Origin of the sequence: Paraburkholderia sp. Ac-20342, assembly GCF_017104985.1 — a bacterium.
GTDB lineage: Bacteria > Pseudomonadota > Gammaproteobacteria > Burkholderiales > Burkholderiaceae > Paraburkholderia.
The window spans coordinates 1-57,671 of sequence record NZ_JAAGPQ010000022.1 but is presented as its reverse complement, the minus strand read 5'-3'; the positions used below and the strand labels follow the sequence as shown (position 1 = coordinate 57,671).

Below are 57,671 nucleotides of genomic sequence, written 5' to 3'. Positions count from 1 at the left end.
TGTCGAAGCGGCGTGGGCGTGCCATCAAGAAACTCTCTCCTCTCGGGACATCGGAAAAAGCTCTTTCGTCAGGCTGACGGGTGATGATACCCGTGGTATTGGCAGAAGAAGGTTGCTGGTCACGCCAATGCGGCCAATACCATTGCCGCATTCATGAAGCGCCTCCAGCCAGATAACGCAACGCCTTCGCAAAAAAGTCGACGCTGCCGAAATTCCCCGACTTGAGTGCGAGGGCAAGCGGATCGGCACCGACCGTCGCGGTCGCGGGCACGCCCGGATCGATCTGCCTGCCGATACGCAGCATCTGCACGCCGAGCGCCTGCACCACGGCACCAGACGTCTCGCCGCCCGCAACGACGAACCGGCGCACGCCGACGTCATGCAACCCGCGGGCAATCGCAGCGAGCGTACGTTCGACCAGATGCCCCGCTTCCGTCACGCCCAACGCGCCTTGTGTTGCCTTCACTTCGTCGGGAGAAGCCGTTGCGTAGATCAACACAGGCTGAGGCTGGGCCGCGTGCATATGCTCGCGTGCAAACGCCAGCGCCTTATCGACGACGGACTCCCCGCGCGCGACGGCCATCGGATCAATACGGAATGCGGGCCGTGACTCGCGCCACGCGACAACCTGTGCGTTCGTCGCCTTCGATGCGCTGCCCGCCAGAACAACGGCAGCGCCCTCGATAAGCGGCAATGCGGCTGCGTCCCCTGCGGCTTCGAGCAAACCCGCGCGGCGGAAATTCGCGGGCAGGCCGAGAGCAACACCCGAGCCACCCGTAATCAGCGGCAGGTCCGCGCAGGCTTCGCCGAGCGTATGGAGATCGGCGTCCGATACCGCATCGGCAATCGCCATGCGTACGCCGTCGCGTTTGAGCGCCGCGATTGCCGCGCGCACCGCGTCGGCACCTTTCGCCACCGCGTCGTAACGCACGAGCCCGACCTTGTGCTTCGCCTGCGCCTGCAACACGCGTACGAGATTCGCGTCGGTCATGGGCGTGAGCGGATGGTTCTCCATGCCGGACTCGTTCAGCAGCACGTCGCCAACGAACAGATGTCCGCGATAAATCGTGCGGCCATTCTCCGGAAACGCGGGACATGCAATGGCAAACGGCGCTTCTCCATGCACAGACAGCGCATCGAGCAGCGCTTCGGCTACGGGACCGATGTTGCCCGCATCCGTCGAATCGAACGTGGAGCAATACTTGAAGAAGAACTGGCCGCATCCTTGCGCCCGCAGCCATTCGAGCGCAGCGAGCGACTGCGCGAGCGCGTCGCCGGCGGATACCGTGCGTGACTTGAGCGCCACGACCAGCGCGCCTGCTTCAATGTGCATGCCGGCGGCAGGCACACCGATCGTCTGCACCGTGCGCATGCCGCCGCGCACGAGCATGTTCGCAAGGTCCGTCGCGCCGGTGAAATCATCGGCGATACAGCCAAGCAGCGGTCCCGGTCGACTTTCAGTTGCCATCGTTGATCTCTATTGAATAAAGGGAATAGGTTGCCGTTCCCGCAAAGCCGGCACCGGCTCAACGGCGCCGATTCGTGCCTGTCCGCACCTCTCAGAAGCGCTGCGTAAGCCCCATCGTCACAAGTGTCTGCGAACCCGTGGACGACTGGGTCGTCCCCTGGATAGCGGCTACCGCACGACCGCCCGTGGAGTCCGTTCCGCTCGCGTTCTGGTGAACGAGTATCGCGTAGAGCGACGTACGCTTCGAAAGGCTGTACACGGCACCGACGTTTTCCTGTTGATAACGCGCACTGCCCAAACCGCTCGCGCCGCTGTTGTGCGTATAGGCGTAGGAAACGCCGAGCAGCAGAGCCGGTGTCACCTGGTACTTGAAGTTCACTTCGCCGATATTGAATATGGCATTGCCGTGGTAGCCGCTTGCGGCGGTGTTCAAACCGGCCACACTCACGCTGCCGAGATCGCGAAACTGGGTATTGCTATACACGGCGCCAAGCGTCGCGGAACCGATCGTATAACTGGCCCCCGCGGACAATATCCGCTGGGACGCGGCGGATGCATAGCCGCTAAAAATCGGGCTCGAGATGTTGTTTCCGGTTTTACTGTCGTTCGCCTTGTTTCCCCATAGCGAATAGTTCGGATCGTTGACATACAGATAACCGACCGCCACTCGCAACGACGCGTTCGTATACGACGCGCTCAGGTCCCAGATCTGGTTGCGGGAGAAATCGCCCGCCACGCCGCCGGGACTATAGACACCGCCGAAGCTGAAGCCGTTGTAGTTCCTGCTCAGAAACTTGATGGCGTTGTTGATGCGGCTATTGTTGTCGAGATTGTCGACGTCGCCCGGATGGGCGCCGTATTGCGCCCCAGGTGCCGCCCAGTCCTGCCCCGACTCGATCGGCCCAACAGCAATCGACGCACTGGAATACTGACGTCCGAACAGAACAGTTCCGTAATTCGAGTCGATACCCACGAATGCCTGCCGACCGAACAATGTCCCGTTCTGCCCCATGGTGCCGTTCACGAGGCTATACCCCGATTCGAGTGTGAACAGGGTCTTCAGTCCGCCACCGAGATCCTCGACGCCACGGAACCCCCATCGTCCTGCACCATAGTTCCCGCTCGTCAGCGAATACAGCGTTGATCCTTTCGAGTTCGAAACATAGGTCAGCCCCGCGTCCGCAATGCCGTAGAGCGTGACGCTGCTTTGCGCGAAAGCACCGCCCGACGAGATTGCGATGACGAGAGGAAGAAGTCTCCAATATTGTCTTTTTTTCATTTGCTTTGCGTTTCCGCTATTTCAGCTAGTTCACAGACAGAAAAATATCCTGATTCATTAAAAATCAAGACTCCAAAATACTTATTACGAGTAGCAATCCTATTCAATAGACATGCGATTGCCTGGCAGGCGCAGAACCCAGGTCAATATCAGTTGCGTGGAACTTCTACGGCGAAATCAGGCCGGACCGGCCATCAATCGCAAAGATGGAACCTGTTGACGACCTTCGAGGTAATCCAGTCCCTCGTTGCTTCGTCGAACCGGCGATAGTGTTCCATGCGAAGATGCGCTTCGAAATCGGCTTCGCTTTCATAGAGCTCGTAAAGGAAAACCGAGCATGTGTCGTCGACCGAAACAGCCACATCGAATCGGTGGCAACCCGGTTCGAGATCACGCGATTGCCGAGCGTTGAGCAGCATTTCGCGCAAAAACTCCGTGTGATGCATCTCTTTCACACTCAATGAAACTGTAATCACATACATCGCTCATTACCCGAAAAGAGAGGTGGACGCCAAATCCCGGCTCGGCCGGAACGTCGCCATGTCGACGCGACAGCCGTTTAGATGCGAGTGGTACACCGCCTCCTGAACCAGAAGATTGGCAAGGTAGTCCGATGCGGTATTTTCAGGTCGATGCCCCTTCTCGAGTGCATCGATGACATGTGCCTGCAGACGGCCGCATGCCCCTCCACCAAATTCGACCTCCGAGCCTCGATCATAGACGTGCTCGACCTCGGTCTGACCATGCGGCTTGAACCATAACCTCGCGTAGCCGTCCAACCGAAGCACTCCCGCGGAACCCTCCAGCCACATTTCCCCCATGGTTCGCCGAGGGTTTTCGCAGACATGATCCACCAGACGGTTGCCGTCGAACTGTCCGATCGTGTTGTCCGGAAACTCCAGACAGATGATCGCGGCATCTTCCCCCTTGATAACCGGATTCAGACGCCTCAATCTGGCGTACACACCGGAGACTTCACCGAACAGGAAGCGGAACGTATCGATGAAATGCACGGCCGTTTCCTTGACCATGAACCGGGGCATCTGCTGAAAGTACGGTTGCCGCGCCATGTAGGCTATCGATCCTTGCCCATCCCCGGGACGCAGGCGGAAATTCACGCTGTAGGGCTGGCCCAACATGCCTTGATCCAGAAGACGCTTTACTTCGCGGAACCACGGCATGAACCGGAAATTCTCGTGCACGACGACAGGTACACCGGCGCCCTGAGCCCGCTCGGCCATGTGCTCCGCCTGCCAGAAGTCGGTGCAGAACGGCTTCTGGCAGATCGTCGCCAGTCGGCGCTCCAGCGTCGCATCGAGTATCGCCGCGTGACTCGTGGGCGCCGTCACGATGTCGACGAGATCGGGGCGCGCTTTGTCCAGCAGTTCATCAATGCTCCCGAAGGTCTGCGCCACGTTATATCGCGCAGCCATCGCTTCGGCCTTTGCTGTGTCCATGTCGCAAATGCCGACGACTTCAACATTCGGGAGTGCGGTCCATCCAGCGAGATGAAACTGGCTGAAATAGCCTGCGCCGATAACGGCGACGCGCCAGGACGGTTTGGAGACTGACATGTCGGACCTGGCGTTACGCGGTGAGGAATGAAACGACTTCATCCGTGATCGCTTTCGTACCGTGCGAGCCACCGAATTCAAACGGCAGAATCTTTCCGCCCGAGAAAGTCTTTTCTACCGCGGCCTCGATAAGCGCCGCGCCATCGGCAAGACGTTGATCGCCCTGGCGGACTGCGAGCCACTGCAGCATCATGGCTGCGGAGAGAATCATGGCGGTGGGGTTCGCCTTCCCCTGCCCGGCGATGTCGGGTGCGGTGCCGTGAGCCGGCTGGAACAGGCCGTGTTTGTCGCCGATGTCCGCCGACGGCGCCATTCCCATTCCGCCGACCAGTCCCGCAATGAGGTCGGACAGAATGTCGCCGAACATGTTCTCGGTCACCAGAACATCGAACGTCCAGGGCTTCAGGACCAGATTCAACGCGACCGCATCGACGTAGGCGCTATCAGTGGCAACCCCGGCATGTCGCGCCGCAACGCTCTCGAAGACTTCGCGGAAGAACGCCATGGACTCGAATACATTGGCTTTGTCGACGTTGGTCACGCGCGAGGCGCGGCCGTTCTGCGCGGCCCGTTGTTCAGCCAGCGCAAAGGCGAATTCGCAGATTCGCTCCGTACCCTGGCGGGTAATCCGCATCGTGTCGAACACTTCGACTTTCTGGCCGTTCTCGTCCCGCTTCACGTCTCCCCGGCCGCGAGCATAGAAAAGGCCTTCGGTGTTTTCACGCACGAGAACCAGATCTATCTCGCGGCTCCTCGGATGAGCGAGGGGCAGCGGCAACCCGCCGAACGTTTTGACGGGCCGCACGCCCGCATAAAGATCGAAATGAAATCGAAGATCGAGCTGAGGAATAACTTCGGTGCCATCCTTGCCGCGAACGTGGGGCAAACCCATTGCACCGAAAAGAATGGCGTCGGCCCGATCGCAAACGGCGAGTGTTTCGTCGGGGAGCGCGACACCGCTCGCCAGGTAGTGCTGGGCTCCTGCCGGCTGGCTGTCCAGTTCGAACGCGACGCCGATTTTCTTGCCCACTTCGCCAAGGACATGGCACGCGGCTGCCATGACCTCTTCACCGATTCCGTCGCCCGGCAAAATGGCGATATGCCGACTGTTGCTCATGCCTTGCCTCCCGTGATTTCCTTGAGCTTCGAGAAAAAGCCCTTCTTGCGTTCGGAACCGATACGCCAGTCGACCGGCAACGACTGGAAGCCGCACGCCATCGATTCACGCGCGCCGCGGTAGTCGAAGAACCCCCAGCCGGCGTAACCTTCGACTGCCGCGACGAGATGGTTGTCGGGCTTGTCGAAATCGAAGTGATCGTCTTCGTTGTAGAAAATCGGCTGGCCGCGATAAGCGGGCGAAGCCTTCGTACGCAGAAGCTGAAGGCGAATTCCATCGGGATTCGACTGCTGCCAGCCTTCCAGACCGGTGACGTGATTGCCGTGAACCAGAAGGAAATCGCTCGCACCGATGATGTTGTCCGCCACCGTATGGGGATTGAGGATGCTGGCGCTGACGAGCAGCCGTTTGGCCGGTGTGTTGAATTTTCCTTCGGAACGGCTCTTTGCCCTCTCGATCAGTTCGTGACAGCGAGCGACTTCGATAACAGGCTGATGGAACACCTTGTTGTCGATCTCGTTGCCGATTTCCAGCAGCACGTGATTGGCTGTGTGTTTTGCGAGCCAGTCGACCGTGTTATCGACAGCCCGCACGACAGCCGCTTCGTCGGCGAACAGACGGGTGGATGCGCCGTAAAAAAGACCCAGCACGACGACCATGCCGAGCTCGTCGGTCGCCTGGAGTACTTTCTCGAGACGCTTCATCCACGGTTCTTTCAGCGAGCCGTCAGACTCGAAGGCCGAAATGATCCACGGCTGAATCGGCGAGTATCCACGAGGACTGCCGCCCTGCAGGTTGATACATACGGCGTCGAGACCGTGCGCCTTGTAGTCGGCCAGCGCGGCACAGAATTCCGCGGTATTGCGATCCGGGTCCCACGGTCCGTCCGCATAAGCCCACACGCCACGAGTCGTGGGGTTCTCGTCATCGGCAATCGCATTCGCCATGCGGCTGTTGAACAGCAAGCCTTCGATCCTGTTGCCGTTCCAGCTTCTGCCTTCCCATGTCGGGCGGCCGTTGATATGAAACTGATTTCCGGAAATGGAAACCACTGTCTTTCCCATTTTGCACTCCTTATAGTATTGACGATACCGATGCGCTTACGTCGTGATCCGACTGGCACAGTCATGACAATGGTGCGGCTGTCGAGCTAATCCCGTGTTCTGTGTTCGACAGCCGCCGTTATTCGGCTGTTACATGTGCTGGAACTTGTAGCGGTCGAAAATTTCCAGCAATTCTTTGCTCGCCCGGCGGCGATGCAACAGATTGTCGCGCGCCGCCCCTTCCGCATCGCCCTGGCGAATTTTCTCGACTAGCGCCATATGTTCGTGCGTCGACGCGGTCGGGAACGGGCGCAGCCTGAGCGAAAAAAGCCGCGCCCGATGCGAGCGATCCCAGTAGTGAAAAACCGCTTCCGCGAGGAGCTTGTTTCCGGCGAGGGTCACGAGATACATGTGAAACTTTTCGTCGGCACGCGCCCAGGCATCGAGGTCGTTCTTCTCTAGTGCCTTCGCCATATCCGACGTCGCATCGATGAGAGGCTTCAACTCCTCCTCGGTGGGCCGCCGCCGCGTCAACATCTCGACCGCCGTGCTTTCGAGAGAGCCCAGAATTTCATAGATCTCGCGCATCATGACCGGCGACACCGGCAAAACGCGCATGCCACGACGCGGGACGACCTCGACGAGCCCTTCGTTGTGGAGACGCATCAGCGCCTCTCGCACGGGGGTGCGGCTCATACCGAGTTCCTGCGCGATCTCCTGCTCCATCGCGTTGTAGCCCGGCGTCCAGACGTTGTCGAGAATCCGGCGACGAATGGCCTTATAGGCACTGTCGGAAAGAGAACCTGCTTCCTGATCCTGATCGACTGGGGAAGTACTCATGCAAAACTCCAATGAACGGGAGGGACGCCCGCGACAGGCATGCGGATCGTCGCGAGAGAGTCCCCGAGCAGACAACCCAGAAACCCTGTCCGCAAATCGTGCCCGCCGAATGCGAGGCTCGATATATTGCGAAGTACTTTGCTCCTGACGTTGTCGAGGTGGGGCCGATCCATACGCGAGTTGACGAATGCTTCTTCCACCCAGCCGAGATGCGAAGGCTCACAATCTTCCAGGTAGATTTCGCTGCGCCCGTTCCGGTCGACCCGCAGCACGCGATTGCTCACGATACTGGTAATCCAGAAGTTACCCTCGACGTCCTGCGCCAAACCGTCGGGATAAGTCCCCGCGCCAAATTCGGCGAATACTTCCTTCTGTCCAAGCGATCCATCTTCGGCAACGCGGAATCTCGAGAGCTTTCGGCCGAAGGTTTCGTTGACGTACAGATAATGATGGGTCGCGTCCAGCACGCACTCGTTGGTGTAACCCAAACCGTCCGCAACGATACGCGCTCCGCGCTCATCGATCAGCACCACGAAACCATCGGCAACATCGGGCCGATAGCCGGCCGCTCGCGGCACCTTGCGGGTACTGACCGTGACCCAAAGCCGTCCGAGATGATCGGCGACGACGAAGTTGGTCGGCGGAAGATCAAGCCCGTCGACTGTGCGAAGAACCGTACTGACGCTACCGTCGCGCTGCAATCTGAACAGACCGCCGCGCTCGGCCCCGAGATGGGCAATCAGGAAACTGCCGTCACGCTGAAGCGCAATCCCGTTCGGCTTTAATGTCTCGCCGTCTACAGCGTGACCCAGATAGGTGACCTGCTGCCCCGACGGACGGATTTCGGTGACGCCGCCACGCCAGTCCGCCACGAACAGCGCACCGGATTCGGTCGCAAGAACGCACTCAGGGCGCTGTAAGTCCTGCCCCGTAAAAGCGATTGCGCTAACGTCGCCACTCATCGATTGCTCCATGACCCTTCAATGCCAGATTGTATTCGTTAATGCATACGTTGAGATCAAGGTTAACCCTGAACCATTTCTCGCGTATTCCCTGCGCATTTCCCTAGCACTCACCTCAATCCGCATTGAGGCGCTCTCCGCTATGGCTGTCGAAAACATGCAGCTGGTTGGAAGACATCGCGATCTGCAGTGCCTGACCGACCGTGAAATCCAGCGCACCGTCGACGACGGCCGTGATCCGTTCGGACGCGACGTTCAGCAGCAAATGCGTTTGCGCACCGGTCGGCTCGATGATCTCCACGGTTGCCGCCATGCGATTCTCACTGCGCTCCAACGACAACGCCTCCGGCCGGATGCCGACCGTTACCGTCTGCCCTTCGCTCACACTCGCGGCAGGAAGCACAGCCCTTCCGCCTCCGGCGAAACGCGCCGCGAATCCATCGGCGATCTTCTCCACCGTCGCTTCGAGAAGGTTCATGGCAGGCGACCCGATAAAAGTCGCGACGAAGCGATTCGCGGGCCGTCGATAAAGCTCCATCGGAGAGCCCTGCTGAGCGATGCGGCCGCCGTTCAGCACGACGATCCGGTCGGCAAGCGTCATCGCCTCGATCTGGTCATGTGTGACGTAAATCGACGTGGTCCGCATTTTCTGATGCAAGGCCTTGATTTCCGCGCGCATCTGCACGCGAAGCTTTGCATCGAGATTGGACAGAGGCTCGTCGAAAAGAAACGCTTCCGGCTGACGCACAACGGCACGCCCCATGGCCACGCGCTGACGCTGACCACCCGAGAGTTGCGCGGGCCGTCGTTCGAGCAGCGCCGTCAGATCCATCATGCGTGCCGCCTCGGTGACGCGCTCCTTGATGCGCGCCTTCGACTCCCCTGCAAGCTTCAGGTTAAAGCTCATGTTCTCCGCCACGTTCATGTGCGGATAAAGCGCGTACGACTGGAACACCATGGCGATATTGCGATCACGCGCGCTCAGTCGGGACACCGATTTGCCGCTGATCCTGACATCGCCCGAGGTAGCCTCTTCGAGCCCCGCGATGATTCGCAGAAGCGTCGACTTCCCGCAGCCGGACGGACCGACCAGCGCCACGAATTCTCCATCGGCAATATCGATGTCGATGTTCTGAATGACCTTCACGGACTCGAACGTCTTTTCCAGATTTTTTAGGGCGATTGCTCCCATCTCTCTCTCCAGTATGCGTCGGGTTCAGCCTTTGACAGCGCCGGCGGTGATACCCGTGGTCAACTGCTTCTTGAGCAGCAGATACCCCACGACCATGGGGGCAACCGCGAAGACGATGGAAGCCGCCATCATTCCGTAGTCCACCGAGTACTCCGTCTTTGCAAATGCGAGTGCGACGGACAGCGTACGGTTCTGCGCATCGGGCAACAGAAGAAGCGCCGTCATGTAATCGTTCCAGATTGAAACAAACGCGAGAATCATGATGGTGGCGATGCCGTTCCGGCTAAGCGGCAGAATGACCCTTGAAAAAAGCGCCCATACGCTCGCACCGTCGACCGTGGCCGCCTCGTCGATTTCCGCGGGAATCGCACGCATGAAACCCGTCAGGATGAAAATCGACACCGGAATCTGCTCGGTCGCATAGACAAGGGCAATGCCATACTTCGTCCCCATGAGCCCGAGTTTCGTGAAAAGCACATAGGTCATGGGCAGAACCGAAACATTCGGAACAAGTACCGCCACCGTAAAGAACAGCAGGATGTACTCCGCGAACTTGAACTTGAACCGCGTCAGGGCGAACGACAAAGGAACCACGACAACGAGAAGCAAGCCGAGGCTGACCGCCGTGATCGACACCGAGTTCCAGAAGCTCAAAGGGATATTGGTGCTGGTAAATAGCCGCTCGTAATTGCTGAAGTCGAGGTGCCGCGGCAACAGGGAGATCGACGTCAGGATCGAGTTGCTCGATCTGAACGAATTCCCGATGACCCAGATCAGCGGAAACAGCGTCAGCACGGCGTGCAGACAGAGCACGCCATAGACCAGAACCAACGAAACCGGAGAATGTTCCCTGACCCGACGCGCCGCCGGCGATTCATTCAAGGACGGGCGTCCCATGAGTGCCTTGATACGAACTTGCATTCTGACCTCAGTAACTGGAAGGTGCCATGACCTTGCGGGTCGCGAGCGTGGCGCACAAACCGATCAGGAAAATCGACGTTGCGATAGCAGTGCCGTAACCGAATTCCAGACTGCCGAAAATCGTCTGATACATCCACGTCGCGGGAACCTGCGTGGCGGTACCGGGTCCGCCGCGCGTCATCACGAACACGTAGTCGAACGACTTCAGCGCGCCCGATATCGCCAGTACGATGCAAACCTGCAATGCGGGCATGATGCTCGGCACCGTGATGCTCCTGAACAGGCGGAAACCGCGGGCTCCGTCGATCTTCGCCGCATCGTACAGATCCGGCGATACGCCGTGCATGGCCGCGAGGAGAATGACGAAGAAGTAGCCGATGGTGTGCCAGATCGGCACGGCGATAACGGCGAACAACGCAGTGTGACTATTGGAAAGCCAGCTGGTGGCCAGCTTGCCGAGCCCCACTCCTCTCAGCACTTCATTGATCAGCCCGGCGTCCTTGTCGTACAGCAACGTGAACAGCAGACTGATGGCCGCCGACGAAATAACCACCGGAATGAAGAACGCGGTCTCGAAGAACCCACGCCCTCGCAGCTTGCCGCGCAACAAGCTCGCCAGAACCAGCGCGATGCCAACCTTGAACACGATCGCAAGCACGGCCCATAGGCCAATACGGTAGAGCCCGGCCATGTATACGCCGTCGGTAAAAAGACGCGCATAGTTGGCAAGCCCGACGAATGCGGGATGACCGAAGAAGTTCCACGAAGTGAAGCTGAAAAAGATCGTCTGCGCAAATGGAAGAACGAAGAAAATTCCATATAGAAGAAGCGCAGGAATGATATACAGGACTACTTCCCATCTAAATTTCAATGAACCCATGCTCAATTCCTTCCTGGATCGTATGATGACGCCCAATCAGCTCCGCATGATTTCCGCGAACTTTGCCACGTACTCCTGCGGGGTGTACTTTCCTTCGATAAATTCCGACATCAGCGGTTCGTAGCGCGTGCGCTGCGCGGGCTTCATCAGCTTCGGCACCCATTTGTTGCCGGGAGCCGCAAGCGCCGCTTTCAGGGTTTCGACGGATAGCTGCCCTACCGCCGCGGGATCGACCTCGAGGTCGAGCTGCGGCATCTGTACCTTGGCGGTTTCGGTGAAATAGCGCGCGGTTTGCCGATTCGTCATCCGGCGAATGAATTCCTGTATGTACGGTCTGCGCGCCGCATCGGCATATTGCTTCGAACTCGCGTACCAGAGCGAAGTGAGATCGCGCTCGACCCGGAAGTCGTGCTGTACGCCATCGGGAATCGCCGGAAAGTTCAGTACCTGAAGGTCGCCCGCGATCTTCGGATCGATCTCGAAGAGACGGAACGACGCATCGATCAGGAACGCCGCTTTTTCGGTGTTGGTGTACTTCGCATAGACCAGATCGCTGGACAGGGTAATGCCGTCGCTTGGAATGTTCCCGCCAAGCAGCTGCTGCACGAGGGTCGATGCCCGGATCATATCGGGTGAATCGGCCGGCTCCAGGCCGCCATGTATTCTGACCGCCCGCTCGTTGCCGAGACAGCGGCTCATGACGTAGTTGTAGACCCGCGCGGCCATACTGTCGTTGCCGTTATTGATCGACCACGGTATCTCTCCGGCGGCACGCAATCTGGGTCCTGCTGCGACCAGTTCGTCCCAGGTCGTCGGAACCGGGACTTTCGCCCGGTCGAGAATCTTTCTGTTGACGAGCAGCCAGATATAGAACATCTGGGCGGGAATGCCGTATACGACGCCCTTTCGCGTTGCCGTGTCCCACGAACTGTCGTCGAAAAGACCCTTGAAAAAGGGATCGTTCTGGCTCCATGCGGTCAGGTCTGCCAGTCGTCCTGCCTCGGCGATCTGGTCGAGCCCATAACTCGGATCGAGCCGCCAGAAAGTAAACACGTCGGGTAACCGGTCGCTCAGCGCATCGAGCTTGATCTTTGTCTGATGATCGAATCCCGGCGTCGCTTCGTGAATAAGCTTGATGTTCGGATAGTCGCGCTGAAATTCATTCAGTACTTTCGTGAAAGGCTTTGCCAACGGCTCGGCGCCCGCATAAGTGGTCGCGACGCGCATCGAAAAGCCCGGACCATCCGAAGGCGGCGGTGCATAAGGCGACGCCGCCAAAGCCGTCTTCGCGGTCAGTCCTCCGCTAGCGATACTTATGGCCAACGCCGCAAGATGCCGCAACGCGTCACGCCTCGGCATCGCACGGTCGAGCTGAATCAGTGCACGTGTTGAACGGCTCACGATTTTCGTCTCCATCAGAAGTCTTATGCTTCGCTTCAAGTATGCACGATATTATTCGTTAACGTATACGTTGTGCGTCCGGATAAACCCCAGGACGGGCGACGCGACCGGCATCTCAATCAAGGGACATAACCGCGCTTTGCCACGGACAACGGGCGTCCCGCCCGGAAAGCGGGAACGGATAATGGCGGTGGGAAGTTTGAGCCGTGCGATGTGAATGCCGAGCCGGCGTTGGAAGCGAATGCGCAGCTTGTCGAAGCCGGCAAACCGCGCATGGGGCGCTCGACTAAGGGGGGACTTGAAGCAGCCCGTTTCGCGACCATATCTGGCCGCGAAACGGGCAATGCTAAAATGGGAGTCTGGAGAAAACCGGCGTCGATGATGGAAGCGACCGGCTATATTCCGTCCGCTGAAACCGGGTAAAATTATTACGGGTAACTGAGCAATATCGCCGAATACCCGTATGCAACCTGAAACAGCGAACCTCTACGACTCCCGGTTCGGTACATGAATGAAATCCGACTCGGGCAGCACGGCAACCGCCTTGATCTCGACGATATACCCAGGCGCGCCACCAAGCATATGCGCCCCTACTGCCGTCCAGGCGGGAAGCGGATCGGTGTCGAGATAGCGATCGCGCACCTGCATGAACAAAGGCAGATCACGCATATCGGTATGAAACGTGGTCAAGTCCACGACATCTCGCAGCGATGCGCCGGCAGCAGCCAATACCGTCTTGAGATTGTCGAATGCCTGCACGATTTGCGCTTCGCGCCCTTCGACGAGCTGCATATTCCTGTCACGGCCAATCTGGCCCGACACGTAAATCGTATTGCCGACCTTGACCGCGGGTGCATAGCGAATCTTCTCGTACACTGCTTCCATTCCTTCGGGAACAATGGCCTTACGATCATTCATCAACGTCTCCTCAAACAGCCTCAAATGCTGCACCCTATCTGAATGTTGCCGCAAGCAAGTCATGGGTCAGCCGGTATCTCCGCCTGCAACCGGCAACACCGTGCCCGTGATATAACCCGCTTCATCCGACGCGAGAAACAGGATCGGCGCAACCTGCTCGTCGATACTGCCGTAGCGCTTCAGAAAGGTCGACCCGGTCACCTGCCGCACCGCTTCGCTCATCCAGACCCTTTCCTGTTCGCTGTCTCCTGCGGCGTTGCGCGGAACGCGTCGAGGTGGCGCATCGGTGCCGCCCGGTGCCGTGGCAACGACGCGGATGTTGTGCGCCGCGTACTCCATCGCCAGCGATTGCGTGATCGCGTTGACCCCGCCCTTGGCCGCCGAATACGGCACACGCCGGATACCGCGCGTCGCATTCGACGATACGTTGACGATGGTTCCGCCGCCTCGCGCGAGCAGATGAGGCAGTACTGCATGACAGGTGTACAGCGTCGGCATCAGCGAGCGGCGGATTTCCGCATCGATCTGCGCGGGCTCGAACTCAGCGAACGGACGCATGCGAATGGCGCCGCCGACACCGTTGATGAGGATGTCGATACCGCCGAACTTTTGCGCGGCGTAGGCCATCGACGCCTGAGCGCCCTCGTACGTTTCGAGGTCCGCAACGAAACCCGCCGTATCCGCACGGCCTGCTTCGGCGGCCACCTCGGCCACGAAGTCGGCGCGATCGACGAACAGCACACGGGCACCCTCGGCCGCCGCGCGCAGCGCCACGCCGCGGCCGATCCCTTGCGCCGCGCCGGTGACGACCATGACCTTGCCTGTGAATCGTTGCATGTTCATGCCTTTGGCGCCGCGTTGGGAGTGAACTTCTCGTAGTGGAAGCTGTTGGGCTTCACGCCGTTGTCGTCGAAATACTTGCGCACTGCGTCGACCATCGGCGGCGGCCCGCACAGGTACACGTCGACGTCGCCGTCGTTCAAGGACCCGGCCGGCATATGCTGCGTGACCCAGCCCTTGCGCGGATGACTGGACTCCGCGTCGGCGACGACCGTGGCGAAACTGAAATTCGGCAGCTTCGTCTGATACGCCTCGATCGCCTCGACCAGCACGAGATCGAGGTCGCGGGTCACGCCGTAAATCAGATGCACCTTCTGCTGCGAGTTCGTACGCGCCAGGACTTCCAGCATCGACAGGAACGGCGCGAGGCCCGTGCCGCCCGCGAGAAACAGCAATGGCCGCTGCACGTCGCGCAAATAGAAGCTGCCGAGCGGACCGGTCAAATCCAGTTTCGTGCCCGGCTCCGCGACTTCGAGCCAGGTACTCATGACGCCGCCCGGAATCTTCTTGATCAGGAAACTGATCTTCGCTTCGCCCGGCGCCGACGAGAAAGAGTACGAACGATGCTGGCCGCTGCCGGGCACGTCGATATTCACATACTGGCCCGGCAGGAACACGGGAGCGGCCGCGTCCACCTCCAGTTCGAGCACGACGGCTGCGTCGTTATGCTGCTCGATCTTCGCCACGGTCGCGGCCAATTTGCTTTGCCCGGTCTTGCACACGGAAGACGATGCCGGCACAGCAATCACGCAATCGCTTTGCGGAATCATCTGGCAAGTCAGAACGAGCCCACCGTCCTTTTCGTCTTCGGTCAGTGCGTCTTCGATGTAATCGTCGCCGAGGTCGTAACTGCCGCTTTCGGCGCGGCACTTGCAGGTGCCGCACACGCCGTCGGAACAATCCATCGGCAGATTGATCTTCGCGCGGAAGGCGGCATCGAGTACTTTCTCGCCCGCCTTGCATTCGATGAAACGGGTCACGCCGTCTTCGAAATTCAGTGCAATATTGAAGTTGGACATGGAGCCTCCTGATCCCATGTTGATTCTGACGCCCGACATCAAACGTGATAGACGTCGAGTACCTGCCGGATATAGTCGTTCTTCAGCACGATCTTCTTGTTCGAAATCAGCAGGTCGTCGCCGGCCTCGCGCAAGGTAACGAACATCGTGCCGAAAATATGATCCGTGGACTTGTAGCGGTGACTCAGCGTGTGGAAGTTGTAGCGCACGTCCACTTCGTCGCCGCGCTCGGCCAGGACCTCCACGTTGGTGACGTTGTGCGCCGTACGTGGCTCCGGCGTCGAGGCACCGCTGCGCTCCGTCTTGATGCGGAATACGCGATCTTCGAGGCCACCCCGGTCCGGGTAGTACATCAACGAGATCTGGCTTTGCGGGTCGTCGGTGATCCGGTCATCGTCGTCCCAGGACGGCATCCAGTAGGTGACGTCCTCCGTATAACAGGCCAGCCACTCGTCCCACTGGCGATCGTCGAGCAGACGCGCTTCACGGTAGAGCACGCCGCAAATCTTCTGGTAGTCGAAGCTCATGCCACGGTCTCCTTGCCTTCCTTCTTCAGCGCATCGCGCATCACCTGCACCCAGTACTCGTGCTGGCACACGAACAGGCCTTCGTCTTCGCTGCGTTCGCCCGAAATGCGCGGCTTCAGACCCATCCGGCTCGCATTCTCGTCCGGCCCCTCGATCCACAGCGGCGCGCCGCGCGAAAGGTCGTTCCACATCGCCGTGATGCCGGCATAGCCCGCCTGGCAGGCGCGGAACTCTTCGAGATCGTCGGCAGTACCCATGCCCGACACGTTGAAGAAGTCTTCGTACTGGCGGATGCGAATGGCGCGATCCTCCGCGCTTTCGCCCTTCGGCGCGAAACAGAAGATGCTGACTTCGGTCTTGTCCACGCTGAGCGGACGAACCACGCGAATCTGCGTGCTGAACTGGTCCATCAGAAACACGTTCGGATACAGGCACAGGTTGCGCGTCTGATTGACGATGAACTCCGCCTGCGTTTCGCCGACACGGTCCTTGATTTCTTCGCGATGCTTGTACACTGGCCGCACTTCCGGATTCATCGTCCGGGTCCACAACAGGATGTGGCCGTGGTCGAAACCGTAGACGCCCGCGACCGACTTGCTCCAGCTATTCGCATCGACGGCCTGCGTGCCGTCTTCCTTGCGCCGTCCCATCGTCGCCGCGTAGTTCCAGTGCACGGTGCTGACGTGATAGCCGTCGCAGCCGTTCTCCATCTGCATTTTCCAGTTGCCGTCGTAGACATACGTGGAATTGCCGCGCAGTACTTCAAGCCCGTTCGGACTCTGGTCGACGATCTGGTCGATGATGACGCGCGATTCGCCGAGGTACTCTTCGAGCGGCAACACGTCCGCATTGAGGCTGCCGAACAGAAAGCCGCGATAGCTCTGGAAGCGTGCCACTTTGCGCAGATCATGCGAGCCGTTCGTGTTGAACTGCACCGGATATTCGGTGGTCTTCTCGTCCTTTACCTTGAGCAGCTTGCCCGTATTCGAGAACGTCCAGCCGTGGAACGGGCAAGTGAAGCTGCCCTTGTTGCCGTGCTTGCGGCGGCACAGCATCGCCCCCTTGTGCGCGCAGGCGTTGATGACCGCATTCAATTGCCCCGTCTTGTCGCGAGTAATGACAATAGGCTGGCGGCCGATCCACGTGGTGTAGTAGTCGTTGTTGTCCGGAATCTGGCTCTCGTGCGCGAGGTACACCCAGTTGTTCTCGAAGATGTGCTTCATCTCGAGTTCGAACAGATCGGCATGGGTGAAGATATCGCGCCGGCAACGGAATATGCCGGCCTCCTTATCATCCTGCACCGCGGTGGCGAGCAGTTGATCCAGTTCATTGGCTTTGTCGACGATGGTGGACATGATTTCCTCTCCCTATGCGCGCTTCGACACGGCTTTCGGCAGGACCTGCGCTTTCTTGCCCGGGACTGCTTTGACGCTCATGATGACTGTCTCCGTTGGGTATCTGGGGAAATTGCCTGGTGCGGGTCCGCCCTGGCATGGCGAAAGATGCACTTCAGTTCATTTGATGGTTTTATACAGGTCACGCATTTCGACCGTCCAATACTTTCCCCATCCTCTTTGATACCTATAGAATATAAAGTGCGCATAATCCCCGACCCACATGGGCTTTTTGCGACGCAATATACTCAAACGTGCATCGAAAAATAGTTCATCTTTGAGATCACCATCATGGATCTGCGTCAGCTTCGCTACTTCGTCGCCGTGGCCCGCGAGCGCAATTTCACCCGCGCGGCCGAGCAGCTTCACATTGCTCAACCGCCGCTGAGCCGGCAGATTCAGTTGCTCGAAGAAGAGGTCGGCGTACCCCTGCTGATCCGCAATACCCGCCCCGTGCGGATGACCGACGCGGGCCGTCTGTTTTACGAGCAGGCCATGCAGGTTCTTGCGCGAATAGATCAGATGAAAGCCGCCGCGAGGCGCGTGGGACTCCATCAGCGCAGCGTGTTGTCGATCGGATTCGTCGGTTCGGTTCTGTACGCGGGATTGCCGACGCTGATGCGCAAGCTGCGCGAGCATGCACCCGAACTGGACATTCAGATGGTCGAATTGATGTCGATGCAACAGATCGAGGCGCTGAAAGAAGGCCGTATCGACATCGGCTTCGGCCGCGTGCACCACGGCGATCCGAATATCGCCGCGATCGTCCTGCGCGAAGAGCGCCTTGCCGCGGTCGTGCCGGCCGGCTCGCCGATGGCGAGAGAATCGACGCCATTGCCCATCGAACAGCTGGCCGGACAAAAGCTGATTGTTTACCCCAAGGAGCCGCGCCCCAGCTTTGCCGATCAGGTCCTGAACGTCCTGTACGGCCACGGCGTGGAAGTGGGCGAGGTGCTGGAAGTGCGCGAGATCCAGACCGCACTGGGACTCGTCGCGGCCGAATTCGGCGTGTGCATCGTGCCCTCGTCGGCACGGCAATCGCGGCAGGACGTGCACTACCGGGTGCTGGACAGCGACCGCGCAACGTCGCCGGTCATTTTCAATCACCGTATCAACGACAATTCGATCTATATCGGTCTCGTCAAACGATTGATCGAAGAAATGTATGCGGAAAATCCATCGTGGCTGCACGCGCATAACCTGACAAGATTCGAGCCGCGCCAATAACCCGACGTCAGGAACGATGTTGCGCACAACGTCATTGCCTTACCCGGGCGCCTCAGCGAAGCGCAATCCGATGATGCCGATCAGCGCGAGGCCGAGAAAGAACAACCGCATCCAGCCCGTTCCTTCATGAAAGCAGACCATGCCGATCACCACGAGTCCGATCGTGCCTATGCCGGTCCAGATCGCATAAGCCGTGCCGATTGGCAAAGACGCAAGCGAGCGCGCCAATAGATAGATGCTGAGCAGTCCCGCGACTATCGCGAGAATACTCGGCACGGGCCGTGTCCAGCCGGCGTTCAGCTTGAGCGACACGCCCATCGCGATCTCCAGCATCGCGGCGAGAAACAGCGTTGCCCACGCCATACCGCTACTCCCGTGTCTCACCGGATTGCCCGTCGGCAGCCGGCGACAGCACCCTGTTCGCGGCGAGTCCTTCGATGACCGCCGGACGAGCCTCGATCACCGTCAGCCAACGCGCTACGTGCGGAAATGCCGACACGTCCAGCTCCAGTTCGCCGAAGGTGCGCAACCAGCTGAACGCGGCGATATCAGCAATCGTATATTCGGGCAAGGCGAGGAATGCCGACTCGCCCAGGCGTCGATTCACGACGCCGTAAAGCCGCAACGCTTCCTTGCGATAGCGCGCGATCGCCTCATCGTTGGCAGTCTCGGCCCTATGCAGAAACCACCATAGCTGGCCGAGCATCGGACCGATGCTGCCGATCTGGAAATGCAGCCACTGCTGGACCGTGCTTTGCTCCCGTTGCCGGCCAGGCCATAGGCACCCGGTCTTCGACGAAAGATAGGTCAGGATCGCGCCGGACTCGAAGATCGTCAAGCCGGCTTCATGATCGACCACGGCGGGAATCTTCCCGTTCGGGTTGATCGCCAGATAGTCGGGACGGTGCTGATCGCCTCCCGACAGATCGAGATTCACCTGCCGGTAGGCGATGCCGGCTTCTTTCAGGAAGATGCTGATTTTCTGCCCGTTGGGCGTGTCCGCGGTGTAAAGCGTCATAGCGTCGGCGTTTGACATAGGGTTCCTTGCGGCCTCCATATTTTTGCAATTACAATAATTGCAATTGCAATCGTATGGCTGAAGATCGCTTTTGGCAAGCCGTCCAACAACCGTAGGTATCCGTATGACTTCAGCGCCACTGCGCCCTCCCGTTTTTTCAAACGCAACACGCGGTGCGGCACGTGCCTGTCTCGCTGCGTTCGACGCCATGGAGCGCAGCGTCCCACGCCATGCCACTTCTCCGCGACACGCCATCGATGCCATTGCGGATAGTCTCGGCGGCAACGGTTCGGTATCGCATCGAATCTCGATCGTCAGAGCGAACCGGCAGCGAGATTCGCACGGGGCGCTCCCCAGCGCATGGCCGCTCTGGTTTCAAAGCGGGCGTCATGCGTTCGAAAAGCCGCTGCTGTATCTATTCGGCTCGGAAACGCTCGACCGGCTGCGGATGTTGTCGTTCGAATCGGCGGGACGGGGCATTCTGTGCAACGATGCCGAAACGCGACCATCGATCTGGTGCAAGGGCGTGCAACCCGCACTGCCGCTCTGGCTCGCCTCGCATCCGGACTGCACGCCGTACGACCCCGCTTCCGCCGATGAAGCACGCGCCATCCTGCGCTCGGCATTGCAAGCGCTTTACGTGGACCATCAAGCCGGCTTCTACTATCTGGCGACGCATGACGATACGTGCGCCGACACCGGCCCATTGCATCGTGCCGATGCGCAAGGCGCAATCAAGGGGATGTATCGGCTCAGGCTCACGCCCGAGGTAAGCACAGTGAGCACGGCAAGCACGAATGGAAATAGAAAAACGCCGCCGCAAATCCGCCTATGCGGTGCGGGCAAGGCGCTACAGCGCGTGCTCCATGCGGCACGCCTGCTCTCGCAGGATTGGGGAGTCGCGGCGGAAGTCTGGAGTTGTCCCAGCTATACGCGCCTTGCCCGCGAGGGACGCGCCGCCGCGCGATGGAACATGCTTCATCCGCAATCGCGGCCACGACGGCCTCATATCGCCCGATGCCTCGGCGACAGCACGGCGCCGGTGATCGCCGTCACCGGCTACGCACAGCATATTGCCGAGCAGATCGCTCCATTTGCACCCGGGCGATTCGTGGCGCTCGGCGCAACGCCGCAGCGCGGCACGGCCTACGCGGATTTCCCCGGTGCGCCATGGATCACCCTGATTGCCCTGAAAGCACTCGCCGACGAAGGCGCATTGTCCGCGCAAACGTTGGAAGCCGCGCTGCGCACTTATGTGCTGACCTAGCCGCGCCCTGCCCTTACCTGCCCTTACCTGCCCTTACCTGCCCTTACCTGCCCGGCGCCGCTTCGCGCGCGGCCGCGCCGGCCTGATCGAGCGCGTTCGCGAACACGCGCTGTTCGTCTGCATCGAACTGGGCGAGAAACAACTCGGCCACCGCGGATTCGTAGACCTTCCACATTTTTTTGCGCAGCGCGCGCCCCCTGCTGGTAATCGACGCGTAGGCGGCCCGTCCGTCCTCGGCGGAACGGGCACGGGTAACGAGCCCTTCTTCCTCCAGGCGGTCAACCAGTCTCGTCAGGTTGTAGCGCTCAATCGCCAGCACGTCCGCCAGTTCGTGCATGCGCCGCGTGCCGCCAGGGCCGCTTTCCAGCCCCCACAGCAGGTCATACCACGCATAAGCGGGCAAGCCGCTCTCGGCCAACCGCCGCTCGACCTCGCGAATCATCAAACGGTGCGCGCGGACGAATGAGAACCACAGGTCGGGCTCGTTTCTGGACATATCGGAAAACTCCATGAGGTAATTGCACTTGCAATTCTACTCTACGGAGCTACAATGGCCGCCTTAACGATTGCAATTGCAATCGTAATGTGCTGTTTTTCGTGGACACCTTTTTTGCCGCGGTTCGTGCAAGCGATGCACCCGCCACTCATTCTGGAGATGTGCCAATGAATTCCGTCTTTGAATCCGTCGATGTCGATCCGCAGGAAACACGAGAATGGCTAGAAGCGATGGAAGCGGTCGTGGCCGTGGAAGGACGTCCACGCGCGCATTACCTGATCGATCGACTGGTCGACCGGGATGCCGCCCGACATGGCGATATGCATGGCCGCGTGACGAGCGCCTACGTCAACACGATCGGACTCGAACGGCAACCCGCCTACCCCGGCGACCTGAGACTCGAACGCCGCCTGAATGCCTATATCCGCTGGAATGCGATGGTCATGGTTTTGCGCGCAGGCAAGCATTCGAATGTGGGCGGCCATATCGCGACGTACGCGTCCGCCGCGGTGCTCTACGACGTCGGGTTCGACCATTTCTTTCGCGGCCGCACCGGGAACTTCGCCGGAGACCTGGTCTATATTCAGGGGCATTCCGCACCGGGCATCTATGGCCGCGCCTACCTCGAAGGCCGCATAACGGAAGCGCAACTGGACAACTTCCGCCGCGAAGCGGGCCGCAATGGCCTCTCCTCTTATCCGCATCCACGCCTGATGCCGGATTTCTGGCAATTCCCCACGGTGTCCATGGGGCTCGGGCCGCTCACGGCGGCCTATCAGGCGCGCTTCATGCGCTACCTCGAATACCGTGGGCTCAAGGAACATCAGGGCCGTAAAGTGTGGGCCTTTCTCGGCGATGGCGAAATGGACCAGCCGGAATCGCTCGCGGCGATTTCGCTCGGCGGCCGCGAGCGGCTCGACAATCTGATCTTCGTGGTCAACTGCAACCTGCAACGGCTGGACGGCCCGGTACGCGGCAACAGCAAGGTCATTCAGGAACTGGAAGGCACCTTCCGCGCGGCCGGCTGGAACGTCATCAAGGTCATCTGGGGAAGCGGATGGGACGCGCTGCTGCAACGCGATCACACCGGCCTGCTGCGCCGGCGCATGATGGAATGCGTGGACGGCGACTATCAAACCTTCAAGTCGCAGAACGGCGCTTATGTGCGCGAGCATTTCTTCGGTAAGTATCCCGAACTGCTCGAACTGGTGGCCGATCTGTCCGACGACGAAATCTGGAAACTGGCGCGCGGCGGTCATGATCCGGAAAAGGTTCACGCGGCGTATGCGCAGGCCATGCGCACCGAGGGCCGGCCAACCGTCGTTCTCGCCAAGACGGTCAAAGGTTTCGGCATGGGCGAAGCCGGCGAAGGCCAGAACATCAACCATCAATTGAAGAAAATGAGCGCCGATGCGGTACGCGCTTTTCGCGATCGCTTCGATCTGCCGGTCAGCGACGCACAGCTCGACGAGATACCCTATCTGAAGCCCGAGCCGAATAGCGACGAAGCACGCTATTTAGCGGCGTGCCGCACGCGGCTCGGCGGTCACGTTCCGGCCCGCTTCGCCGATGTTCCGCCATTGCCGATTCCACCGCTCGAGGCATTCGCCGCGCAACTGAAGGACAGCGGCGAACGGGGTGCGTCCACCACGATGGTTTTCGTGCGCATTCTGAGTACGCTGCTGAAGGACCCGAACCTGGGCAAGCTGGTCGTGCCGATCGTGCCGGACGAATCGCGCACCTTCGGCATGGAAGGGCTATTCCGTCAGATCGGCATTCATTCGCCGGTCGGGCAACTCTATACGCCGCAGGACGCGGGCCAGCTGAGTTACTACAAGGAAGCGAAGGACGGCCAGATTCTGCAGGAAGGGATCAACGAATCCGGTGCGTTCGCGTCGTGGATCGCCGCCGGCACCGCCTATGCCAATCATGCGTTGCCGACGATTCCGTTCTATATTTTCTATTCGATGTTCGGCTTGCAGCGCATTGGCGATCTCGCCTGGGCGGCAGGCGACGCACGCACGCGCGGGTTCCTGCTCGGCGCGACTTCCGGGCGCACCACGCTGATGGGCGAAGGCCTGCAACACGACGACGGTCACAGTCACGTGCTGTCATCGGTCATTCCCAATTGCGTCTCGTACGATCCGACCTTTTCGTATGAACTGGCCGTCATCGTTCAGGACGGCTTGCGCCGGATGTACGCGCAACAGGAAGACGTGTACTACTACATCACGCTGCTCAACGAGAACTACCCTCACCCGGCGCTGCCGCCCGAGGCCGAAGCCAGCATTCTCAAGGGGCTATACAGGCTGCCCGGTGTGGCACCGGACGAAGCTCGCGACGATGCGCAGCGTCCTCATGTACAACTGATGGGCAGCGGCGCCATTCTGCGCGAAGTGATCGCCGCGGGCGAATTGCTGAAGCAGGACTTCGCGGTTTCCAGCGACATCTGGAGCGCCACGAGCCTGACCGAACTGCGCCGCGACGGTCTCGCCGCCGAGCGCTGGAACATCCTGCATCCGCAGGACGAGCCGCGCATTCCGTACGTTCAGCAATGCCTGCAGGGCCGGCCGGGTCCGGTCGTCGTGGCGACCGACTACATGAAGATCGTCGGCGACCAGATCCGCCCGTTCGTCGACGATCGCCGCTTCATCGCGCTCGGCACCGATGGATTCGGCCGCTCCGATACGCGGGAGTCGCTACGCACGTTTTTCGAAGTGGACCGGCATTTCATCGTGCTCACAGCACTGAAAGCGCTCGCGGACGAAGGCACCATTGCGCGCCGGACAGTCAGCGAGGCGATTGCGCGCTACGGTATCGATATCGACAAGATGGACCCGGCCACGGTTTGAGTACCGGCGGCAGCATTCACCGGATACCTGACTAATCGCAATCCCATCTGGACCTGGCATCATGCGTCTATTGAATATCGTGTGTTCTCCTCGTGGCGACGCGTCAGCCTCGATCACCATCGCGAATGCGTTTCTCGACGCGTATCGCCAGCATTGCACGTCGATCGAGGTCGACACGTTGAACGTCTGGGAAGAAGACCTGCCCGACTTCGACAGCGAGGGCATTGGCGCGAAATATAAAGGGGTATCGAAAGAACCCTTGAACAGCGTCGAATCGTCGATCTGGAATCGCATACAGTCTCTCGTCAAGCGTTTCCAGGAAGCTGACCGGATCGTTCTCGGCGTGCCGATGTGGAATTTCGGCTACCCGTACAAGCTGAAACAACTGATCGATCTCGTCAGCCAGCGCAATATGCTGTTCACCTTCAATGGGAGCGCATACGGTCCGATGCTGAAGATTCCGCGCGCCCTCGTCATTCATGTGCGTGGACAGAGCCGCGAGGCAAGTGCCGGCAGCGGCCATCCCGGGTTTGAACATCAGGCCGACTATCTCGACTTCTGGCTCAAGTTCATTGGCGTGGCCGACGTTAAAAGCCTCATGGTGGAGCACACCTGGCATGCCGACCCTCGGCAGGCGATCGAGCAGGGAAAAGCCCGGGCGCTCGCCATGGCGGCGGATTTCTAGGTATCTCCAGGCATAAGCGGACGCTCAACTCCACCCTTCGAGCCGCAACGTCGCCCGCACCAGCCTCTGCTCTTCCTGCTCGATTTCACGCAGGCTCGCACAGACCCTGTCGATATGATCGGCGGCGGCCTTGCGCGCCTGCTCCGGCAGCTTGCCGATCACCGCGTTGTAAAGCCGCGCATGCTGACGATCGATCACCCGCTTGTGCTGTTCGCGGTGGTAAAGGTTATTGACCGACGCGAACACGGAACTGAGCAGCAGATCGGTCAATGATTGCAGGGTGTGGACCAGCACCGGATTGTGCGAAGCCTCGCAAATCGCCAGATGAAACGCGTGATCGAGGCGCGCGTGGACCGACGGATCGGCCTCGGTCTCCTGTGCCTCGATCATCTCCTGATAGCGCCGCGTAATCAGCACATGGTCAGCCGGCGTGCCGCGCAGTGCCGCCAGCCGCGCCGATTCCGCTTCCAGCATGCCGCGCACCTCGAACAGGTCGTAGAGCGTGCGCGGCTGCGAGCCGAGCAGGTGCATGAGCGGCGAGGTCTCCGTGTGCCCGGTCAGACTGGCGACATACGATCCGCGCCCATGCGAGGTCTCGATGATGCCGCGCGCGCGCAGCAGCTTGAGCCCTTCGCGCAGCGCCGTGCGCGACACGCCGAGCTTCTCGACAAGCCGCCGCTCCGAGGGCAGCGACTGCCCCGCTTTGAGCACGCCGTCGACGATCAGCCGTTCGATGCGTTCCGCCACGACGTCCGCGACCTGGCGGGCGGGGGCGACATCGGCGTTCTCGCGGGTATTCGTATCGTGCATTTTCAAGTGGTACGACCAGCTAGGGAAAGGGTATGAATCAAATCGTCATCCAGCAGGATATCGCACGATATTAAGGTCAGTGCAGAAATTGCTCTGCGAAGCCCGATAAAAAACTGGTACGACCACTCGACCAGCTTATCGACAGACGCCGGCAGCGCGGCAACAATTCCGCCTGCAACGCCTGCCGGCCGGTCGTCCCGATCCGTCGCGCGAGGGCGAGGAGACATTCATGAGCTATCGCTATGACGAAGCGATCGACGGCCCGCTCGTTACGCACGACCGTGCCGCCGTCGTCGCGGAACTGCGCGCGCGCGTGCCCGGCCTGACGATCCTGCACGAAGCCGAGGAGCTGCGTCCGTTCGAATGCGACGGGCTCTCGGCCTATCGCACGACCCCGCTACTCGTCGCGCTGCCCGAAACCGTCGAGCAGATCGAAGCGCTGCTGCGCTATGCGCACGAGGCGCGCATTCCCGTGGTGGCGCGCGGCGCCGGCACTGGTCTGTCGGGCGGCGCGCTACCGCTCGAAAAAGGCATTCTGCTCGTGATGGCGCGCATGAACCGCATCGTCGCGATCGATCCCGAGGCCGGCATCGCGCGCGTTCAGCCGGGCGTGCGCAATCTCGCGATCTCGCAGGCCGCCGCGCAGTACGGGCTCTACTATGCCCCCGATCCTTCGTCGCAGATCGCCTGCTCGATCGGCGGCAACATCGCCGAGAACGCCGGCGGCGTGCACTGCCTCAAATACGGCCTGACGGTCCACAACATCCTCAAGCTCGAAGTCCTCACCATCGAGGGCGAACGCGTCACGCTCGGATCGGACGCGCTCGATTCGCCCGGCTTCGATCTGCTCGCGCTCTTCACCGGTTCGGAAGGCATGCTCGGCATCGTCGTCGAAGTCACGGTGAAGCTGCTCACCAAACCGCAGAGCGCCCGCGTGCTGCTCGCGAGCTTCGACGATGTCGAGCGGGCCGGCTCGGCGGTGGCCGAGATCATCGGCGCGGGGATCATTCCGGGCGGCCTGGAGATGATGGACAACCTCGCCATTCGCGCCGCCGAAGACTTTATCCACGCGGGCTATCCCGTGGATGCGGCAGCCATCCTGCTGTGCGAGGTGGACGGCGCCGAAAGCGACGTCATTGAGGATTGCGAGCGGGTGGAAGCGCTGCTGCGCGCGGCCGGCGCCACCGACGTGCGGCTCGCCCGCGACGAAGCCGAGCGCCAGAAATTCTGGGCTGGCCGCAAGAACGCGTTCCCGGCGGTCGGCCGCATCTCGCCCGACTACTACTGCATGGATGGCACGATCCCACGCCGCGAACTGCCGGGCGTGCTGGCCGGCATCGAGCGCCTGTCGCAGCAATACGGGCTGCGCGTCGCCAACGTTTTCCACGCGGGCGACGGCAATCTGCATCCGCTGATCCTGTTCGATGCGAACGCGGGCGAGACCGAGCGCGCCGAAGCGCTCGGCGGCGCGATCCTGGAGCTGTGCGTGAAGGTCGGCGGCAGCATCACAGGGGAACATGGCGTGGGCCGCGAGAAGATCAATCAGATGTGCGCGCAGTTCAATGCCGATGAATTGACCTTGTTTCATGCCCTGAAAGCCGCGTTCGATCCGCAAGGTCTGCTCAATCCCGGCAAGAACATTCCGACCCTGCATCGCTGCGCCGAATTCGGCGCGATGCACGTTCACCACGGCGCCCTGCCGTTTCCTGAACTGGAGCGATTCTGATGCGAGACGATCCGATCCCGCTGGACGACAGCCAGCGTCTCGTCGACGAGGTCGCTCGCGCCATCTCGACGCAGACGCCGCTGAGCGTGCGCGGCGGCAACACCAAGGCGTTTCTCGGCCGCGGCGTGCCTGATGGTGCACCCGACGGCGCACCCAACGGCGCGCGCGAACTCGACACGCGCAGCCACAGCGGCATCGTCCGCTACGAGCCGACCGAACTCGTTATCACGGCGCGTTGCGGCACCTCCGTCGCGGCGCTCTCGGCCGCACTCGATGCCGCCGGTCAGATGCTGCCCTGCGAGCCGCCCGAATTCGACGGCCGCGCGACGCTCGGCGGCGCGGTCGCGAGCGGGCTGTCGGGACCGCGCCGGCCGTGGGCAGGCTCCGTGCGCGACTTCGTGCTCGGTTGCCGCCTGATCACCGGCGAGGCGAAGCATCTGCGCTTCGGCGGCGAAGTGATGAAGAACGTCGCCGGTTACGACATGGCGCGGCTCGCGGCCGGCAGCTACGGATGCCTCGGCGTGATGACCGAGGTGTCGCTGAAGGTACTGCCCAAACCGCGCGCGACGCGCAGCGTCGTCCTTGAGATGAGTGCCGACAAAGCCATGACGGCGCTGACGAACTGGCGCCGCGGCGCACTTCCCGTCACCGGCGCCTGTTACGAGGATGGCCTGTTGCACGTGCGGCTCGAAGGCGGCGAAGGCTCCGTGGAATCGGCCATCGGCCACATCGGCGGCGCGGACCTCGACATGGCGTTCTGGACCGACCTGCGCGAACACCGCCTGCCTTTCTTCGCCGATGCGCGTCCGCTCTGGCGTCTGTCGCTGCCGGTCGCCGCGCCGCTCATGGCACTGCCCGGTGACGTCATGCTCGACTGGGGCGGCGCGCAGCGCTGGCTCAAGAGCCATGCGGACGTTTCGTCGATACAGGCAATCGCTGCGGCCGCCGGCGGTCACGCGACTCGCTACAGCGCGGACGCAACGCCGGACCCGCGCGGCGCGGCAAGCCCGTTCATGCCGCTCTCCGCACCGCTGCTGCGCCTGCATCGCGCGCTGAAGGCCCGGCTCGATCCGCATGGCCTGTTCAACCCCGGCCGCCTGTACGCCGACTTCTGACGCGAGACACCATGCAAACCAACCTCAGCGAACAGGCCCGAACCCTCGCGCGCGCCGACGAAGCGGAATCGATCCTGCGCAGTTGCGTCCATTGCGGCTTCTGTAACGCGACCTGCCCGACCTATCAGGTCCTCGGCAACGAACTAGACGGCCCGCGCGGCCGCATCTATCTGATCAAGCAACTGCTCGAAGGCGAGGACGTCGGCGCGAAAACCCAGCAGCATCTCGACCGCTGCCTGAGTTGCCGCAATTGCGAAACGACCTGCCCTTCCGGCGTCACCTATCACGCGCTGCTCGACATCGGCCGCGCCGAACTGGAGCGGCGGGTCGCGCGGCCGACCGGCGAGCGCATGCTGCGCGAAGGGCTGCGGCAGGTCATCCCGCGCCCGATGGTATTCAAGACGCTGCTGACGGCGGGCCGTCTTGCGCGGCCCTTCCTGCCCACATCGCTGCGACAGAAAATCCCCGTCGACAAGGTCGCGGCCAAGCCTCGCCCGCCGGCGAGACACAGCCGTCGCATGCTGATACTCGAAGGCTGCGTGCAGCCTGCCTTGTCGCCGAACACGAACGCCGCCACAGCTCGCGTGCTCGACCGGCTCGGCATCAGCGTGATCGCGGCGCCCCAGGCCGGCTGTTGCGGCGCAACCGACTATCACCTGAACGCGCAGGACGCGGGCCTCGCACGCGCACGCCGCAATATCGACGCATGGTGGCCCGCCATCGAGGCGGGCGCCGAAGCGATCGTGCTGACCGCGAGCGGCTGCGGTGCATTCGTCAAGGAGTACGGACATTTACTGCGCGACGATCCGCTCTACGCAACCAAGGCCGAGCGGACGAGCGAGCTGGCCCGCGATCTCGTCGAAGTGCTCCGCGGCGAACCGCTCGACGCGTTGCAAACCGGCGAGCGCAAGCGCATCGCCTTTCATTGCCCGTGTACGCTGCAGCATGCGCAGAAGCTCGGCGGTGCGGTCGAGGCGATCCTGACGCGGCTCGGCTACGACCTGACCGACGTTCCCGACGCGCATCTATGCTGCGGCTCGGCGGGCACCTATTCGATCACGCAGCCGGAACTGGCGGCAACGCTGCGCGAGCGCAAGCTCGACGCGCTCGAAAGCGGCCAGCCCGACCTCATTGCGACGGCCAACATCGGCTGTCAGACTCACCTCGCCAGTGCCAATCGCACGCGCGTGCAGCACTGGATCGAACTTATCGAAGACGCGCTTCAATAACTCCGGGAATCGACCGACATGCAAACCAAATCTGTACTCACCCTCGCGGAAACCACGCGCATTCTCGACGCCGCTCGCGCCGAGGCGGAAAAAAACCACTGGCCCGTCGCCATCGCGGTGGTCGACGACGGCGGCCATCTGCTCGGCCTGCTGCGTCTGGATAACTGCGCGCCGATCGGCGCCGAGATGGCAATCGGCAAGGCGCGCACCTCGGCCCTGGGACGCCGCGAGTCGCGCCTCTACGAAGAAATGATCAATGGCGGCCGCACCGCTTTCGTGAGCGCACCGCTCGTCGCGACGCTGGAAGGCGGTGTTCCGCTTACCGTCGATGGGCAGGTGGTGGGCGCCGTCGGTGTGTCCGGCGTGAAGCCGGGTGAAGATGCGCAGGTCGCGAAAGCGGGAGCGCAGGCGCTGGCGTGAGGGAGTCAGTGTGTTCCCGATGTCCACGACGTCGGGTTCATCGAAGATCGCGCGACGTTGCATAGCTGCGGCCAATCCATCGCGGACTGACCGCAGCACCGCGTGCCGGACGACTCGGCACGCATTAGAAGTACCTCAATCAGGACCTCCGTCCTCTCAGCCTGAATTGCGCGTGTATTTCGTCAACACGACGCGCGAAAACGCATTCATGAATTGCTCGACCCGTTCGAATCCCCCCGCGTCCTGTGCGAATACCGAAAGGCTGTCGGCAAGATGAGTCAATAGAAGAATCAGGTCCTCCTTCGGCGTATCGCGTTTCAACTCACCGCTGCGGATCGCGAATCCGACCGCTGTCTCGATTGCGCCGTGAATTTCGGTCGTGAACCTGACGAGGGTCGCGCGCGCTTCGTCGCTGAGCACATCGCTTTCGAGCCGTAGACGTCCGATCAGACTCCAGGGATGATGGGTCTTTCCGCCCGGGTTGTATTTCCTGTACAGATTGCGGTTATAGGCGATCTCTCCCTGCACCTTTTCCTGTAGCGACTTCGTTTCATCGAGCCAGATGCTCTTTTGCCCGTGGATTGCCGCGTCGACATAATCCTTGACGACTTCTTCAACGAGACTGTTCTTGTTGCCGAAGTGATAGTGGATATTGGTCGTCGTGATACCTAACTGTTTGGCGATCACGCCGAACGTGGTCTTGTGATAACCGTGTGCAATGAGCAGCTTCTTTGCCAGTTCTTTAATGCTGTCGTACATCGAAGGCTTTTTGGGCCCGGAAGTTGTCTTGTCGTTCTGACTCAACGTCTCACCTCGGCGAAAAACGGTGTGATGAGAGCGGCCTCATGCGGAACACAGCAGCAGGCGTGACTCGTGTAATTGCGGGCAGCCGGCGCACAACGGTCCGGCACGATTGATGGCGCCGATTCTACACGACTCCCCCGCGCCCCAGCAGCGAAGCAGTCCATCCCCGAGCCCGGCCAGCCGGCCGGCAAAACACTTCCCCCACTTCCCGTCACCCGTCGCAGACCCATTGCGGACGGCGCCAGGCGCTAGCCATGACGCTAGCAAAAATCCCCGTTGCCTGTCTCAAACAAAGCTGGTATCTTCACGAAAAAATACTTACTAGTAAGTAAGTATATGGGTCGCGATCGAGGGAAACCGCGCTGCATGCAGCAGCAGAATCAGGAGACACAATGCAGGAGCACGTTCTACTCAGGCGCCACGGAGCCGTGGCCGAAATCGTCATCAACCGGCCGGAAAAAATGAATGCGATGACGCCGGAAATGACGCAAACGCTGGTTGGAATCAGGGAGGAACTGGAGCGGGATAACGACGTACGCGTCGTGCTGTTGCGCGGCGAAGGCGAACGCGCCTTCAGTGCCGGCAGCGATCTCCATACGTTGAAGACGTATCGGACTGCGTGGGAATTCCGCCGGCGCACGGACTACGCGATGGTCATTCGCGAATTCACCAAGCCGGTCGTCGCGGCGCTCAAGGGATGGGTGCTGGGCGGCGGACTCGAAATGATGCTGGGCGCCGACATCCGCGTGGCGGGACAAAGCGCGAAGTTCGGCGCGCCGGAAGTCTTGCGCGGCTGGGTCGGCGGCGGCGGTGCATCGCAAATGCTGCCGCGTCTGGTTGGCTACGGCCAGGCCATGCGGCTGCTGCTCACCGGCGACTCGATCGACGCACACGAGGCGCACAGCATCGGTCTGGTGGAGATCGTGGTCGAAGACACGGCCGTGGTCGATACCGCGATGGCGCTGTGCCGGAAGATGGCCGAATTCAGCCCGATTGCGACGCAGTCGGTCAAGGCGGCCGTGCGCGCGGCGCTGTCGATGTCCGTCGATCAGGGCATCCGCTACGAGAACGAGTTGACGTCGCTGTGCTTCGCCTCGGGCAACTACGAAGAAGGAGCCAACGCGTTCGGCGAGCGGCCGAAGCGTTCCTAGCGGGCAAACAGTGCGCCGCGCCGCCTCTCGGTGCGCCGCGGAACATCATTGACAAGAGAAACGGAGACAGCGCTATGCAGCATGCACATGCGCAGCAGGTTAGCCGCAAAAACATCCGACGTGCGGTATTCGCGTCGACGCTCGGCACCATCATCGAGTGGTATGACTACGGCCTCTACGCCGCGGCGTCGGGGCTCATCATCAACAAGCTTTTCTTTCCGCAACTGTCGCAACTGGCCGGCGTGCTCGCGGCCTTCGCCACGTTTGCCGTGGGCTTCGTGATCCGCCCTGTCGGCGGCATCGTGATCTCGCATATCGGCGACAAGTACGGGCGCAAACCGGCACTCGTGTTCTGCGTGACGATCATGGGCGCGGCGACCGTGGGCCTCGGCCTGCTGCCGACCTATCAGCAGGTGGGCATGCTCGCCCCGGCCCTGCTGGTGCTGCTGCGGTTGATGCAGGGCTTCGGCGCGGGCGCGGAACTGGCCGGCGCGATCACGTTGATCGCGGAGTACACGCCGCCGTCACGGCGCGCGTTCTTTACCTCGATTCCCAATGCCGCCACGAACTTCGGCGTGCTGATAGCGATCACGACGTTCCTCGTGATTTCATCGGTGCCCGAGAGCATCCTGTATTCGTGGGCATGGCGCGTGCCGTTCCTGATTTCGCTGGTGCTGTTCGGAGTGGCGATCTATATCCGCTCGAAGCTCGACGAAACGCCCGAATATATCGCGGCGATGGAAAAGGCCAGTGAACGCGCGAGGAAGGAGAAAGTGCCCGTGGCCGAACTCTTCCGCAATAGCCGGCGCGAGGTTCTGTGCGGCTTCCTCGCGATGGGCGGCCATCAGGCGCTCAGCTATGTGCTGAACACGTTTGCCCTGAGCTACATGACCAACACGCTCGGGATGGCGAAGTCCGACAGTCTCATCGCCCTGATCATCGCGCTGGCTTTTTCGCTGCTGTGCGCGCCGGTGGGCGGCATGCTGGCCGACCGCTACGGCAGCGGCAACGTGTTCGCGGCCGGCGCACTGATCGCGCTGAGCCTCGTTTGGCCGCTCTTCCACATGATCGACTCGAAGGACGTCGTGCTCGCGACCATCGCGATGAGCGCGGTCTACGGCATCAGTTGGGGCTGCACCTGCGGCGCGCAGGGCTCCTTCCTGTCGAACCTGTTCCCGACGCAATACCGCTTCTCCGGCATCGCAATGTGCCGCGAGCTGTCGGGCGCAATCATTGGCGGCCCGACGCCGTTCATCGCCACGGCGCTCGTTGCGTACGCGAACGGCAAGCCGACCGGCGTGATGCTGTTCCTCGCCGTTTTCTGTCTGCTCACGCTGATCGCCGCGCTGTGGGGCAAGCGTCTGTCGCGTCATCAGGATGAACAGCAGGTGCTCCGGGAGTCGGGCTCGACGGCCTGATCCGTTGCGCCGCGAACATGCGGCCACGCGGTTCCCGGCGCGACGTCCGATCCAGGGCAGTTGTCGCTGCCCGGCGCGGGCGCCATTTTGAACGGCCCTTACCAAAGTAAGTTTTTGCGGTCCCGGCAGCGCTTCCTGCGAGGCGCTGCGGCTCGATACGAGGCACGGCGCGCGGCGCCCTGCGTGACCAGAACGCGACCCTACGGAGTAGAAGACATGCAGATTCTGAGCGCCGACGAAGCAGCCGGCATGCTGAAAGATGGCGATACCCTGATGATCGGCGGATCGGGCAGCGGCCATGCCGTGCCCGAAGCGCTGATCGAGGCGCTGGAGCGGCGCTTTCTCGCGCAAGGCGAGCCGCGCCGGCTCACCTCGGTACACCCGGTCGGACTCGGCGACCGCGGCGAACGGGGCGCTTCGCGACTCGCGCATGCCGGGCTGCTCAAGCGCGTCGTCTGCGGCACGCTCGTCGATTCACCGCCGCTTGCGCAGATGGCGCTGAACCAGGAGATCGAGGCGTGGACCTTGCCGCAAGGCGCGCTCTCGCAACTGACACGCGAAATCGCCGCGGGCCGTCCGGGCCTGATCAGCCACGTCGGTCTGCACACGTTCGTGGACCCGCGCAACGACGGCGGCCGGCAAGGTGCCGCCAGCGACGATACGCTCGTCAGCCTGATCGAGATCGAGGGACGCGAATGGCTTTTCTATAAACCGTTCGACATCGACGTGGCCTTTCTGCGCGGCACGACCGCCGACGAAGACGGCAACATTTCGATGGAGCAGGAAGCGATTTTCGGCGACATGCTGTCGATGGCACAGGCCACGAAGCGCAACGGCGGGCTTGTGATCGTGCAGGTCAAGCGGCTCGCGAAACGCGGCACCCTGCCGGCCAAGACGGTGAAGATCCCCGGCATGCTCGTCGATGTGGTCGTGGTCGAGGCCGATCAGCCGGTCACGTATCAGACGGCCTACGATCCGGCGTTCTCGGGCGAGATGCGCATTCCGCTCGGCGGTTTTCCACGTTTGCCGCTCGACGAACGCAAGATCATCGCGCGCCGGCTGGCGATGGAACTGCGCGTCGGCGCGGTATGCAACGTGGGCTCCGGCGTCTGCACCGGCATCGGACTCGTCGCGGCCGAGGAAGACGTGCTGCATCACATCGTGCTGACCAACGAACAGGGGCTGATCGGCGGTGCGCCGGCGGCCGGCCTCGATGCGGGCGCCGCGCGCAACTACAGTGCGATCATCGACATGCCGTACCAGTTCGACTTCTACGACGGCGGCGGAATCGACATCGCCTTTCTTTCGGCAGTCGAAATCGACTCGCAGGGCAGCGTCAACATCAGCCGGTTCGCGAACAAGCTGATCGGCGTGGGCGGCTTCATCAACATCAGCCAGAACGCACGCAAGATGGTGTTCGGCGGCACGTTCACAGCCGGCGGTCTCCAGGTGGCCTGCGAAGACGGCAAGCTGCGCATCCCGCGCGAAGGCGCGCACCGCAAGTTCGTGCCGAAGCTGCAGCAGGTGTCGTATAACGGACCGTTCGCCCGCGAGCGCAATCAGACGACGCTGTTCGTCACCGAACGCGCCGTGTTCCGTACTATCGACGGCGGCCTGGAACTCATCGAGATCGCGCCGGGTATCGATCTGGAGCGTGACGTCCTTGCACATATGGCATTCCGACCCGCCATTTCGCCGGACCTCAAGCTGATGGACGAGCGTCTGTTCCGCCCGGAGCCGATGGGACTCGACGCCGCGATGTCGGAACAGGCGTGGCCGGAACATCCGCGCCTCGCCGCGCGCCGGGAGAACCGCTTGTGAGCGGCGCGACGCAGGCATCGCGCATCGACGGCTCGACGCGTCTGTTCGGCATTCTCGGCAGCCCGGTCACCCAGGTGAAGACGCCACAGATCATGAACGCGCTTTTCGCCGCGGGCGGCATCAACGCCGTCTGTCTGCCGTTCGAAGCACCGGTTGCATCGTTCGCGCAGGTCGTGGCCGGTCTGAAATCGCTGGCCAATCTCGATGGCCTCGTCGTGACCGTGCCGCACAAGGTCAGCGCGATGGCGCTGGTCGATGCGGTATCGGCAACGGCGGCGCAGGTCGGCGCGATCAACGTGATGCGGCGGCAGCCGGACGGTAGCTGGTTCGGCGATATGTTCGACGGCACGGGGCTCGTCATGGGACTCGAGCGGATCGGTTTTGCGCTGCGCGGCAAGCGCGTCAAGCAGCTCGGTGCGGGCGGCTCGGGGGCGGCCGTCGCGTTCGCCCTTGCCGGTGCGGGTGTCGCGAGCCTCGCGCTGAGCGATCCCAACCGCGCGTTGCCCGATGAACTCGCCGGCCGCCTGAACCGCTTCCACCCCGCGTGTCAGGTCAGCGTCGATATCGATCCGGCCGACGTATCGGGCATCGATCTGCTGATCAACTGCTCGCCCGTGGGCATGCGGCCCGGCGACGGCATGCCCGCGTCATTCGGCGCGTTCCCTGCGTCGCTGCAGGTCGTGGACATCATCATGACGCCCGCCGTGACGCCGTTGCTCGCGCACGCGCGACAATGCGGCTGTCGAGCGACCAACGGGCGTCCGATGATCGAGGGACAACTGGCCGCATTCGCCACGTTCTTCGGCATCGACGTGCCCGCTTCATTTTCGTGTTTCTCCGACACACCCGCGTAAAGCCCGCCGCTTACGCCTGCCCAAACCATTCACAATCATCATGCACATCGTTCTTCCCACTTCCTCAGGCGAGCTCGAACCCTATACGCTCCAGGGCCAGCCGCTAGCGGTCAAACCCGCGACGGCGCCGTTCAGCCGGATTGCCTATTCCGCCGCGCACGTCGTCGCCGATCCGCTTCGAAGTGGCGAGCTGAACCAGCCGTGCGCGATCGACTGGACACGCACGATCGAATATCGCCGCTATCTGATCGGCCAGGGACTCGGCATCGCCGAGGCGATGGATACGGCCCAGCGCGGCATGGGCCTCACGTGGGAAACGGCGCTCGAACTGGTCGAGCGCACGATGAACGAAACCCGCGACCTGCCGGGCGCACTCATCGCGTCAGGCTGCGGCACGGACCATCTGCCCGCGCATCTTGCGACGTCGTGCGACGACGTGATTCGCGCCTATGCCACGCAGCTCGATGCAATCCAGCGCACCGGCAGCCGGGTGATCCTGATGGCGAGCCGCGCGCTCGCCCGCGTTGCGCGGCACCGCGACGATTACGCGCGGGTCTATCGCGAAGTGCTGGCCATGTGCGACCAGCCGGTGATACTGCACTGGCTCGGCGACATGTTCGATCCGGAACTGAAGGGCTACTGGGGCAGCGACGATCTCGACGAAGCCGCCGACGTATGCCTTGGCATCATCGCGCAGAACGCGCACAAGATAGACGGCATCAAAATTTCGCTGCTCGACGACAGCAAGGAAATTGCGTTCCGCCGCCGGCTGCCCGACGGCGTCAGGATGTACACCGGCGACGACTTCAACTATCCGGCGCTGATCAAGGGCGACGAACAGGGCTTCTCGCATGCGCTGCTCGGCATCTTCGATGCGATCGCACCCGCCGCGTCGCAGGCACTCGCCGCGCTGGCCGCAGGCGACGTGGCCCGTTACGACAGCCTGCTCGCCCCCACCGTCGCCCTATCGCGCCACATCTTCAGGATGCCGACGCAATACTACAAGACCGGCGTCGTCTTCCTCGCCTACCTGAACGGCTTCCAGCCGCATTTCTTCATGCTCGGCGGCCATCACGGCGCACGTCCGCCGCGCTATCTCGCGGACGTGTTCCGTCTCGCGGACACCGCGAATCTGCTGCGCGATCCGGAGCTGGCCGTCGAGCGCATGCGGCGCGTCATGGAAACGCTGGGCTGCGGCAATTGATACGGCCACTGAAGCGGCAACCAGGGAGAAACGACGCATGGAATCGCTGAACAACCAGCTACACCGTTGTTCCATCAATACCGCGACGCTCGGGCATCGCGAGCCGATCGCGCTCACGCTGGACCGGATCGCCCGCGCGGGCTTCGGTGGCGTAGCGCCGTGGCGGCAGGAAGTCGAAGCGGCCGGCGCCCCGGCCGTCGCGCGCCAGCTGCGCGCCTTGCAACTGAGTGTGAGCGGCTATTGCCGCTCGGCCTATCTGACAGGCGCCACGCCGGCGGAGCGCCGCGCGGCTATCGAAAGCAACCGGCGCGCGTTGCACGATGCGGCGGAACTCGACGCACGATGCTTCGTGATGGTCGTGGGCGGCGTGAATGGAACAGGACCGGCGAATAGCGCCGGCACGGCACCGCGCGATCTTGCGGGAGCGCGCCAGCAGGTCGCAGACGGCATCGCGGAACTGTACGACGAGGCACGCAAGCTGCGCGTGCCGCTCGCCATCGAGCCTTTGCATCCGATGTATGCGGCGGACCGCTCGGTGGTCAACACGATCGCGCAGGCGCTCGCTCTGTGCGAGTCCATCGCGCCCGACGATCCGGCGCTACTCGGCGTCGCCATCGATGTCTACCACTGCTGGTGGGACCCACTGCTGTCCGAATCGATCGCGGCGGCCGGACGCGCGCGGCGGATACTCGGGTATCACGTCTGCGACTGGCTCGCCGATACGCGGGACATGTTGATGGACCGCGGCATGATGGGCGACGGTGTCGTCGATCTGGCGGGTTTTCGTCGGCAGATCGAGGAAGCCGGCTACGACGGCATGGTGGAAGTGGAGATTTTTTCGCGCGATCGCTGGTGGACGGTCGAACCGGACAGCGTGCTCTCGACCTGCGCACAACGGCTGCAATCGGTGTGCTGATGTTTGCCGACGCTTGCTGTTACCCATCCACACTTCGCCGGCGGAGTGCCGCGCGGCGATGAAGGAACACAACAAGGAGAGACGACATGGTTACGGAAACCCATGAAACAACAACGCCGGCTCGTGAAGGGCGGCGACTGCAACCCGGCACCTACGCCGCGCAAGACATCCGGATTGGCGATCATTTCCTGACGTCGGGCATCACGGTCACGGAAACGCACGTCGTCAACTTCGCGGGCGTGTCGGGCGACCTCTACGACATCCATCTCGACGATGTCGCGGCACAGGAAGCCGGCTTTTCCGGCCGGATCGCGCATGGACTGCTCGGCCTGTCGTTGGCCGATGGCCTGAAGACACGTTGCCCCGTGCGGCTGATGGGCATCGCAACGCTCGGCTGGAACTGGGCGTTTCGCGCGCCGCTGCTGATAGGCGATCGCATTCACGTGGAAGTCGAAGTAAAAGCTCTGCGTCCGACCCGACGCGACGATCGCTCCATTGCGACGTTGTATCTGAAGGTGCTCAACCAGCGCGGCGAAACGGTGCAGGACGGCGAGACGCTGCTGATGATGAAGCAGGAGCCTGCTTTTGACCGGTAGGCAAGGGACATTGGCCCCGCCCCTACCCCTTCGGCGGCAACAACGCCGACAACAGCCGCCGCAACTCCTCGCATTCCCGTTGCGTCAGCCTTGCGGTCAACACACGCTCGAGTTCCTCGACACGCGGCCGCAAGGCCGCAAGCTGCTTGTTGCCGGCCGCGGTCAGCGATAGCAGATAACTGCGCTTGTCGGCGGGATCGTCGGATCGCTTGACGAGCCCATTGCGCACCATGCGCGCCACGAGATCGGCAATCGTCGAGCGATCCACGTCGAGCCCTTCGCCGAGTTGCCGTTGATTGACGCCGGGCGTGTGCCGCAGGATTTCGAGCGCCGCGTACTGGACGCTCGTGATCTCGGTGGAAACTTCGCTGAGCCATACCGCCGCATGGCGTTGCTGGGCGCGGCGGACGAGGCTGCCCGTAAACTTCGAGAGCGCATCGGGGTCGTGTTGGGTCGGCAATTTGGCAGTATCGGCGTGGTTTAGCGCAGGCGGAAAATCGGCCCGAAGAAGGCGTTCAGTTCCGCATAGGCATTCAGAGGAAGCACATGGGCGACGTATTGATCCGGACGAACCACGACGAGCGCACCCCGTTCGCGATCGATACCGCGTTCGTCGAAGATATCAGTTGCCGCATCGCTCGTAAATGCCTTCTCATAGTCGACGAGACCATAGCGTCCCTTGCGCGGCAATAGCAACGCCGGCAGGTCTTCGAGACGAACGTCGCGATGCGGTTGCTGCAGCACCGCGCGCAGATCGAACACGCTGTCCACGTCGGCCCCTTCCGGCGTGGCGAGCCGCAGCACCGAATCGGGTGACGTGGCGAGATGCTCGCACAGCGCATGCAGCGCGCTGCGATTCGCATCCGCGAACGCATACAGGCGCCAGCGGCCGTCCGCGCGCGCCGCATGGCCGAGATGGACGGGCTTCGCATCGGCGAGCCGCACGACCGGCGACGAGTGAAAGCGCGTGCCGATCGAAAAGCCCTTCGCGAGCGCCTGATGCGTTGCCTCGCCGGTCAGCATGGCCGGCCGGTAACGGGTCGCGACACCCGCCGTATAGCGGCCGGCGCGCACGAAATACGCCTGCAATTCCGCGGGATCGACGCCGCCGGCTTCGGGCCGGTTGGGATCTTTCGGCGGCGCGGCCATCATCGCCGACCATTCCTTGTCGAAATCGATCAGCTCCTGCGCGATCGGCTGACGCTCGTCGGAATACGTGCGCAACAGCTCGACGCCGCTGCGACCTTCCAGCACCGCCGCAAGCTTCCAGCCCAGATTGAAGCCGTCCTGCATCGACACGTTCATGCCCTGCCCGGCCTTCGCGCTATGCGTGTGGCAGGCATCGCCGGCGATGAACACGCGCGGCTCGCGCGCTGTGCCTTCGCTAGTCAACGCATCGTCGAAGCGGTCCGTCAGGCGCTGCCCCACCTCGTACACCGAGAACCATGCGACCTCCTTCACGTCGAGCGAATACGGATGCAGGATTTGCCGGGCCGTCTCGATGATGCGCTCGACGTTGGCCTGCTTGATGCTGTCGCGATTCTCCGGCGTGACTTCGCCGAGATCGACGTAGAAGCGGATCAGATACCCGCCTTCGCGCGGAATGAGCAGCAGATTGCCCTTGCCGGCGGACTGGATCGCGGCTTTCAGGCGAATGTCCGGGAAGTCGGTCACGGCGAGCGCGTCCATCACGCCCCAGGCATGATTGGCCGCGTCGCCGCGCAGCGTTTGTCCGATGGCCGTGCGCACGCGGCTGCGAGCGCCGTCGCAACCCACCACATAGCGCGCGCGCACCGTTATCGTCGCGTCGCCTTGCGCCGCATCGGTATGGCGCAACGTCACGCGCACCGGATAGTCGTGCGCATCGTCGCGTTGCACGTCGACGACTTCGAGACCGTAGTCCGGCTCGAGCCGCTGCGCGGAACGGCGCATCGAATCGAGCAGATAGTCCATCACGCGAGCCTGATTGACGATCACGTGCGGGAATTCCGACAGACCTGTTTCGGTATCCTGAACACGACCGGTACGCCTGATCGCGTTCCGATCATTCACGTCCGGACGCCAGAACACCGTTTCGTTGACCCAGTAGGCTTCGCGCAACAGGCGATCGCTGAGCCCGAATGCCTCGAACATTTCGACGGTACGGCAAGCGATGCCGTCCGCCTGCCCCATCTGCAACGCTTCGCCGCGACGCTCGACGATGCGTGTGCTGATCGACGGGAACTGCGACAGTTGCGCCGCCAGCACGAGCCCCGCGGGACCGCTGCCGACGATCAGCACGTCGACCGTCTCGGGCATGCCGGCGCGAGGCGCGCCTTGCGCGGCGGGTTCGATGGTCGGGTCGCCGACGCGAAAACCGTTGAGATGAAATTGCATGACTGTCTTCCTCCATTCCGTGTGGGTGGCACTGTGAAGACGAATATACTCCGTACACCAACCATTTTCCAAGCACTTCATGCACTCACTGATGTTTACCCTGGAATCTGGCATCGGAACCGGCCTGATGTGCGGCTTTCGTTGCGCAAGTCCCGCTTTGCCGCACGACGGTTTTTGTCGCGATGGCCGGTAATCGGGCCATCACGCCTCGTGTCCCTGCATGCCGGTCTATCGGCACGCTCGCGCATGTCGGGCTATATGACTTCGAGTGAAGCAAGCCTGTCACCCCCTGTTTCATGGCTCTGCCTGAAGCCTAATAGGCACCCGATTGACATTACAAATAACAAACAATATTTATAACATTTTCAATACGATAATTACGATTAACCAACATAAAGCATGCATTGCAGATTCAGCATGAAATTTGCTCTCCGGATTAACACGGATAAAAGGGGCTTGAATCATGCAAGCGCTTAACGCTCGGCGTACACTCGCCGCAAGCGCTTGCAGCAAGGCGCAACGAGTACTGAAGCACCCGTCGTCAAAGGCGGGTTTCTGAAGACAGAAAAGAGGAGAACAATCAATGAGCTGGACTCGGGAACAGAGAAACGTCACGATTGCCGCCTATCTGGGCTGGACATTGGACGCATTCGATTTCTTTCTAATGGTGTTCGTGCTGAAAGATATCGCGCAGGAATTCAGTACCGATATTCCATCGGTCGCGTTTGCCATCATGCTGACCCTGATGATGCGTCCGCTCGGCGCATTGATTTTCGGCTGGCTCGCCGACAAATACGGCCGCCGTCCCACGCTGATGGTCAACATCGCGTGCTTCTCGCTGCTGGAGTTGCTGTCCGGCCTCTCGCCGAACCTGATGACGCTGCTCGTGCTGCGCGCGCTGTTCGGTATCGCGATGGGCGGCGAATGGGGCGTCGGCGGTGCGCTGACGATGGAAACCGTGCCGCCGAAATCGCGCGGCATCGTCTCGGGCCTGTTGCAGGCCGGCTACCCGAGCGGCTATCTGCTCGCCTCGATCGTGTTCGGCGTGTTCTATCAATACATCGGCTGGCGCGGCATGTTCTTCGTCGGCGTGCTGCCCGCACTGCTCGTGCTCTACGTCCGCGCGCACGTGCCGGAGTCGCCCGCCTTCAAGACGCTCGAAAAGAAGGCGCGCCCCGGCCTCGTCGCAACGCTCAAGCAGAACGTCGGCCTGTCGATCTACGCGATCATCCTGATGACCGCGTTCAACTTCTTCTCGCACGGCTCGCAGGATCTCTATCCGACCTTCCTGCGCGTGCAGCACCAGTTCGACGCGCATACGGTGTCGTGGATCACGATCACGCTGAACATCGGCGCGATCTGCGGCGGGCTGTTCTTCGGCTGGATATCGGAGAAGATCGGCCGCAAGCGCGCGATCTTCATCGCCTCGCTGATCGCCTTGCCGGTGCTGCCGCTGTGGGCTTTCTCGAGCACGCCGATGCTGCTCGCGCTCGGCGCGTTCCTGATGCAGATCTCGGTGCAAGGCGCATGGGGCGTGATCCCGGTGCACCTGAACGAAATCTCGCCCGATGAGATTCGCGCGACCTTCCCCGGCCTCATGTATCAGCTCGGCAACCTGATCTCGTCGGTCAACGGTCCGCTGCAATCGAAGATCGCAGAGATTCACGGCAACAACTACGCGCTCGTGATGGCGGTCGTGATCGGCATCGTCGCAGTCGTAATCTGCGTGCTGATTCCGTTCAGCCGCGAGCGGCGCGGCATCGACATGACGCAGTCCGCGCGCGAAGTCGGCGCGCCTGCCACGGGAGGCGCCGTGTAGGCCGGCTCGCCCGCCGACCGCTTCAAATGCTTCAAGCGTTCGAACTAAACAGCTACTGCGCCGGCGCGTTATAGGGCACAATAGCTGCAAAGGCGGTTCGAACCGCCACGACGCCAACGCGCGTCAGGCGCCTCGGGTTATCAGGATCGAGGCGCGGGGCCAGATACATCGCAGAGCAATACGAGGCCGTTCCGATTTCGTCGGAACGGCCTTTTTATTTTCCGCGCGATCTGACGCACCGCGCACAGGAAAGGCGACCCTCGTCAGGTCTTCTAGAGGAGTTAGTCGAACGGGACCCCTTGATCGCAGCCGTCATCCTTCTTTATCCTGAAAAAAACGATTGTTTCAAATGGCGATTTGAATCGCTTGTTTGCGAGCCGGCAGCCCCGGCAACTGGGAGACGCAACATGGCAGTTCGCACAACAGGCCGGCATGCCGGCGATACCAAGTCACGCATTCTCGACGCCGCGGAGACGCTCTTCATCGAATGCGGCTACGAGGCGATGTCGCTGCGGCAGATCACTTCGCGCGCCGAAGTCAATCTCGCGGCGGTCAACTATCACTTCGGCACCAAGGAGTCGCTGATCCACTCGATGCTGTCGCGCCGTCTCGATCAGCTCAACCAGGAGCGGCTCAAGCTGCTCGACCGCTTCGACGCCATGCTCGGCGCGCGGCTGACCTGCGAGCACGTGCTCGGCGCGATGTTCATTCCGGCGCTGCGGCTCTCGCGCGATCCGCGCATTGGCGGCAAAGCGTTCCTGCGCCTGCTCGGCCGCGCCTATACCGATCCGTCGTCGTTCATCCGCGATTTTCTGAACCAGCATTACGAGCCGGTGGCAGTGCGCTTTTTCGATGCGTTCCAGCGCGCGCTGCCGCATCTGCCGCGCGAGGAACTCGGCTGGCGGCTGCACTTCGCGATCGGCGCGCTGTCGGGCGTGCTCGCTGGCACCGATACCGACAGCCTGATTTCCGAGTTCTCGCAGGGCAAGTCGATGAACGATCTGCAGCTGATCGCGCGCCTTGCCTCGCTGATGGTCGCTGCGCTCAAGGCGCCGCTGCCGGACAGCTCGCAACTGGCGACGTTCGCCGCGGTGCTCGGCGATGCAACCGATGGCGCTCAGGAAGCGGCCGGCCGTGAGATGGCGCCGTCCGCGTCGCGCGAAAGCGCCGCATCGGCACAACCCGCTTATAGCGATACGGACGGTGGCGAACGCCGCGGCGGCGGTGGCATCGAAGCAGCATCGGCATCGTTCGAGCACGTGTTGCACGGCACGGCTTGAGCATGCCTCGCCCGGGACGGCGCCCGCATAGGCCGTCCCCAGCGGGAAGCCTGCAGAATATGGCAAGCAGCCCGAAACATCGGGCCGACGGCAGGCAACGAAGAAGCAACGTACAAGTAACAAACCGGCAAAGGACAGGCGCCAGGCAACAAACAAGCAGGCAGGCAGCCCTCGGACAGCACGCAACCCGTACCGCACACGAGCCATGAAACCCGAAAACCTCGCCTATCCGGGCCGTACCTCTACGTTGCGCCGCTGAGCCGCACCGCGCTGTCGAGCCGATAGGAACATCGGCATCGGCGCGAGAACAGCGACAGCGCCGCGAACCCAGCGCCGCATCAGAGGCGCGCTTCGCAGGTGGCGCCGCTTGCATCGTCATCAGAAAGAACAATGGAACGCGAACCGTCCGCGCCACGCGGAGGCGTTCGCTCGCGCTGTCAAAACCCAGGAGGAAACGTCATGCCGTGGTTCATCCTTGCGCTTGCCATCGTTGCGCTCGCGCTCGTCTACGTTCGGGCACGCGCCTCCTGGTGGCTCGCGGCCATGATCGTCTGGGTCGCGGCCGCGCATCTGGGCGGCGCGGCGGGTCCGGCGCTCACGACGTTCCTCGCGATCGTGTGCGTACTCCCCGCCTTCGTGCTGACGTTCAGGCCGCTGCGCCGCGCATGGCTCGCGAAACCGGTGCTCGACGCGTTCCGCAAGATCCTGCCGCAGATGTCGCCGACCGAGCGCGACGCGATCGAAGCCGGCACGGTCTGGTGGGATGCCGAACTGTTCTCGGGGCGCCCGCACTGGGACACGCTGCTCGGCTACGGTCCGGCGACGCTGACGCCCGAGGAGCAGGCGTTTCTCGACGTCGAATGCGAGCAGCTCTGCGATCTCGCGAACGACTGGGACACCACGATGGTGTGGCAGGACCTCTCGCCGCAAGCGTGGCAGTTCGTGAAACAGCACGGCTTTCTCGGCATGATCATTCCGAAGCAGTACGGCGGCAAGCAGTTCTCCGCGTACGCGCATTCGCAGGTCATCATGAAGCTCGCGACGCGCTGCTCGGCCGCGGCCGTCTCGGTGATGGTGCCGAACTCGCTCGGCCCCGCCGAACTGCTGATGCACTACGGCACCGAGGCGCAGAAGAACCACTATCTGCCGCGTCTCGCGCGCGGCGAGGACATCCCCTGCTTCGCGCTGACGAGCCCCTACGCCGGTTCCGACGCGGCCGCGATTCCCGATGTCGGCATCGTCTGCAAGGGCCTGCACGAGGGCCGCGAGACGCTCGGCTTTCGCGTCACGTGGGACAAGCGCTACATCACGCTCGGGCCGATCGCGACCGTGCTCGGCCTTGCGTTCCGCGCGCTCGACCCCGACCATCTGCTCGGCGCTGACGACGAGCCCGGCATCACCTGCGCGCTGATTCCGACCGACCACCCCGGCGTCGAAATCGGCCGGCGGCACTGGCCGTTGAACGCGGTGTTCCAGAACGGTCCGAACTCGGGCAAGGACGTGTTCATTCCGCTCGACTGGGTGATCGGCGGATGCGCCCAGGTCGGCAACGGCTGGCGCATGCTGATGGAGTGCCTCGCGGCGGGCCGCGCGATCTCGCTGCCGTCGTCGAATGTCGGGATGGCGAAGATCGCCGTGCGCGGCACCGGCGCGTATGCCGCGATTCGCCGCCAGTTCCGCACCGCCGTCGGCAAGTTCGAGGGCGTGCAGGAAGCGCTCGGCCGCATGGGCGGCAACCTCTACGTGATGGATGCCGCGCGCCGCCTGTCCGCGCATGCGGTCGATCTCGGCGAGAAGCCTTCGGTCATTTCGGCGATCGCCAAGTATCACATCACCGAGCGTGCCCGCAAGGTCATCAACGACGGCATGGACGTGGCCGCCGGCAAGGGCATCTGCATGGGGCCGTCGAACTTTCTCGCGCGCGCCTATCAGCAGGTGCCGATCGCGATCACGGTCGAAGGCGCCAACATTCTGACGCGCTGCCTGATCATCTTCGGCCAGGGCGCGATCCGCTGCCATCCGTACGTGCTCAAGGAAATGAACGCGACGCGCGAGCCCGATCACGCGAAGGCGCTGCGCGATTTCGATGCCGCATTCTTCGGTCACCTGAGCTTCATGCTGTCGAACCTCGTGCGCAGTCTCGTGGATGGGCTCACGAGCGGCGCGCTGATCGGCAAGCCGCGCGCCGCCTATGCGCCGCTGCACGCGTATTACCGCGCGGCGACACGTCTCGCGACGGTGTTCGCGCTGCTCGCCGACGTGTCGATGTTCGTGCTCGGCGGCGACCTGAAACGCCGCGAGCGCATCTCGGGGCGCCTCGGCGATGTGCTCTCGCAGCTCTACCTGATCTCGGCAACGTTAAAGCGCTTCGAGGACGAAGGCCGCCAGCCCGATGACCTGCCGCTCGTGCGCTGGGGCGTCGAGGACGCGCTGTACCAGGCCCAGCATGCGCTCGACGGCGTGCTCGCGAACTATCCGAACCGCCTCGCCGCGACGCTCGTGCGCGGGCTCGCGTTCCCGTTCGGCCTGCCGCACCGCGAGCCGTCGGACCGGCTCGGCAGCGAGATCGCCGAGCTGATGCAGACGCCGGGCGCCGCGCGCGAGCGGCTCGTCGCCGGTTCGTACGTGCCGCACCCGGACGTCGATGCGCTCGGCTATGGCGAACTCGTGTTCGCGCTGAATCCGCGCTTCACGCAGATCGACCAGAAGCTGCGCGAGGCGGTCAAACAGGGCTCGCTCGAACCGATGCCGCAAAGTCTCGCGCAACTCGGCGCATGGACCGACACGGCAGAGCGGCAAGGCCTGATCGACGCCGACGAGCGCCGCGTGCTCGACGACTACGCGCGCTATGGCGCGCACGTCGTGAAGGTCGACGATTTCCCGGCCGACTTCGACATGCTCGCGAGTCTGCAAAAGCGCAAGGAAGCGCTCGAGCAGGCGTTGGAGGTGGCGGCTTGAGTGGCGCAGCCCAACCGGCACGCAAGCGCGCAAAAAAATCCGCGCCGCATCACGGCAAAGCGCCCCCGGCGCCCCCAACTCAAGGCAAACTGGCACACGTCCGGCGTCCCCGCCACGGGGTTTCCCGGGGCGCGTCCAGCGGAGCAAGCTACGATATGAACGACTCCTACCTGAAGTTCGTCAACTCGCCGTTCGGCGCGCGCCTCGCGCGTTCGCTCGGTTTGCCGAAGCCCGAGGTGCTGCGGCGCTATCGCGCGGACCGGCCCGAGTTCGACGGCCTGATCGCGATCGGTGCGGGCCGCGAGCCGCACCTGTTCGATGCGCTCGCGAGGCTCGTCGCGAGTATCGGCATGACGAGCGTCGCGCACGAAAGCGCCGGGCTCTGGGTGCCGCTCGCCAACCGCCACGGCCTGATGACCGGGCGCTTCGAGCCGGCCGAAGCGGGCTCGGCCGGCAAGCTCGCCGCGCTGCTGTTCGACGCGAGCGGCATCGAGGACAGCAGCCAGCTCGAACCGCTGCACCGCTTCTTTCACGACACGCTGCGCTCGCTCGGCAAATGCGGACGCATCGTCGTGCTGGGCCGCCCGCCCGAAGCCTGCGCGAGTCCGCGTCAATGGACCGCGCAGCGCGCGCTCGAAGGCCTGACGCGCTCGCTCGGCAAGGAAGCGCGGCGCGGCATCACCGCGAATCTCGTGTATGTCGCGCAAGGCGTGGAAAACGCCCAAGGCGCAGCAAGCGGTATCGACGCGACGCTGCGCTTCTTTCTGTCGCCGCGCTCGGCGTATGTGTCGGGCCAGGTCGTGCGCATCGAGGCGAGCGATGCCAGCGGCCAAACCGGCGTGAACAGCATGAGCGGCCTGCGCGATTCGGGCAACTCGCTCGAAGTAACCAACGCAGCGAATACAGCCAACGTAGGCAGCCCCCACGACGCCAACCCCACGACGTCCGCCGCCTTCGACTGGCGGCAACCGCTCGCCGGCCGCCGCGCGCTCGTCACCGGCGCCGCACGCGGCATCGGCGCGGCCATTGCGAGCGTGCTCGCGGCCGAAGGCGCACACGTGATCGGCCTCGACATGCCGTCCGCGCGCGATGCGCTCGACGCGACGCTGCGCCCGCTCAACGGCACCGCACTGACGTTCGACATCGCCGCGCCCGAAGCGCCCGCCCAGCTCGCCGCCGCGCTCGACGAGCAAGGCGTCGACATCGTCGTGCACAACGCCGGCATCACCAAGGACAAGACCCTCGCGAAGATGACCGAAGCCGCATGGCAGAGCGTGATCGACATCAACCTGAGCGCGCAGGAGCGCATCGACGACGCGCTGCTCGCAGGCGGCATCCTGCGCGACGGCGGGCGCATTATCGCGGTGTCGTCGATCAACGGCATCGCCGGCAATCTCGGCCAGACCAATTACGCGACCTCGAAGGCCGGCGTGATCGGCCGCGTCGCCAGCATGGCGGCGCCGCTACGCGCACGCGGCATCACGATCAACGCGGTCGCGCCCGGCTTTATCGAAACGCAGATGACCGCGAAAATTCCGCTCGCGATCCGCGAGGCCGGCCGCCGCATGAACTCGATGAGCCAGGGCGGCCAGCCCGTCGACGTCGCGCAGACCATCGCGTGGCTCGCGCATCCGGGCTCGGCGGGCGTGACGGGCCAGGTCGTGCGCGTCTGCGGCCAGAGCCTGATCGGAGCGTGAAAGTGGCGCACGGAATGGGACTACGCAGCATGAACCCTGGAGCATGAGCATGCGCGAGCCGGATGATCCGTTCGGGAACCGTCATGCCGCGTCCGCGCCGGGCGGCGGTGCGCGGCCGAAAACCGTGGTCGTCGACACCCTGCCTTCGACGGCGAAGCTCCATGCGCGCGCGCTGTCGGGCATCGTCAAGCGCGGCCGCGGCACACAACCCGGGCAGGCGCCGCAACTGCCGGCGCTGCGGCTCGTGCGCCCCGCCGTCGCGCTCGCCCCCGGCCCGGCGTGGCGCTATGCGCGCGTGTGCGGCTTCATCCCCGAGCATGGCGTGCCGCTCACCTATCCGCATCTGCTCGCGTTTCCGCTGCATCTGCTGATGCTGACCGACCCGGCGTTTCCGTGGTCCGCGCTCGGGCTCGTGCATCTGGCCAATCATGTGCGGCTGCGCCGGCCGCTCGCGTACAAGGACCTGCTGCGCATCGAGGTCGAATTCGGCGCGCTGCTGCGCCACGACAAAGGCCAGGCGTTCGTGGTGCGCACGCGCATCTACCGGCGCGGCGAAGCGGTCTGGGACGGCGACAGCGTCTATCTGAAGCGCACGGCGTCCGCCGCGGTGTCCACCGCAGTGTCCACCATCGGCAGCCCGTTCGAAGCTCTGACGCTCGGCCCCGAGCCGCTGCAACGCATCGCGCGCTGGCAACTCGCGCCGCAACTCGGCCGCGACTACGCGAGCGTATCCGGCGACTACAACCCGATCCACCTGAGCGCGCTATCGGCGAAGGTCTTCGGTTTTCCGCGCGCAATCGCGCATGGCATGTGGACGCTCGCGCGCGCCGCGTCGTCATTGCAGCCGCCGAAGCCGCTCGCCGAGGCGACGCTCGCTGCCGAATTCAAGGTGCCGATGCTGCTGCCCGGCGAGGCGTCGTTGTGGAGCGCGTCGCCGTCGCTGATCGAGCGCGATCTCGAAGTGCGCGACATCGCCGGCGACAAGCCGCATTTGCGCGCGCGCATGCAGTGGCGGCTGCAATGAGCCGGGCAGCCGCCATGCGCGTCATTTCAATCGTTCGCCTCATCCGATAACCGAACCGTCGGGCCATAACCGCAAGGAGCCGAGCATGCCCCACCCGCCACCCGCCGTGCGCCGCGTCGCCATCGTCGGCGGCAACCGGATTCCGTTTGCCCGCTCGAACACCGCCTACGCGAACGCCTCGAACCAGGACATGCTGACCTTCACGCTGCAAGGCCTGATCGATCGCTACGACCTGCACGGCGTGCGTCTCGGCGAGGTGGCGGCGGGCGCGGTCATCAAGCATTCGCGCGATTTCAACCTGACGCGCGAGTCCGTGCTCTCGACCACGCTGGCGAAAGAGACGCCCGCCTACGACGTGCAGCAGGCCTGCGGCACCGGCCTCGAAGCCGCGATCCTCGTCGCCAACAAGATCGCGCTCGGGCAGATCGAGGCGGGCATCGCGGGCGGGGTCGATACCACGTCCGACGCGCCGATCGGCGTCAACGAGCGCATGCGCAAGATCCTGCTCGAAGCGAATCGCGGCAGGAGCACCGGGCAGCGCGTGAGCGCACTCGCGAAGCTGCGGCCCGGCATGTTCTTCAAGCCGCTCCTGCCGCGCAACGGCGAGCCGCGCACGGGGCTGTCGATGGGCGAGCACTGCGAGCTGATGGCCAAACGCTGGAACATCTCGCGCGAGGCACAGGACGTGCTCGCCTGCGAGAGCCACCGCAAGCTCGCGGATGCGTATGCGCGCGGCTTCGTCAACGATCTGATGACGCCGTACAAGGGCCTCGCGCGCGACAACACTCTGCGCGCCGACCTCACACTCGAAAAGCTCGCGAACCTGAAGCCCGTGTTCGATCGCGATGCCGGCACGCTGACGGCCGGCAACTCGACGCCGCTGACCGACGGCGCCTCGGCCGTGCTGCTCGCGAGCGAGGCGTGGGCGGCCGAGCGCGGCTTGCCGGTGCTCGCGTACCTGAGCTGGTCGGAGACGGCCGCCGTCGACTTCTTCGACCAGCAGGAAGGTCTGCTGATGGCGCCCGCGTACGCGGTGCCGCGCATGCTCGCACGCGCCGGCCTCGCGTTGCAGGACTTCGACTTCTACGAAATCCACGAAGCATTCGCGGCCCAGGTGTTGTGCACGCTCGCGGCATGGCAGGATGACGAATATTGCCGCACGCAGCTTGGCCTCGCTGGTGCGCTCGGTGCGATCGATCGCACGCGGCTCAACGTGAACGGCGGCTCGCTCGCGACCGGCCATCCGTTCGCGGCGACGGGCGGGCGCATCGTCGCCGCGCTCGCAAAGCTGCTTGCGCAACTCGACAAGCCGGCCGGCAGCGCGCGCGGGCTGATCTCGATCTGCGCAGCAGGCGGCCAGGGCGTAGTCGCCATCGTGGAACGCTAACGCTACCGCCAGCACTCACACCGATCGACAGGAGACGACCGATGACCGAGCCGATGCCCCAGCCTATCCAGGCCCCGCCCCCGGCCGCCGCCGGGTCCGACGGGTCCGCCTCAGCGGCCGGGTCCACGCCGCCGCGCGCGCCGAATACCGACGGCATCTGGTACGCCTCGTATCCCGCGGACGTGCCGCATGACATCGACGTCACGCAATACGAGTCGGTCGGCCAGTTCTTCGACGAATGCATCGCGCAGTTCCGCGAGCGCGTCGCCTATGTGAGCGTCGGCGCGGAGCTGACCTACGGCGAACTGGGCCGCAAGGCGACCGCGTTCGCCGCGTATCTGCAAAGCGTCGACGTGCAGCCGGGCGAGCGCGTCGCGATCATGCTGCCGAACACGTTCCAGTATCCGGTTGCGCTGTTCGGCACGATCAAGGCCGGCGCGGTGGTCGTCAACGTCAATCCGCTCTACACGGTGCGCGAACTCGCGCATCAGCTGAAGGACAGCGGCGCGCAGACGATCGTCGTCTTCGAGAATTTCGCGAAGACGCTCGAAGACGCGCTGCCGGGCACGAAGGTGCGCAACGTCATCGTGACCGGGCTCGGCGATCTGCTCGCGGACGGCCTCAACCTGAAGGGCCGTCTGCTCAATTTCATGCTGCGTCACGTCAAGAAGATGGTGCCCGCCTACTCGCTGCCGCAGGCGGTGCCGCTGCTGCAGGCGCTCGCGGCCGGCTACGCGCGCACGCTCGCGCCGGTGCGCGCAAGCCACGACGACATCGCGTTCCTGCAATACACGGGCGGCACCACCGGTGTTGCGAAAGGCGCGATGCTCACGCACCGCAATATCGTCGCCAATCTGCTGCAGGCGAAGGCGTGGGCCGCGGGGCAGTTGAGCGGCGAAGTCGAAACGGTGCTGACGCCGCTGCCGCTCTATCACATCTATTCGCTGACCGTGAACGCGCTGATCTTCATGGGACTCGGCGGACGCAACATCCTGATTGCGAATCCGCGCGACATGAAGCGCGTGATGATGATCATCCGTCACGAGAAGTTCACCGGCATGACCGCGGTCAACACGCTCTACAACGCGTTTCTCGACAACGAGGCATTCCGCAACCGCGACTTCTCGGACCTCAAGCTCGCGATGGCGGGCGGCATGGCGACGCAGAAGGCGGTCGCCGAACGCTTCAAGGCCGTGACCGGCAAGCCGATCGTCGAGGGCTACGGGCTCACCGAGTGCTCGCCGATCGTCTCGATGAACCCGGTCGATCTGACCCACCTGCGCGACTTCGAAGGCTCGATCGGGCTGCCGGCGCCATCCACCCAGGTGCGCTTTCGCCGCGACGACGGCAGTTGGGCTAACGTCGGCGAGGCGGGCGAGCTATGCGTGCAGGGCCCGCAGGTGATGAAGGGTTACTGGAATCGTCCCGAGGAAACCGCGAAGGTGCTCGACGACGACGGCTGGCTCGCGACCGGCGACATCGGCGTGATGGATTCGCGCGGCTTTATCCGCCTGATCGACCGCAAGAAGGACATGATTCTCGTGTCGGGCTTCAACGTCTATCCGAACGAAATCGAGGACGTGATCGCCGCGCATCCGGAAGTGCGCGAAGTCGCGGCGATCGGCGTGCCCGATCCGGCGCAGGGCGAACGCGTGAAGGTGTTCATCGTGCGGCGCAATCAGACCCTGACCGCGGAACAGGTGATCGCCTATTGCCGCAAGAACCTGACCGGCTACAAGGTGCCGAAGCTCGTCGAGTTCCGCGACGAACTGCCGCAAACCAATGTCGGCAAGATTCTGCGCCGCGCATTGCGCGACGAGGAACTCGCGAAGCAGAAGTCGGCCTGACGGGAATATCCGCCGCGCGTGTTCGTTCATCATGACGGCCATGCGCCGGCGTCGTTGTATCGCTGTGTTGCTGTGTTGCCGCGTGGTTGCCCGCGCCATTTCTGGAGGGATTCATGAAACACGGCATATCCGCCCGTTCGCGCCGCCAGCGGGTTGCGTCGCGCATTGCCGCGAGTTCGCCGCACGACAGCGCGTACCCGCGTGAAGTACCGGCATATGGGCTCAGGGGCCGTCGGTTGATCGCCGCGCTGAAGCATTCGCTGCTCGCCTCGTTGCCTCGCGCGACGCTCGCCGCGGCCGCCCTGCTCGCACCGTTCACACCGTCCACGATACCCGCCGCGTTCGCGCAAAACGACGACCATCCGCCGCCGCTCGACAGCGCGAGCGCCGGCACCGTCAAGCCGCCCACCACGCCGCTCGCGCGGGTCGGCAAGCTCACGCTCGACAGGCAGGTCAAATGGCTGCGCGCCGCGCAGCAAAGCGGCGCACTCGAAAAGCTCGACGACGCGCAACTGATCGCGCTGTTCCAGTCGCTCGATCCGCTCGCGTTGCCGCGCTACATCAAGGAAGGACCGAACGGCTATCCGTCGTACGAGTTCGCGATGTCGCGCGCGGAGCGCATTCACGGCCAGTGGCCCGACAAGCCCGATCACATGCTGGTGCGGCTCGCGCACGATCCACTGCGGATCTACGCGAAGTGGCTGCCCGACGGCGCGCACGCGGGCCAGGAAATCATCTACGACGAATCGAAACGGACCGACGAAATGTACGGCCATCTCGGCGGCATCATGAACGTGCTGCCGGTGTGGACCTCGCTGACGGGCGCGCTCGCGCGCTCGCAATCGAACCACGAGGTCCGCGATCTCGGCACCGAGTACATCGCGGACCAGTACCTCGACGAAGGCCGGAAATACGCCGAGGCCGGCGTGCCCCGCTCGGCGCAGATCGACGTGAAGACGATCGACGGCGTGCGCGTCGTCACGTTCACGTTCGAAACGCCGACCGGCCAGCCGCAGTTCTATGCGAAGAAGGAAACGCTCGGGCTCGATCTGCGGCATCCGTTCTTCCGCACCGTCGAGTCTTACGACAACGAGGGCAAGCTGTTCGAGCGGATCGTGTTCGAAAACATTACGCCGCAGACGTTCGACGATTCGACTTTTGATCCGAAGAACAAGGCTTATCGGTTTTAGCGGGTGGTGTGTGTCGAGGTCGGGGCCGTATCGATGCGGTGCGGTGCAGTGCTCATGTCCGGGCCGTGCTTGCTCGATGCCTGCTCGATGCCTGCTCGATACTTGCTCGATGCTTGTTCGGCCTCTGTCCGGCAGGTACCCGATGTTCGGCGGACAGGCGGCCAATCCGCGCGAGCGGCACGGCTCACGCATGGCGCGGCGTCAGCGCGAACGCCACATAGGCCGCTTGCGCGGGCTGCCCGACTCGCGGCTCATGACTGTGTTCCACGAAGCGTCCCGTGCGGATCGCGAGATGCCGCAGGACGAAGTAGTCGGAGGCACGCGTGAAGCCGATCAGCGACGGCGTCGCGCGCGAGGCCGCGTCACCCAGCCAGGGTGCGAGCGCGGTGAACCAGAGCGCGCCGGCATCGTCGCCGGTCTCGAAGACCGGCAGTTGCAGATGCGCGGCATAGCGCGCGAACGATGCGCCGCACACGAGCGTGGAATCGACGATCGCCAGCGTATGCATATCGTTGCCGAGGTTGCCGCGTGCGACGGCCTGCGCGAACCACGGCCATGCGCCGCCGGCCATCGTCGACAGCCATGCACCCGTGAGCATGAAAGTGCGTCGGTCCATCTTGCCTCACGCCATCACATACCGCTCACGCGCTCGCACTCGTGCGCAGTCGCGCTCATTTACCGCACCGTCACGTATATCCCCGCCGGTCGCGCCACCCGGCCGGCCAGATTCCCTGCTTGCCCGGCGCGAGAATGCCGTTCGGATCGAGCGTGTCCTTGATCGTCTCCGCGAGCCGCAGCAATGCGCCGTCGTTGAAGCCGTACTGAGCCGCCGCGAAATCCATATACGCGAGATGCGCGCGATATTCGCCATAACCGGCCGCGCGCGCATCGCTCATCAGCGAGCGCAGCAATTCGCCGGCCCGCTCGACCTGGCTCGCGTCGTCGCGATCGAAAATCGCCGCGAAAATGTGATGCAGATGCCGCGCGCCCGCCGTAAAGCCGCCGTAGTAGTCGAAGCCGTATTCGGCGGCGCGCGTCTTCACCATCGTGTACTGGCGCAGCGCATCGCGCCCCGTCGCCGGACAGATCGGCGCGAAGTCGACGTGCGCGCCCGCGCCGCCGCGCCAGTCGAGCATGCGAAACGCGGTCATCGCGGGAATGCCGGCCATGTTGCGGTCGCCGCCGCCCGCCGGTTGCGCGTCGCCGGCATAGCGCGCCGCCGACAGGCGCGCCTCGGGCACCCGCGCGAACGCACGCTCGATCGACGCATAACGCGCATCGATCAGCTCGGGCGTGCCGTATAGCGCGAAATGCAGGTTCCAGCGCCCGACGCCGAGCGTGTCGAGCATCGCGGTCAGCGCGCTCTCGGGCATCGCGCCCGCGCCGTCGTACCACGGCCGCCGTGCCGACAGACCCGCCGCGCGGCGCAAACCGCCCTCGATCACCGCGTGATTGCGGATCGTTCCGTCAAGCCGCAGCGGCCGCAGAATCTCGACGATCGCTTCCAGATCGGCCTCGTGGCGAAACTGGATTTCGCCCAGCAGATACGCGGGCGGCGCGGGCATCAGCCACACACCGAGCTTCGTGACGATGCCGTAGTTCGACTGCATGAACATCGCGTCGAACGAGGGCCCGTAGCCCGGCTGATACAACTGCCACGCGGTGCCGATCTCGATGCCGCCCATGCCGGTGCGCAGCACGTCGCCGTTGGCGAGCACGACTTCCATGCCGCATTGCGCGGCTGCGTGATCGCCGTAGTCGGTGTAGCCGAAGCCGCGCTCGAGCGTATTGCCGACCACGCTGCCCCAGCCGGCCGCGGGCGGGTCGATCCACAGCCTGTAACCCTTTTCTCGCAGATGCGCGTACAGATCGAAGTAGCTGACGCCCGGCTCGACGAGCGCATAGGCGAGCGTCTCGTTGACGTCGAGGATGCGGTTCATCCGCTGCAGATCGAGCACGACCGAGCCGGCAAGGCGCGGCGCCGCGCCGCCATACGCGAAATTGCGTCCGGTCGACACGGTCCACAGCGGAATGCGATATCGATTCGCGATGCGCAGCAGCGCGCGAATTTCGTCGACCGAAGCCGGCAGCAGCGCGGCGCTCGCGGCGAAGGCGGCGCGCTCGCCGGGCGCGAACGGATCGAGATAGGCGGCGAGCCCGGCGTCGGACGTCACGACCTGCGCATCGCCGACGACCGCGCGCCAGCCGGCCAGCGCATGCTCGAACTGCGCGGCGGACACATTGGGCGGCAAGGTCTGGGGCACCGCGTCTCCTCATCCTCAAGATGCGAACGGCGGCGTGCGGGGTTCAACGCACCGCCGCGTCATCGCTGTACCGCGTACGCCACGGCAACCCGCGCCCGACACAGCACCACCATGCGACAGCGCCATGCAGCGCCTGCGCCGCCGCTACTGCTCGCCGCTCCAGGTCTCCGGCTTGCCGCCGAGCGCGCTGCATACGTCGATGGCAATCGTGCGCAGCTTGCCTTCCGCGATCGCGCCGGAGAGCGCGTAGCCCATGCCGTCGTTGACCCAGTAGAAGGTGCGCCGGTTGCCGTCGCGCAACAGCCGGAACGCGGTCTCGTTGCGCGCGATGCCGGTCACGTAGAGCGTGAGGCGCGCGCCGGCCGCGTTCTCGTACATGAACTGCGCGGCCGGCCCCGCCTCGCCGGGCAACAGCCGCCCGCCCACCAGCGCGTAACCGTACTCCTGCAGCGACGGCACCGAAAGCGGCCGGTTCAGCCGCTTCGACAGCCAGTTGATCAGATGCTCCTCTTCGCTCGCGGCGACCTCGACCGGATGACGCCGCTCCGGCGAATACACCGCATACGCGACGTCCGCGCGCTGCGCGAAGCCCGCCGGCTGGCCGCTCAACCTGTCCCATGCGTTGCCCCAGATACCGCCCCAGACGCCGCCCCACGCGTTGCCGGTCAGACGCGGCGCGAGCGGCCCCAACGCCAGCGCGAGCCCGGCACCGACGGCAAGCCAGCAGGCCGCGAGGCCCGCGCGCTGCCACCACGGCCGCGTGCGCCGCAACACGATGAAGGCGGGCTCGTCCGCTACGCTACGGCGATTGTCCGCGTGATGCTTCGCGGCGCCGGCCGCGCTAT

At 63.2% G+C, this 57,671-nt stretch carries 50 protein-coding genes and 1 pseudogene; 23 read left to right on the top strand and 28 right to left on the bottom strand.

The genetic code is table 11. The features are described 5' to 3' along the window. Positions 1-151: 151 nt before the first annotated feature. The 18 genes and pseudogenes from otnK to G3N58_RS11890 all read right to left on the bottom strand — a co-directional run bounded on the left by otnK (position 152) and on the right by G3N58_RS11890 (position 17,336). Positions 152-1,468, bottom strand: coding sequence for a 3-oxo-tetronate kinase (gene otnK, locus G3N58_RS11975; protein WP_205999249.1), 1,317 nt, complete (start codon positions 1,466-1,468; stop codon positions 152-154). Between the two features lie 91 nt (positions 1,469-1,559). Beyond that, positions 1,560-2,747 carry a porin gene (locus G3N58_RS11970; RefSeq protein ID WP_167040029.1) on the bottom strand — a complete coding sequence of 396 codons (1,188 nt, stop codon included), beginning with the start codon at positions 2,745-2,747 and terminating at the stop codon, positions 1,560-1,562. Between the two features lie 194 nt (positions 2,748-2,941). Then, entirely contained in the window at positions 2,942-3,223 is a 282-nt protein-coding gene (locus tag G3N58_RS11965) for an antibiotic biosynthesis monooxygenase (protein ID WP_205999248.1), read from the bottom strand. A 12-nt stretch (positions 3,224-3,235) separates the two neighbouring features. Continuing rightward, a complete protein-coding gene (locus tag G3N58_RS11960; protein WP_205988735.1) occupies positions 3,236-4,321 on the bottom strand; it encodes a Gfo/Idh/MocA family oxidoreductase in 1,086 nt (361 codons plus the stop codon). 13 nt (positions 4,322-4,334) lie between these two features. Next, the gene (locus G3N58_RS11955; protein ID WP_167284270.1) at positions 4,335-5,438 is read right to left on the bottom strand and encodes an isocitrate/isopropylmalate dehydrogenase family protein; all 1,104 of its coding nucleotides are present in this window, start codon (positions 5,436-5,438) and stop codon (positions 4,335-4,337) included. Then, positions 5,435-6,502 (bottom strand): hypothetical protein, encoded by a 1,068-nt coding sequence (locus G3N58_RS11950; RefSeq protein ID WP_205988734.1) that lies wholly within the window; start codon positions 6,500-6,502, stop codon positions 5,435-5,437. Before G3N58_RS11950 ends, G3N58_RS11955 begins: the two co-directional genes overlap by 4 nt. A gap of 129 nt (positions 6,503-6,631) precedes the next feature. Further along, positions 6,632-7,321 carry a GntR family transcriptional regulator gene (locus tag G3N58_RS11945; protein WP_167284272.1) on the bottom strand — a complete coding sequence of 230 codons (690 nt, stop codon included), beginning with the start codon at positions 7,319-7,321 and terminating at the stop codon, positions 6,632-6,634. Further along, positions 7,318-8,283 carry an SMP-30/gluconolactonase/LRE family protein gene (locus G3N58_RS11940; protein ID WP_167284273.1) on the bottom strand — a complete coding sequence of 322 codons (966 nt, stop codon included), beginning with the start codon at positions 8,281-8,283 and terminating at the stop codon, positions 7,318-7,320. The genes G3N58_RS11945 and G3N58_RS11940 overlap by 4 nt, the downstream gene beginning before the upstream one ends. Positions 8,284-8,398: 115 nt before the next feature. Further along, positions 8,399-9,475 carry a sn-glycerol-3-phosphate ABC transporter ATP-binding protein UgpC gene (gene ugpC, locus G3N58_RS11935; protein ID WP_205999247.1) on the bottom strand — a complete coding sequence of 359 codons (1,077 nt, stop codon included), beginning with the start codon at positions 9,473-9,475 and terminating at the stop codon, positions 8,399-8,401. Between the two features lie 24 nt (positions 9,476-9,499). Further along, on the bottom strand, positions 9,500-10,396 hold the full coding sequence (locus tag G3N58_RS11930) for a carbohydrate ABC transporter permease (RefSeq protein ID WP_205999246.1): 897 nt from the start codon (positions 10,394-10,396) through the stop codon (positions 9,500-9,502). Positions 10,397-10,403: 7 nt separating this feature from the next. Beyond that, a complete protein-coding gene (locus tag G3N58_RS11925) occupies positions 10,404-11,276 on the bottom strand; it encodes a sugar ABC transporter permease (protein ID WP_205999245.1) in 873 nt (290 codons plus the stop codon). 36 nt (positions 11,277-11,312) lie between these two features. Next, on the bottom strand, positions 11,313-12,677 hold the full coding sequence (locus G3N58_RS11920) for an extracellular solute-binding protein (RefSeq protein WP_205988732.1): 1,365 nt from the start codon (positions 12,675-12,677) through the stop codon (positions 11,313-11,315). Between the two features lie 168 nt (positions 12,678-12,845). After that, positions 12,846-12,944, bottom strand: a pseudogene (locus G3N58_RS11915) (IS5/IS1182 family transposase); the annotation flags it as partial. A 219-nt stretch (positions 12,945-13,163) separates the two neighbouring features. Beyond that, positions 13,164-13,595 carry a RidA family protein gene (locus G3N58_RS11910; RefSeq protein ID WP_167040053.1) on the bottom strand — a complete coding sequence of 144 codons (432 nt, stop codon included), beginning with the start codon at positions 13,593-13,595 and terminating at the stop codon, positions 13,164-13,166. A 66-nt stretch (positions 13,596-13,661) separates the two neighbouring features. Further along, positions 13,662-14,438 (bottom strand): benzoate diol dehydrogenase BenD, encoded by a 777-nt coding sequence (gene benD, locus G3N58_RS11905; RefSeq protein ID WP_205999244.1) that lies wholly within the window; start codon positions 14,436-14,438, stop codon positions 13,662-13,664. Beyond that, complete coding sequence (benC, locus tag G3N58_RS11900) at positions 14,435-15,454, bottom strand: benzoate 1,2-dioxygenase electron transfer component BenC (protein ID WP_167284277.1); 1,020 nt, start codon at positions 15,452-15,454, stop codon at positions 14,435-14,437. Before benC ends, benD begins: the two co-directional genes overlap by 4 nt. 38 nt (positions 15,455-15,492) lie before the next feature. Next, positions 15,493-15,981: a benzoate 1,2-dioxygenase small subunit gene (gene benB, locus G3N58_RS11895; RefSeq protein WP_167040060.1), complete on the bottom strand. Its 489-nt coding sequence runs from the start codon at positions 15,979-15,981 to the stop codon at positions 15,493-15,495. Further along, a complete protein-coding gene (locus tag G3N58_RS11890; RefSeq protein WP_167284278.1) occupies positions 15,978-17,336 on the bottom strand; it encodes a Rieske 2Fe-2S domain-containing protein in 1,359 nt (452 codons plus the stop codon). The genes benB and G3N58_RS11890 overlap by 4 nt, the downstream gene beginning before the upstream one ends. A 330-nt stretch (positions 17,337-17,666) precedes the next feature. On the opposite strand from G3N58_RS11890, the gene G3N58_RS11885 reads away from it, so the two are divergent. Further along, positions 17,667-18,602 (top strand): LysR family transcriptional regulator, encoded by a 936-nt coding sequence (locus G3N58_RS11885; protein ID WP_167284279.1) that lies wholly within the window; start codon positions 17,667-17,669, stop codon positions 18,600-18,602. 39 nt (positions 18,603-18,641) lie between these two features. Here the strand turns inward: G3N58_RS11885 and G3N58_RS11880 are convergent, their stop codons facing one another. Further along, positions 18,642-18,965, bottom strand: coding sequence for a multidrug efflux SMR transporter (locus G3N58_RS11880; protein ID WP_167040066.1), 324 nt, complete (start codon positions 18,963-18,965; stop codon positions 18,642-18,644). 4 nt (positions 18,966-18,969) lie between these two features. After that, a complete protein-coding gene (locus G3N58_RS11875; RefSeq protein ID WP_167040068.1) occupies positions 18,970-19,638 on the bottom strand; it encodes a glutathione S-transferase N-terminal domain-containing protein in 669 nt (222 codons plus the stop codon). A 190-nt stretch (positions 19,639-19,828) separates the two neighbouring features. Between G3N58_RS11875 and G3N58_RS11870 the strand changes: the two genes are divergently transcribed. Further along, the gene (locus G3N58_RS11870) at positions 19,829-20,887 is read left to right on the top strand and encodes a pyruvate dehydrogenase (RefSeq protein WP_241017078.1); all 1,059 of its coding nucleotides are present in this window, start codon (positions 19,829-19,831) and stop codon (positions 20,885-20,887) included. A 43-nt stretch (positions 20,888-20,930) separates the two neighbouring features. Here G3N58_RS11870 and G3N58_RS11865 read toward each other — a convergent pair whose 3' ends face one another. After that, the gene (locus G3N58_RS11865; RefSeq protein WP_205999242.1) at positions 20,931-21,383 is read right to left on the bottom strand and encodes a MarR family transcriptional regulator; all 453 of its coding nucleotides are present in this window, start codon (positions 21,381-21,383) and stop codon (positions 20,931-20,933) included. Between the two features lie 167 nt (positions 21,384-21,550). On the opposite strand from G3N58_RS11865, the gene aceE reads away from it, so the two are divergent. Then, positions 21,551-24,235, top strand: a complete 2,685-nt coding sequence (gene aceE, locus G3N58_RS11860) for a pyruvate dehydrogenase (acetyl-transferring), homodimeric type (RefSeq protein WP_205999241.1) — start codon at positions 21,551-21,553, stop codon at positions 24,233-24,235. Positions 24,236-24,296: 61 nt separating this feature from the next. Continuing rightward, entirely contained in the window at positions 24,297-24,920 is a 624-nt protein-coding gene (locus G3N58_RS11855) for an NAD(P)H-dependent oxidoreductase (RefSeq protein ID WP_167040075.1), read from the top strand. 24 nt (positions 24,921-24,944) lie between these two features. Here G3N58_RS11855 and glcC read toward each other — a convergent pair whose 3' ends face one another. Then, positions 24,945-25,730 carry a transcriptional regulator GlcC gene (gene glcC, locus G3N58_RS11850; RefSeq protein WP_167284284.1) on the bottom strand — a complete coding sequence of 262 codons (786 nt, stop codon included), beginning with the start codon at positions 25,728-25,730 and terminating at the stop codon, positions 24,945-24,947. 229 nt (positions 25,731-25,959) lie between these two features. Between glcC and glcD the strand changes: the two genes are divergently transcribed. The 4 genes from glcD to G3N58_RS11830 are packed head-to-tail and all read left to right on the top strand — an operon-like array spanning position 25,960 to position 30,220. Continuing rightward, positions 25,960-27,456 carry a glycolate oxidase subunit GlcD gene (glcD, locus tag G3N58_RS11845; protein WP_205999240.1) on the top strand — a complete coding sequence of 499 codons (1,497 nt, stop codon included), beginning with the start codon at positions 25,960-25,962 and terminating at the stop codon, positions 27,454-27,456. Further along, a complete protein-coding gene (gene glcE, locus G3N58_RS11840) occupies positions 27,456-28,571 on the top strand; it encodes a glycolate oxidase subunit GlcE (RefSeq protein ID WP_205999239.1) in 1,116 nt (371 codons plus the stop codon). Before glcD ends, glcE begins: the two co-directional genes overlap by 1 nt. Positions 28,572-28,582: 11 nt before the next feature. Beyond that, positions 28,583-29,800, top strand: coding sequence for a glycolate oxidase subunit GlcF (glcF, locus tag G3N58_RS11835; protein WP_205999238.1), 1,218 nt, complete (start codon positions 28,583-28,585; stop codon positions 29,798-29,800). A gap of 18 nt (positions 29,801-29,818) precedes the next feature. Continuing rightward, on the top strand, positions 29,819-30,220 hold the full coding sequence (locus G3N58_RS11830) for a heme-binding protein (protein ID WP_205988721.1): 402 nt from the start codon (positions 29,819-29,821) through the stop codon (positions 30,218-30,220). Between the two features lie 156 nt (positions 30,221-30,376). On the opposite strand, the gene G3N58_RS11825 is transcribed toward G3N58_RS11830, so the two are convergent. After that, positions 30,377-30,979: a TetR/AcrR family transcriptional regulator gene (locus G3N58_RS11825; RefSeq protein ID WP_167284289.1), complete on the bottom strand. Its 603-nt coding sequence runs from the start codon at positions 30,977-30,979 to the stop codon at positions 30,377-30,379. Positions 30,980-31,416: 437 nt separating this feature from the next. On the opposite strand from G3N58_RS11825, the gene G3N58_RS11820 reads away from it, so the two are divergent. From G3N58_RS11820 to G3N58_RS11790, 7 genes are all read left to right on the top strand, one after another. After that, on the top strand, positions 31,417-32,175 hold the full coding sequence (locus G3N58_RS11820; RefSeq protein WP_167040089.1) for an enoyl-CoA hydratase/isomerase family protein: 759 nt from the start codon (positions 31,417-31,419) through the stop codon (positions 32,173-32,175). Positions 32,176-32,249: 74 nt separating this feature from the next. Next, on the top strand, positions 32,250-33,593 hold the full coding sequence (locus G3N58_RS11815; protein WP_167284290.1) for an MFS transporter: 1,344 nt from the start codon (positions 32,250-32,252) through the stop codon (positions 33,591-33,593). A 216-nt stretch (positions 33,594-33,809) separates the two neighbouring features. After that, positions 33,810-35,414: a CoA-transferase gene (locus G3N58_RS11810; RefSeq protein ID WP_205999237.1), complete on the top strand. Its 1,605-nt coding sequence runs from the start codon at positions 33,810-33,812 to the stop codon at positions 35,412-35,414. Beyond that, positions 35,411-36,268, top strand: a complete 858-nt coding sequence (locus G3N58_RS11805; protein WP_346778261.1) for a shikimate dehydrogenase — start codon at positions 35,411-35,413, stop codon at positions 36,266-36,268. The genes G3N58_RS11810 and G3N58_RS11805 overlap by 4 nt, the downstream gene beginning before the upstream one ends. 40 nt (positions 36,269-36,308) lie before the next feature. Then, positions 36,309-37,472, top strand: a complete 1,164-nt coding sequence (locus G3N58_RS11800; protein WP_205999236.1) for a dihydrodipicolinate synthase family protein — start codon at positions 36,309-36,311, stop codon at positions 37,470-37,472. A 37-nt stretch (positions 37,473-37,509) separates the two neighbouring features. Then, the gene (locus tag G3N58_RS11795) at positions 37,510-38,388 is read left to right on the top strand and encodes a sugar phosphate isomerase/epimerase family protein (RefSeq protein ID WP_205999235.1); all 879 of its coding nucleotides are present in this window, start codon (positions 37,510-37,512) and stop codon (positions 38,386-38,388) included. Between the two features lie 86 nt (positions 38,389-38,474). Then, positions 38,475-38,984: a MaoC/PaaZ C-terminal domain-containing protein gene (locus G3N58_RS11790; protein WP_167040099.1), complete on the top strand. Its 510-nt coding sequence runs from the start codon at positions 38,475-38,477 to the stop codon at positions 38,982-38,984. Positions 38,985-39,006: 22 nt separating this feature from the next. Here the strand turns inward: G3N58_RS11790 and G3N58_RS11785 are convergent, their stop codons facing one another. Both G3N58_RS11785 and G3N58_RS11780 read right to left on the bottom strand, forming a co-directional pair. Continuing rightward, positions 39,007-39,444, bottom strand: coding sequence for a MarR family transcriptional regulator (locus G3N58_RS11785; protein WP_167284294.1), 438 nt, complete (start codon positions 39,442-39,444; stop codon positions 39,007-39,009). Positions 39,445-39,464: 20 nt separating this feature from the next. Then, on the bottom strand, positions 39,465-41,360 hold the full coding sequence (locus tag G3N58_RS11780) for an FAD-binding monooxygenase (protein ID WP_167040103.1): 1,896 nt from the start codon (positions 41,358-41,360) through the stop codon (positions 39,465-39,467). A 583-nt stretch (positions 41,361-41,943) separates the two neighbouring features. Between G3N58_RS11780 and G3N58_RS11775 the strand changes: the two genes are divergently transcribed. The 8 genes from G3N58_RS11775 (at position 41,944) to G3N58_RS11740 (ending at position 54,562) form a co-directional block, all read left to right on the top strand. Continuing rightward, positions 41,944-43,179 carry an MFS transporter gene (locus G3N58_RS11775; protein WP_167040105.1) on the top strand — a complete coding sequence of 412 codons (1,236 nt, stop codon included), beginning with the start codon at positions 41,944-41,946 and terminating at the stop codon, positions 43,177-43,179. Positions 43,180-43,586: 407 nt separating this feature from the next. Continuing rightward, entirely contained in the window at positions 43,587-44,459 is an 873-nt protein-coding gene (locus G3N58_RS11770) for a TetR/AcrR family transcriptional regulator (protein ID WP_167284296.1), read from the top strand. Positions 44,460-44,918: 459 nt separating this feature from the next. Further along, positions 44,919-47,417, top strand: coding sequence for an acyl-CoA dehydrogenase (locus tag G3N58_RS11765; RefSeq protein WP_205999234.1), 2,499 nt, complete (start codon positions 44,919-44,921; stop codon positions 47,415-47,417). 155 nt (positions 47,418-47,572) lie between these two features. Continuing rightward, positions 47,573-49,114 carry a 3-oxoacyl-ACP reductase gene (locus G3N58_RS11760; protein ID WP_205999233.1) on the top strand — a complete coding sequence of 514 codons (1,542 nt, stop codon included), beginning with the start codon at positions 47,573-47,575 and terminating at the stop codon, positions 49,112-49,114. A 49-nt stretch (positions 49,115-49,163) separates the two neighbouring features. Next, a complete protein-coding gene (locus G3N58_RS11755) occupies positions 49,164-50,138 on the top strand; it encodes a MaoC/PaaZ C-terminal domain-containing protein (RefSeq protein ID WP_205999232.1) in 975 nt (324 codons plus the stop codon). A gap of 85 nt (positions 50,139-50,223) precedes the next feature. Continuing rightward, positions 50,224-51,525: an acetyl-CoA C-acetyltransferase gene (locus G3N58_RS11750; RefSeq protein ID WP_167040115.1), complete on the top strand. Its 1,302-nt coding sequence runs from the start codon at positions 50,224-50,226 to the stop codon at positions 51,523-51,525. A gap of 53 nt (positions 51,526-51,578) precedes the next feature. Next, entirely contained in the window at positions 51,579-53,372 is a 1,794-nt protein-coding gene (locus G3N58_RS11745) for an AMP-binding protein (protein ID WP_241017085.1), read from the top strand. Positions 53,373-53,485: 113 nt separating this feature from the next. Next, entirely contained in the window at positions 53,486-54,562 is a 1,077-nt protein-coding gene (locus tag G3N58_RS11740; protein ID WP_241017077.1) for a DUF1571 domain-containing protein, read from the top strand. 184 nt (positions 54,563-54,746) lie between these two features. Here G3N58_RS11740 and G3N58_RS11735 read toward each other — a convergent pair whose 3' ends face one another. The 3 genes from G3N58_RS11735 to G3N58_RS11725 all read right to left on the bottom strand — a co-directional run. Next, positions 54,747-55,178 (bottom strand): hypothetical protein, encoded by a 432-nt coding sequence (locus G3N58_RS11735; protein ID WP_205999231.1) that lies wholly within the window; start codon positions 55,176-55,178, stop codon positions 54,747-54,749. Between the two features lie 70 nt (positions 55,179-55,248). Further along, complete coding sequence (locus tag G3N58_RS11730) at positions 55,249-56,826, bottom strand: FAD-binding oxidoreductase (protein WP_205999230.1); 1,578 nt, start codon at positions 56,824-56,826, stop codon at positions 55,249-55,251. 144 nt (positions 56,827-56,970) lie between these two features. After that, a partial coding sequence (locus G3N58_RS11725; protein ID WP_205999229.1) for an anti-sigma factor occupies positions 56,971-57,671 on the bottom strand: 701 nt, incomplete at its 5' end.

Excerpts from the sequence above, each read along its gene's own strand:
- G3N58_RS11820 (WP_167040089.1), top strand. The coding sequence starts at position 31,417 with ATGCAGGAGCACGTTCTACTCAGGCGCCACGGAGCCGTGGCCGAAATC.
- ugpC (WP_205999247.1), bottom strand. The coding sequence starts at position 9,475 with ATGGGAGCAATCGCCCTAAAAAATCTGGAAAAGACGTTCGAGTCCGTG.
- G3N58_RS11945 (WP_167284272.1), bottom strand. The coding sequence starts at position 7,321 with ATGAGTACTTCCCCAGTCGATCAGGATCAGGAAGCAGGTTCTCTTTCC.
- aceE (WP_205999241.1), top strand. The coding sequence starts at position 21,551 with ATGAATTCCGTCTTTGAATCCGTCGATGTCGATCCGCAGGAAACACGA.
- G3N58_RS11885 (WP_167284279.1), top strand. The coding sequence starts at position 17,667 with ATGGATCTGCGTCAGCTTCGCTACTTCGTCGCCGTGGCCCGCGAGCGC.
- glcF (WP_205999238.1), top strand. The coding sequence starts at position 28,583 with ATGCAAACCAACCTCAGCGAACAGGCCCGAACCCTCGCGCGCGCCGAC.
- G3N58_RS11755 (WP_205999232.1), top strand. The coding sequence starts at position 49,164 with ATGCGCGAGCCGGATGATCCGTTCGGGAACCGTCATGCCGCGTCCGCG.
- benD (WP_205999244.1), bottom strand. The coding sequence starts at position 14,438 with ATGAACATGCAACGATTCACAGGCAAGGTCATGGTCGTCACCGGCGCG.
- G3N58_RS11930 (WP_205999246.1), bottom strand. The coding sequence starts at position 10,396 with ATGCAAGTTCGTATCAAGGCACTCATGGGACGCCCGTCCTTGAATGAA.
- G3N58_RS11795 (WP_205999235.1), top strand. The coding sequence starts at position 37,510 with ATGGAATCGCTGAACAACCAGCTACACCGTTGTTCCATCAATACCGCG.
- G3N58_RS11875 (WP_167040068.1), bottom strand. The coding sequence starts at position 19,638 with ATGTCAAACGCCGACGCTATGACGCTTTACACCGCGGACACGCCCAAC.
- G3N58_RS11910 (WP_167040053.1), bottom strand. The coding sequence starts at position 13,595 with ATGAATGATCGTAAGGCCATTGTTCCCGAAGGAATGGAAGCAGTGTAC.
- G3N58_RS11855 (WP_167040075.1), top strand. The coding sequence starts at position 24,297 with ATGCGTCTATTGAATATCGTGTGTTCTCCTCGTGGCGACGCGTCAGCC.
- G3N58_RS11960 (WP_205988735.1), bottom strand. The coding sequence starts at position 4,321 with ATGTCAGTCTCCAAACCGTCCTGGCGCGTCGCCGTTATCGGCGCAGGC.
- benC (WP_167284277.1), bottom strand. The coding sequence starts at position 15,454 with ATGTCCAACTTCAATATTGCACTGAATTTCGAAGACGGCGTGACCCGT.
- G3N58_RS11870 (WP_241017078.1), top strand. The coding sequence starts at position 19,829 with ATGGAGCGCAGCGTCCCACGCCATGCCACTTCTCCGCGACACGCCATC.
- glcE (WP_205999239.1), top strand. The coding sequence starts at position 27,456 with ATGCGAGACGATCCGATCCCGCTGGACGACAGCCAGCGTCTCGTCGAC.
- G3N58_RS11790 (WP_167040099.1), top strand. The coding sequence starts at position 38,475 with ATGGTTACGGAAACCCATGAAACAACAACGCCGGCTCGTGAAGGGCGG.
- G3N58_RS11830 (WP_205988721.1), top strand. The coding sequence starts at position 29,819 with ATGCAAACCAAATCTGTACTCACCCTCGCGGAAACCACGCGCATTCTC.
- glcC (WP_167284284.1), bottom strand. The coding sequence starts at position 25,730 with ATGCACGATACGAATACCCGCGAGAACGCCGATGTCGCCCCCGCCCGC.
- G3N58_RS11775 (WP_167040105.1), top strand. The coding sequence starts at position 41,944 with ATGAGCTGGACTCGGGAACAGAGAAACGTCACGATTGCCGCCTATCTG.
- G3N58_RS11825 (WP_167284289.1), bottom strand. The coding sequence starts at position 30,979 with ATGTACGACAGCATTAAAGAACTGGCAAAGAAGCTGCTCATTGCACAC.
- G3N58_RS11750 (WP_167040115.1), top strand. The coding sequence starts at position 50,224 with ATGCCCCACCCGCCACCCGCCGTGCGCCGCGTCGCCATCGTCGGCGGC.
- G3N58_RS11745 (WP_241017085.1), top strand. The coding sequence starts at position 51,579 with ATGCCCCAGCCTATCCAGGCCCCGCCCCCGGCCGCCGCCGGGTCCGAC.
- G3N58_RS11815 (WP_167284290.1), top strand. The coding sequence starts at position 32,250 with ATGCAGCATGCACATGCGCAGCAGGTTAGCCGCAAAAACATCCGACGT.
- G3N58_RS11770 (WP_167284296.1), top strand. The coding sequence starts at position 43,587 with ATGGCAGTTCGCACAACAGGCCGGCATGCCGGCGATACCAAGTCACGC.
- G3N58_RS11760 (WP_205999233.1), top strand. The coding sequence starts at position 47,573 with ATGAACGACTCCTACCTGAAGTTCGTCAACTCGCCGTTCGGCGCGCGC.
- G3N58_RS11800 (WP_205999236.1), top strand. The coding sequence starts at position 36,309 with ATGCACATCGTTCTTCCCACTTCCTCAGGCGAGCTCGAACCCTATACG.
- G3N58_RS11940 (WP_167284273.1), bottom strand. The coding sequence starts at position 8,283 with ATGAGTGGCGACGTTAGCGCAATCGCTTTTACGGGGCAGGACTTACAG.
- G3N58_RS11950 (WP_205988734.1), bottom strand. The coding sequence starts at position 6,502 with ATGGGAAAGACAGTGGTTTCCATTTCCGGAAATCAGTTTCATATCAAC.
- otnK (WP_205999249.1), bottom strand. The coding sequence starts at position 1,468 with ATGGCAACTGAAAGTCGACCGGGACCGCTGCTTGGCTGTATCGCCGAT.
- G3N58_RS11955 (WP_167284270.1), bottom strand. The coding sequence starts at position 5,438 with ATGAGCAACAGTCGGCATATCGCCATTTTGCCGGGCGACGGAATCGGT.
- G3N58_RS11740 (WP_241017077.1), top strand. The coding sequence starts at position 53,486 with ATGAAACACGGCATATCCGCCCGTTCGCGCCGCCAGCGGGTTGCGTCG.
- glcD (WP_205999240.1), top strand. The coding sequence starts at position 25,960 with ATGAGCTATCGCTATGACGAAGCGATCGACGGCCCGCTCGTTACGCAC.
- benB (WP_167040060.1), bottom strand. The coding sequence starts at position 15,981 with ATGAGCTTCGACTACCAGAAGATTTGCGGCGTGCTCTACCGTGAAGCG.
- G3N58_RS11970 (WP_167040029.1), bottom strand. The coding sequence starts at position 2,747 with ATGAAAAAAAGACAATATTGGAGACTTCTTCCTCTCGTCATCGCAATC.
- G3N58_RS11765 (WP_205999234.1), top strand. The coding sequence starts at position 44,919 with ATGCCGTGGTTCATCCTTGCGCTTGCCATCGTTGCGCTCGCGCTCGTC.
- G3N58_RS11735 (WP_205999231.1), bottom strand. The coding sequence starts at position 55,178 with ATGGACCGACGCACTTTCATGCTCACGGGTGCATGGCTGTCGACGATG.
- G3N58_RS11865 (WP_205999242.1), bottom strand. The coding sequence starts at position 21,383 with ATGTCCAGAAACGAGCCCGACCTGTGGTTCTCATTCGTCCGCGCGCAC.
- G3N58_RS11880 (WP_167040066.1), bottom strand. The coding sequence starts at position 18,965 with ATGGCGTGGGCAACGCTGTTTCTCGCCGCGATGCTGGAGATCGCGATG.
- G3N58_RS11890 (WP_167284278.1), bottom strand. The coding sequence starts at position 17,336 with ATGTCCACCATCGTCGACAAAGCCAATGAACTGGATCAACTGCTCGCC.
- G3N58_RS11810 (WP_205999237.1), top strand. The coding sequence starts at position 33,810 with ATGCAGATTCTGAGCGCCGACGAAGCAGCCGGCATGCTGAAAGATGGC.
- G3N58_RS11925 (WP_205999245.1), bottom strand. The coding sequence starts at position 11,276 with ATGGGTTCATTGAAATTTAGATGGGAAGTAGTCCTGTATATCATTCCT.
- G3N58_RS11780 (WP_167040103.1), bottom strand. The coding sequence starts at position 41,360 with ATGCAATTTCATCTCAACGGTTTTCGCGTCGGCGACCCGACCATCGAA.